45 protein-coding genes and 1 pseudogene (2 of these 46 running past the window's edge) are annotated in these 57,671 nt (G+C 64.1%); 13 read left to right on the plus strand and 33 right to left on the minus strand.

Annotated elements, in window-relative coordinates; translation table 11 throughout:
* The 4 genes in view from ACT89O_RS14405 to tolB are tightly spaced (at most 44 nt apart) and all read right to left on the minus strand, a layout consistent with a single transcriptional unit that may run on beyond the window.
* Positions 1–397, minus strand: the 5' end (the start) of a protein-coding gene (locus tag ACT89O_RS14405) for a tRNA threonylcarbamoyladenosine dehydratase (protein WP_487260408.1). The gene continues 425 nt to the left of window position 1, outside the view; 397 of the gene's 822 nt are visible here — the first part of the coding sequence; its start codon is at positions 395–397; the stop codon falls past the left edge of the window.
* A complete protein-coding gene (gene ybgF / locus ACT89O_RS14410) occupies positions 397–1,188 on the minus strand; it encodes a tol-pal system protein YbgF (protein ID WP_487260409.1) in 792 nt (263 codons plus the stop codon). The genes ACT89O_RS14405 and ybgF overlap by 1 nt, the downstream gene beginning before the upstream one ends.
* On the minus strand, positions 1,188–1,727 hold the full coding sequence (gene pal / locus ACT89O_RS14415; protein ID WP_055393955.1) for a peptidoglycan-associated lipoprotein Pal: 540 nt from the start codon (positions 1,725–1,727) through the stop codon (positions 1,188–1,190). Before pal ends, ybgF begins: the two co-directional genes overlap by 1 nt.
* Before the next feature lie 44 nt (positions 1,728–1,771).
* Positions 1,772–3,091, minus strand: coding sequence for a Tol-Pal system beta propeller repeat protein TolB (gene tolB / locus ACT89O_RS14420; RefSeq protein WP_121506180.1), 1,320 nt, complete (start codon positions 3,089–3,091; stop codon positions 1,772–1,774).
* A gap of 187 nt (positions 3,092–3,278) precedes the next feature.
* On the opposite strand from tolB, the gene msbA reads away from it, so the two are divergent.
* Positions 3,279–5,084, plus strand: a complete 1,806-nt coding sequence (gene msbA / locus ACT89O_RS14425; protein WP_218299859.1) for a lipid A export permease/ATP-binding protein MsbA — start codon at positions 3,279–3,281, stop codon at positions 5,082–5,084.
* A gap of 84 nt (positions 5,085–5,168) precedes the next feature.
* On the opposite strand, the gene ACT89O_RS14430 is transcribed toward msbA, so the two are convergent.
* The 6 genes from ACT89O_RS14430 to mltG form a co-directional block, all read right to left on the minus strand.
* Positions 5,169–5,843, minus strand: a complete 675-nt coding sequence (locus tag ACT89O_RS14430; protein WP_487260410.1) for an ankyrin repeat domain-containing protein — start codon at positions 5,841–5,843, stop codon at positions 5,169–5,171.
* On the minus strand, positions 5,840–6,646 hold the full coding sequence (locus ACT89O_RS14435) for a TatD family hydrolase (protein ID WP_487260411.1): 807 nt from the start codon (positions 6,644–6,646) through the stop codon (positions 5,840–5,842). Before ACT89O_RS14435 ends, ACT89O_RS14430 begins: the two co-directional genes overlap by 4 nt.
* 155 nt (positions 6,647–6,801) lie before the next feature.
* Positions 6,802–7,161 carry a PilZ domain-containing protein gene (locus ACT89O_RS14440; RefSeq protein WP_010465538.1) on the minus strand — a complete coding sequence of 120 codons (360 nt, stop codon included), beginning with the start codon at positions 7,159–7,161 and terminating at the stop codon, positions 6,802–6,804.
* Positions 7,162–7,178: 17 nt separating this feature from the next.
* Positions 7,179–8,189 (minus strand): DNA polymerase III subunit delta', encoded by a 1,011-nt coding sequence (locus tag ACT89O_RS14445; protein WP_487260412.1) that lies wholly within the window; start codon positions 8,187–8,189, stop codon positions 7,179–7,181.
* On the minus strand, positions 8,186–8,863 hold the full coding sequence (gene tmk, locus ACT89O_RS14450) for a dTMP kinase (RefSeq protein WP_288850506.1): 678 nt from the start codon (positions 8,861–8,863) through the stop codon (positions 8,186–8,188). The genes ACT89O_RS14445 and tmk overlap by 4 nt, the downstream gene beginning before the upstream one ends.
* A gap of 20 nt (positions 8,864–8,883) precedes the next feature.
* Positions 8,884–9,870 (minus strand): endolytic transglycosylase MltG, encoded by a 987-nt coding sequence (gene mltG / locus ACT89O_RS14455; RefSeq protein ID WP_370108275.1) that lies wholly within the window; start codon positions 9,868–9,870, stop codon positions 8,884–8,886.
* Positions 9,871–9,915: 45 nt separating this feature from the next.
* Between mltG and ygfZ the strand changes: the two genes are divergently transcribed.
* Entirely contained in the window at positions 9,916–10,824 is a 909-nt protein-coding gene (gene ygfZ / locus ACT89O_RS14460) for a CAF17-like 4Fe-4S cluster assembly/insertion protein YgfZ (protein ID WP_487260413.1), read from the plus strand.
* Between the two features lie 58 nt (positions 10,825–10,882).
* Here ygfZ and ACT89O_RS14465 read toward each other — a convergent pair.
* The 4 genes and pseudogenes from ACT89O_RS14465 to ACT89O_RS14480 form a co-directional block, all read right to left on the minus strand.
* Positions 10,883–12,130 (minus strand): annotated as a pseudogene (locus ACT89O_RS14465) (ISL3 family transposase).
* 140 nt (positions 12,131–12,270) lie between these two features.
* Positions 12,271–13,128 carry a YbgC/FadM family acyl-CoA thioesterase gene (locus ACT89O_RS14470; RefSeq protein WP_176886164.1) on the minus strand — a complete coding sequence of 286 codons (858 nt, stop codon included), beginning with the start codon at positions 13,126–13,128 and terminating at the stop codon, positions 12,271–12,273.
* A gap of 7 nt (positions 13,129–13,135) precedes the next feature.
* Positions 13,136–14,098, minus strand: coding sequence for an alpha/beta hydrolase (locus tag ACT89O_RS14475; protein WP_487260414.1), 963 nt, complete (start codon positions 14,096–14,098; stop codon positions 13,136–13,138).
* A gap of 62 nt (positions 14,099–14,160) precedes the next feature.
* Positions 14,161–15,030, minus strand: coding sequence for a 2-keto-4-pentenoate hydratase (locus ACT89O_RS14480; protein ID WP_436129125.1), 870 nt, complete (start codon positions 15,028–15,030; stop codon positions 14,161–14,163).
* A gap of 97 nt (positions 15,031–15,127) precedes the next feature.
* Between ACT89O_RS14480 and ACT89O_RS14485 the strand changes: the two genes are divergently transcribed.
* Positions 15,128–16,264, plus strand: coding sequence for an iron-containing alcohol dehydrogenase (locus ACT89O_RS14485; RefSeq protein ID WP_487260415.1), 1,137 nt, complete (start codon positions 15,128–15,130; stop codon positions 16,262–16,264).
* Between the two features lie 270 nt (positions 16,265–16,534).
* The gene (locus ACT89O_RS14490) at positions 16,535–19,369 is read left to right on the plus strand and encodes a bifunctional diguanylate cyclase/phosphodiesterase (RefSeq protein ID WP_487262862.1); all 2,835 of its coding nucleotides are present in this window, start codon (positions 16,535–16,537) and stop codon (positions 19,367–19,369) included.
* A gap of 3 nt (positions 19,370–19,372) precedes the next feature.
* On the opposite strand, the gene ACT89O_RS14495 is transcribed toward ACT89O_RS14490, so the two are convergent.
* From ACT89O_RS14495 to ACT89O_RS14505, 3 genes are all read right to left on the minus strand, one after another.
* Entirely contained in the window at positions 19,373–20,578 is a 1,206-nt protein-coding gene (locus tag ACT89O_RS14495) for a phospholipase (RefSeq protein ID WP_487260416.1), read from the minus strand.
* A 44-nt stretch (positions 20,579–20,622) separates the two neighbouring features.
* Complete coding sequence (locus ACT89O_RS14500) at positions 20,623–21,450, minus strand: HDOD domain-containing protein (RefSeq protein WP_055393979.1); 828 nt, start codon at positions 21,448–21,450, stop codon at positions 20,623–20,625.
* Positions 21,451–21,531: 81 nt separating this feature from the next.
* Positions 21,532–23,901, minus strand: coding sequence for a Tex family protein (locus tag ACT89O_RS14505; RefSeq protein WP_487260417.1), 2,370 nt, complete (start codon positions 23,899–23,901; stop codon positions 21,532–21,534).
* A 163-nt stretch (positions 23,902–24,064) separates the two neighbouring features.
* Between ACT89O_RS14505 and ACT89O_RS14510 the strand changes: the two genes are divergently transcribed.
* The 6 genes from ACT89O_RS14510 to ACT89O_RS14535 all read left to right on the plus strand — a co-directional run bounded on the left by ACT89O_RS14510 (position 24,065) and on the right by ACT89O_RS14535 (position 31,253).
* Positions 24,065–24,475, plus strand: a complete 411-nt coding sequence (locus ACT89O_RS14510) for a hypothetical protein (protein ID WP_121506167.1) — start codon at positions 24,065–24,067, stop codon at positions 24,473–24,475.
* Positions 24,476–24,517: 42 nt separating this feature from the next.
* Positions 24,518–25,624, plus strand: a complete 1,107-nt coding sequence (locus ACT89O_RS14515) for a DUF72 domain-containing protein (protein ID WP_487260418.1) — start codon at positions 24,518–24,520, stop codon at positions 25,622–25,624.
* Positions 25,625–26,165: 541 nt separating this feature from the next.
* Positions 26,166–29,624 carry a hypothetical protein gene (locus ACT89O_RS14520; protein ID WP_487260419.1) on the plus strand — a complete coding sequence of 1,153 codons (3,459 nt, stop codon included), beginning with the start codon at positions 26,166–26,168 and terminating at the stop codon, positions 29,622–29,624.
* Complete coding sequence (locus tag ACT89O_RS14525) at positions 29,621–30,553, plus strand: RHS repeat-associated core domain-containing protein (RefSeq protein WP_487260420.1); 933 nt, start codon at positions 29,621–29,623, stop codon at positions 30,551–30,553. Before ACT89O_RS14520 ends, ACT89O_RS14525 begins: the two co-directional genes overlap by 4 nt.
* Positions 30,546–30,944: a hypothetical protein gene (locus ACT89O_RS14530; protein WP_487260421.1), complete on the plus strand. Its 399-nt coding sequence runs from the start codon at positions 30,546–30,548 to the stop codon at positions 30,942–30,944. Before ACT89O_RS14525 ends, ACT89O_RS14530 begins: the two co-directional genes overlap by 8 nt.
* Before the next feature lie 126 nt (positions 30,945–31,070).
* Positions 31,071–31,253, plus strand: a complete 183-nt coding sequence (locus ACT89O_RS14535) for a hypothetical protein (protein ID WP_487260422.1) — start codon at positions 31,071–31,073, stop codon at positions 31,251–31,253.
* A gap of 261 nt (positions 31,254–31,514) precedes the next feature.
* On the opposite strand, the gene ACT89O_RS14540 is transcribed toward ACT89O_RS14535, so the two are convergent.
* The 5 genes from ACT89O_RS14540 to ACT89O_RS14560 form a co-directional block, all read right to left on the minus strand.
* Entirely contained in the window at positions 31,515–32,717 is a 1,203-nt protein-coding gene (locus ACT89O_RS14540) for a multidrug effflux MFS transporter (protein WP_228898373.1), read from the minus strand.
* 98 nt (positions 32,718–32,815) lie between these two features.
* Positions 32,816–33,838: a GGDEF domain-containing protein gene (locus ACT89O_RS14545; protein WP_218299878.1), complete on the minus strand. Its 1,023-nt coding sequence runs from the start codon at positions 33,836–33,838 to the stop codon at positions 32,816–32,818.
* 280 nt (positions 33,839–34,118) lie between these two features.
* The gene (locus ACT89O_RS14550; protein ID WP_487260423.1) at positions 34,119–34,478 is read right to left on the minus strand and encodes a cytochrome C; all 360 of its coding nucleotides are present in this window, start codon (positions 34,476–34,478) and stop codon (positions 34,119–34,121) included.
* 149 nt (positions 34,479–34,627) lie between these two features.
* Positions 34,628–34,876, minus strand: a complete 249-nt coding sequence (locus ACT89O_RS14555; RefSeq protein WP_487260424.1) for a hypothetical protein — start codon at positions 34,874–34,876, stop codon at positions 34,628–34,630.
* A 700-nt stretch (positions 34,877–35,576) separates the two neighbouring features.
* Complete coding sequence (locus ACT89O_RS14560) at positions 35,577–35,741, minus strand: hypothetical protein (protein WP_487260425.1); 165 nt, start codon at positions 35,739–35,741, stop codon at positions 35,577–35,579.
* A 101-nt stretch (positions 35,742–35,842) separates the two neighbouring features.
* Here ACT89O_RS14560 and ACT89O_RS14565 point away from each other — a divergent pair, with 101 nt between their 5' ends.
* Positions 35,843–36,622 carry a Crp/Fnr family transcriptional regulator gene (locus tag ACT89O_RS14565; protein WP_487260426.1) on the plus strand — a complete coding sequence of 260 codons (780 nt, stop codon included), beginning with the start codon at positions 35,843–35,845 and terminating at the stop codon, positions 36,620–36,622.
* Positions 36,623–36,806: 184 nt separating this feature from the next.
* Here the strand turns inward: ACT89O_RS14565 and ACT89O_RS14570 are convergent, their stop codons facing one another.
* Both ACT89O_RS14570 and ACT89O_RS14575 read right to left on the minus strand, forming a co-directional pair.
* Positions 36,807–37,406, minus strand: a complete 600-nt coding sequence (locus tag ACT89O_RS14570) for a PAS domain-containing protein (RefSeq protein WP_487260427.1) — start codon at positions 37,404–37,406, stop codon at positions 36,807–36,809.
* Positions 37,407–37,449: 43 nt separating this feature from the next.
* Positions 37,450–40,014 carry a chemotaxis protein CheB gene (locus ACT89O_RS14575; RefSeq protein WP_487260428.1) on the minus strand — a complete coding sequence of 855 codons (2,565 nt, stop codon included), beginning with the start codon at positions 40,012–40,014 and terminating at the stop codon, positions 37,450–37,452.
* Between the two features lie 229 nt (positions 40,015–40,243).
* Between ACT89O_RS14575 and ACT89O_RS14580 the strand changes: the two genes are divergently transcribed.
* Together ACT89O_RS14580 and ACT89O_RS14585 are read left to right on the plus strand one after the other, a co-directional pair.
* A complete protein-coding gene (locus ACT89O_RS14580; protein WP_487260429.1) occupies positions 40,244–41,104 on the plus strand; it encodes a diguanylate cyclase domain-containing protein in 861 nt (286 codons plus the stop codon).
* Positions 41,105–41,235: 131 nt separating this feature from the next.
* Entirely contained in the window at positions 41,236–41,853 is a 618-nt protein-coding gene (locus tag ACT89O_RS14585; protein ID WP_487260430.1) for a BON domain-containing protein, read from the plus strand.
* A 77-nt stretch (positions 41,854–41,930) separates the two neighbouring features.
* Here ACT89O_RS14585 and ACT89O_RS14590 read toward each other — a convergent pair whose 3' ends face one another.
* The 9 genes from ACT89O_RS14590 to ACT89O_RS14630 all read right to left on the minus strand — a co-directional run.
* Positions 41,931–42,632 carry a Crp/Fnr family transcriptional regulator gene (locus tag ACT89O_RS14590; protein ID WP_487260431.1) on the minus strand — a complete coding sequence of 234 codons (702 nt, stop codon included), beginning with the start codon at positions 42,630–42,632 and terminating at the stop codon, positions 41,931–41,933.
* A 285-nt stretch (positions 42,633–42,917) separates the two neighbouring features.
* Complete coding sequence (locus ACT89O_RS14595; RefSeq protein ID WP_176888973.1) at positions 42,918–43,592, minus strand: Crp/Fnr family transcriptional regulator; 675 nt, start codon at positions 43,590–43,592, stop codon at positions 42,918–42,920.
* 192 nt (positions 43,593–43,784) lie between these two features.
* Entirely contained in the window at positions 43,785–52,430 is an 8,646-nt protein-coding gene (locus tag ACT89O_RS14600) for a glycoside hydrolase family 94 protein (RefSeq protein WP_487262863.1), read from the minus strand.
* 59 nt (positions 52,431–52,489) lie between these two features.
* The gene (locus ACT89O_RS14605) at positions 52,490–52,732 is read right to left on the minus strand and encodes a hypothetical protein (protein ID WP_436129114.1); all 243 of its coding nucleotides are present in this window, start codon (positions 52,730–52,732) and stop codon (positions 52,490–52,492) included.
* A 162-nt stretch (positions 52,733–52,894) separates the two neighbouring features.
* Positions 52,895–53,455, minus strand: a complete 561-nt coding sequence (locus ACT89O_RS14610; protein WP_487260432.1) for a methylated-DNA--[protein]-cysteine S-methyltransferase — start codon at positions 53,453–53,455, stop codon at positions 52,895–52,897.
* Positions 53,456–53,579: 124 nt separating this feature from the next.
* The gene (locus tag ACT89O_RS14615) at positions 53,580–54,485 is read right to left on the minus strand and encodes an SDR family oxidoreductase (protein WP_431149488.1); all 906 of its coding nucleotides are present in this window, start codon (positions 54,483–54,485) and stop codon (positions 53,580–53,582) included.
* Positions 54,486–54,637: 152 nt separating this feature from the next.
* The gene (locus ACT89O_RS14620; RefSeq protein WP_487260433.1) at positions 54,638–55,570 is read right to left on the minus strand and encodes a glutathione S-transferase family protein; all 933 of its coding nucleotides are present in this window, start codon (positions 55,568–55,570) and stop codon (positions 54,638–54,640) included.
* A 30-nt stretch (positions 55,571–55,600) separates the two neighbouring features.
* A complete protein-coding gene (locus ACT89O_RS14625; RefSeq protein WP_487260434.1) occupies positions 55,601–57,271 on the minus strand; it encodes an isovaleryl-CoA dehydrogenase in 1,671 nt (556 codons plus the stop codon).
* A 9-nt stretch (positions 57,272–57,280) separates the two neighbouring features.
* Positions 57,281–57,671 carry the 3' portion of a GNAT family N-acetyltransferase gene (locus ACT89O_RS14630; protein WP_218299891.1) on the minus strand. It continues 68 nt past the right edge of the window, so only the last 391 of its 459 coding nucleotides appear in the window; its start codon lies off the right edge, out of view — the gene reads right to left on this strand; the stop codon is at positions 57,281–57,283.

Consider the following 57,671-nt stretch of genomic DNA (forward strand, 5'->3'; position numbering starts at 1 on the left):
CAACGGACTGAGGAAGCAAACCAGGCCAATTGTCTGCATCCACGAATTCCTCCACGCAGTGGACGCTGCATCGAGGGTGTATTTGCGCAATCCGATCACGCATTGCAAGAACCTTGGCCTGGCCGACGGTATCGGTAAGTGCATGGATTTGGCGATTGATGTTCGACTCGGACACGTGGTCGAGGTCGATCAACGTGATCTGGCCCACTCCACTGCGTGCCAAGGCTTCAGCAGCCCAAGAGCCCACCCCCCCGACACCAACCACCACCACATGCGCCCGGCGGATACGCCGAGCGCCTTGTACGCCGTACAGCCGTTCCAGTCCGCCAAAGCGACGCTCCAGCGCTGCATCTTCAACACTCCCTGCCGGGGCTTGCAAAGGCGCTTCGCCGACCATTACTTCAATCGGGAAAGGCGCTCTTTGGCCGCCACAGCCGCCTCGGACTGCGGGTAGGCGCGTACAAGGTCTTCCAATGTCTTGCGGGCAGTTCGTGTGTCTTTGAGTTCAATCTGGCAGTTGGCAATGGACAAAGCCGCCTCTGGTGCCCGCGCATGAGCCGGGGCATCAGACAGCATCAGCTTGAAATTACCAATGGCTTCCTTGTAGTCCCGGGTAGCGTATTGGGCATTCCCAAGCCAGAAACGCGCAGATGGGACAAAACCGCTGCGCGGATACTGCCGCACAAAGGCTGCAAATGCTGCCCCAGCTTCTGGAAACTTGCCTGAGCGAAACACGGCCAGTGCGGCTTCAAAGTCCTTTTTCTCAGCAGGATCTGCCTGGAACTCCTGGCCGTCCAAGGTCACCTTCACAGGTTCAAACTGACGCAGGCGCTCGTCTACCCCCTGGGCAATGTCTTTCTGGCGCCGCTGCAAATCGGCAGCATCACGCAACAACTGTTCGTTCTGGCCGCGAAGTGTGGACTGCTCCGCGCGCAGTGCGTCAATCTGACCTTGCAGATCCAGCAGACTGCGCCGCAGCTGGGCGTTCTCTTCACTGAGCCTGCGCACTTCCTCTGCGGACCGTTGCTGAGACAGCTGCATGCCATCCACGCGCTGCCGCATTTCGAGAATGGCGCGGCGGGCCTCGCCATCCTCAAAAATTGCGGCATGGCCCGTGGGCAGCAAGGCCGCGGACAGCATCACTGCCGCCAGCGCCTTGAGCGGGTAGGACAAAGAAATCGTGCGCATCAACGATAGGACAGTTCAGCCCGGCGATTTTGGGCGTGCGCGTCTTCAGAATTGCCTTGGGCTGCTGGTTTTTCCTTGCCAAAGCTCACAGCTTCCATCTGGCTGTCCTGCACGCCGAGCAGAGCCAGCGAACGGCGCACTGCCTCGGCGCGCTTCTGGCCGAGCGCCAGGTTGTACTCACGACCACCTCGGTCGTCCGTGTGGCCTTCAATCATCAGCTTGCGATTGGTGCCGGCCTTGATGAAGCGAGAGTGCGCCTCGATCAGCGACTGAAATTCGGGCTTGATCACGTAGCTGTCGTAATCAAAATAAACGATACGGCTCACGCCCACTGGGCCCGCAGCATCGCGGCCCGACTGGCCGAGGTCCACACCAGCAACACCGCTCTGCGCGGTATTGCCAGAGTTGGCGCCAGTATTACCACCCATCGTAGACGTGGCGTTCTTGTCTTCGACCGGCACATCGTCCAGCTTCACGCCAGAGCTGCATCCGGCAACGAGGGCGACAACGGTAAGGGCAAGGGTAAAACGTTTGATCATCCAAAATTCTCCTGGAAACTTGATACTTGAAAGTGCTGATAAGTTCATTGCTTTTGAAACGGGCCCCAATCGGGCTCACGGATATCGCCCGCCTGCCCCGCGAGCCGGGCCTTGATCTTGCCGTCCAGCGTGGTGGTCATGAGCGCTTCACGCCCTTGCTGCTGGGTGGCATAAACGATAAGGCGGCTATTGGGGGCAAAGCTGGGGTTCTCATCTGCCGTTGTGTCGGTGACCGCATTCACAGTGCCCGAGGACAGGTCCATCACGTGCAGTTTGAAAGCCCCACCGACACGGGAGATGTAGGCCAGCCAGCGGCCATCGGGGCTGACGCTGGGGGAGATGTTGTAGCTGCCGGTAAACGTCACACGTTCCGCGTTGCCGCCAGATGTGGAGACCTTGTAGATCTGCGGCGCACCACCACGGTCGCTGACAAAGTAGATGCTGCGGCCGTCACCGGAGAACATGGGCTCCGTGTCGATGCCAGCGCTTTGCATGAGGCGGCGCGGCTCGCCACCGTTGGCGTCGATGGTGTAGAGCTGAGATCCCCCGTCACGGCTGAGCGTCACGGCGAGGGATCGACCATCCGGAGCCCAGGCAGGGGCACTGTTGGACCCCCGGAAATTGGCAATCAGACGCCTGCGGCCGGAGGCCACATCATGCACATAGACCACCGGCTTGCGCGATTCAAACGACACATAGGCCAGTTGCCCCCCGTTGGGCGACCATGCAGGGGAAATGATGGGCTCCGGGCTCGACAGTGCCGATTGGGCATTCTCTCCGTCAGCGTCTGCCACCCACAGGCTGTACCGGGAGCCTGTCTTGGTGACATAGGCGATACGCGTCGAGAAAATGCCGCGCTCGCCCGTCAGCTTTTCATAGATGAAATCCGCAATGCGGTGCGACACCAGGCGCAGATCGCCTTGGGTGACCACAAAGCTTTGGCCACCAAGGTCCTGCCCCTTCACCACATCCCAAAGGCGAAAGCGCACATCGAAACGCCCATCTGCCAGGCGCGTCACACTGCCAGTAGCCAGGGAGTCCGCACTCTTCTGGCGCCACAGTGCGACATCCGGGCGCGCGGTTTCGTCCAGCACCGCGCCGGAGGCGTCTACCGCGCGGAACTGTCCGCTGCGCTCCAGGTCGGCCTGAACGATGGCCGATATTTTCTGGGGAGACTGCGCCTCGCCCCGGAACGGCGCAATTGCGATGGGCAACTGGGTCAAACCAACACCCGTGACCTCAACGCGAAATTGCGCGAGGGCGGGCAGTGCGGGGGTCGAGATCAGCGCAGCCAGCATGTGGCGGCGCAAGGGATGCGGCAAGGCCGCAGGGGATGGGTGTGTTGGGATTCGATCTGTGGTCATTGGCATCCAGCGGTGGCCGAACAAATGCCGAAAGGCAAACCCGAATGTTACACACAGCGGGGAAACCCCTGTGACAAAACGTGCGACCTCCAAACCTATTCGCATCGATTTCTTTCAGCTCACAACCTGCTGCGCAGAAATATCTCACCGGCACCTTGACCGCCCACAACCGTAGAATCCGGGCCACATGCAAGCCACAGATACGGGCGCCGCGCCTCCCAACACTCCCTCCCCGCCCGCTGCAAGCCTGGCCACACGCCTGCGCCGACTGTCTGTCTACTTTGGCAACCAGCGAATGGCCTGGAGCCTTGCCGTTGTTGCCACCCTCGTCGGCGCGATCACCGAGCCGCTGATTCCCGCATTGCTGCAGCCCCTGCTGGACCGGGGCTTCACGCAAGGCACCCTCCAACTGTGGATGGTGCCACTGGCCATCCTGGGCGTGTTTTTTGTCCGGGGCGTTGCCCAGTTCGTCGGCCAGTACGCACTGGCACGCATTGCCAACGAAGGCATGCTGACGCTGCGCCAGTCGCTGTTTGACAGGGTGCTGGCTGCCGAAATGGGCCTGTTCTCGCGCCAATCGGCCAGCACGCTGTCCAACACCGTGGTGTACGAGGTGCAAACCGGCGCAACCCTGCTCGTACAGGCACTGCTAGGGGTGTCGCGCGACGGATTCACACTGGTGGCGCTGCTGGTGTACCTGCTGTACCTCAACTGGCAGCTCACGCTGATCGTCGCCGTGGTCGTGCCGGGCGTGGCGTGGATCATGAAGACCTTGTCCCGGCGCCTTTACCACCTGACCAAAAGCAGCCAGCAAGCCACCGACGAACTCGCCTATGTGGTGGAAGAAAACGTGCTGGCCCACCGCATGGTCCGGCTGCATGGCGCGCAGCCTGGCCAGGCTGGGCGCTTCGCCGCCTTGAGCCAGAGCCTGCGACGCCTGGCGATCAAGTCCACCATCGCCTCCGCAGCCATGACGCCGCTGACGCAGCTACTCGCCGCTGCTGCGCTCTCCGTAGTGATCTGCATTGCCCTGTGGCAGAGCCGTGGCACCGTGGACGCCAAGGATGTCACCGTCGGCGGCTTCGTGTCATTCATCACGGCCATGCTGATGCTTATTGCGCCCATACGCCGCCTCGCCGATGTCGCCAGCCCGATCACGCGGGGTGTTGCCGCCCTGGAGCGGGGGCTGGCACTGCTGGGAGACACCGGAGCCGAAGCGGGCGGCCAGTTCCGCAAGGACCGCGCCCAGGGGGCGCTGGAACTCAAGCAGGTCACGGTGTCGTTTGGCCCTGACCACGCCCCTGCACTGGACCACATCAGCTTGCGTGTGGAGCCTGGCGAAATCGTCGCCCTGGTCGGCCCCTCCGGGGCAGGCAAGACCACGCTGGTCAACCTGTTGCCACGGTTTGTGACGCCCGCTTCGGGTGAAATCCTGGTCGACGGGAACCCGTTGCCAGAGTGGGACCTCGGATCGCTGCGCTCCCAATTCGCCATGGTGAGCCAGGACGTGGTGATGTTCAACGACACCATTGCGGCCAACGTGGCACTGGGACACGCGGTGGATGAAGCACGCGTGCAGGCGTGCCTGGCGGCCGCCAACCTAGCCGAACACGTGGCAGCGCTCCCCCAGGGCATGCACACGGTGGTGGGTCACAACGCCACGCAGTTGTCGGGGGGGCAGCGCCAGCGGCTGGCGATTGCGCGGGCGCTGTACAAGGACGCCCCCATCCTGATCCTGGACGAAGCCACCTCGGCGCTGGACACCGAATCCGAACGGCTGGTACAGGACGCCCTGCAGCGCCTGATGCAGGGACGTACCACCTTGGTCATTGCGCACCGCCTGTCCACCATCGAGCATGCCAACCGGGTCATCGTCATGGAGCGTGGGCGCATTGCCGAACAAGGCACACACGCTGAGCTGATGGCGATGGGCGGACTGTACGCACGCCTGCAGGCCCGGCCGGCCTCGGGCGAAACCGCCGCATTGCACTGAACACGCTATTGCGTGCTATTGCGTGCTATTGCGTGCTATTGCGCGCTAACCGGCGCGCGACAACGGCCGATCCCAGCGCTACGTCTACCACCGGCCCCGGTTGGGCTGGCGCTTGCGGATGGCTGCGGCGATTTTGTCGGCGGATTCGGTACGACTCACCCGCAAGGCAAAGTCGGCGGCCGTGAGCCCCAGCTGGTTCTTGAGCGTGGGGTCCGCGCCCTCATCCAGCAGCAGCTGAACGGCCTCGTTGGAACCGTATTGCGCCGCCATCATGAGGGGCGTGGTGCCGTTGGGTGATGTGGCATCGATGTAAGCGTGGTTTTCCAGCAGCAACGCGATGATGGCTACATGCTGGCGCGAACCCGCAGAGGCCGCATAGTGCAAGGGCGCCCAGCCTGTCTTGTTCACATCCGCATCGCGTGCCAGCAGCGCCTTGACGGCTTCCAGATTGCCCTTGAGGGCCGCCATCATCAAGGGACTTTCGTCCTGCGCATTGCGGGCTTCCACGTTCACCTGGCTGGATGCCAGCAACGCTGCAAACGCTTTGGACGACCCATTCTGTAAAGCGATGGTCAGGCCCACCTGCCCTTTCGGGTCGCGCGTATTGGGATCAAAACCCCTGCGCAACAGCGCGGCAATGGCAGCATCGTCATCACGCAGGATGGCGACAAAAAAATCCTCATAGGCTCCGGCCCAGATGCTGGGGGCGGCAAGCCCCAGCGCCAGGGTGGCCAGCGCATTGCGGCGATGGCAAATCATGCGGTCACTCCCTTGAACAGAAAGTCGAAGTTGCGGCTGGTGGCGTCGGCCACTTCCTCCAACGTCAGCCCCTTGGTCTCGGCCACCTGCCGGGCCACATAGGGCACATACGAGGGATTGTTGGTCTTGCCGCGATACGGCACGGGCGCCAGATAGGGGCAGTCGGTTTCGATCAGCGTGCGGTCCAGCGGCACAAAGGCCACCACGTCGCGCAGCTCCTGGGCGCTCTTGAAGGTCACGATGCCCGAGAAAGAAATGTAGTAGCCCAGATCCAGCGCCGCACGCGCCACCTGCATCGATTCGGTAAAGCAGTGGAAGACACCGCCGGCCCGGTTGCCGGGGCCATCCTCCCCTTCCTCGCGCAAGATGGCGAGGGTGTCGTCCGACGCGCTGCGCGTATGGATGACCAAGGGCTTTTCGCACACCCGGGCCGCGCGAATGTGGTTGCGAAAACGGTCGCGCTGCCACTCCAAATCAGCGATGCTGCGCCCGCCTTTGCGGTCTTCCATGCCGTAGTAGTCGAGCCCCGTTTCGCCAATGGCCACTACGCGCGGCAGGGCAGCACGGTCCAGCAGGTCCTGCACCGACGGCTCGGCAATGCCTTCGTTGTCGGGGTGCACCCCCACCGTGCTCCAGAAGTTGTCGTGGGCCATGGCCAGGGCATGTACCCCGTCGAATTCTTCCAGCGTGGTGCAGATGCAAAGAGCCCGGGTGACCTGTGCGTCGGCCATGGCCTGGCGGATGGCGGGCAGCTGGCTCACCAGTTCCGGAAAATTGAGATGGCAGTGCGAATCAGTGAACATGCGGTTTCAAATTAGTCGTTTCTGGGGCGCAACGCGGGCCGTCAAAGGCGGCGCAGCGCTCTGGAGCAAAGATACGCCATCCGCTCCCTCGTCGTGGGCGCCCATAAAAAAATGCCGACCAGCCTACGCAGGTCGGCACGGTGGCGGCGCCAGGCTCAGATGGTCTGGGTGGGCCGGTCGGACCCCAGGGATGTGCCCAGCAGCTCCTCAATCTTGGCCTTCAGCTGGCGCGACTTTTCGTCCTTGGGAAACTGGATGCCCACGCCCTGGGTGCGGTTGCCCGCAGCCCGTGCTGGCGTGACCCATGCCACGCGCCCCGCCACCGGATAGCGCTGCGTGTCGTCCGGCAGCGTGAGCAGCACATAGACATCATCGCCCAGCTTGTAGTCCCGCTGGGTGGGAACAAAAATGCCCCCTTCGGCAAAAAAGGGAATGTAGGCCGCGTACAGGGCCCCCTTTTCCTTGATGGCCAGCTGCATGACGCTGGGGCGGGGGGCGGTGGATGGACTGCTCATGGATGGATGGGTGCGGCTCAGTGCTTGGAGTGTAGGGTGTTTCGCGCCTGGGCGACAAGCGCCTCCAGCATGAGGCCAGCATTGAAAGGATGGTCCGCCGTGCGTGCAGCCTTGGCCAGTGCGCGCGACCAGCGGGTCAGAGCACCCAACGGCGGCACCGTCTTGGGCAGGTCTGCGGGGGCAAAGTAGCGCGGCGCGCCGCCTACGCTGGCCGCCAACAGGTCATGGCAGAGTTTTTGCAGTGCGTCGATCACCTGCGCGGGCGACCAGTCTCCCAAGGCAGTCACATCGCCCTTGGCCACCGCCTGCGGCAAGGCCGACCAGGCTTGTGGACTGCGGCCCGAGCGCGCCAGTGCCAACGCATCGTCGGGCCGCCCGCCTGCGGCCCGCAAAAACGACACAGCGGCATCCGCAGCGATGCCCTGCCCTTGCAGCCACTGCAGCATCTGGTCCTGTGCGGGCCAGACCATGGTGTGGCCCAGGCAGCGGCTGCGAATGGTGGGCAGCAATTGGTGCGCCGCCTCGCTAGCGAGTACAAAGCGCACGTCACCCGGCGGCTCCTCCAGGGTCTTGAGCAAGGCATTGGCCGTGATGTGGTTCATCTGCTCGGCCGGGTACACCAGCACCGCCTTGCCTTTGCCGCGCGCCGAGGTGCGCTGCGAGAACTCCACCGCATCGCGCATCGCTTCCACGCGGATCTCGCGACTGGGCTTGCGCTTCTTGTCGTCGATGTCCGCCTGGGCCTTTTCCGACAAGGGCCAGCCCAGCGCCATCATCTGCACCTCGGGCATCAGCACACACAGATCGGCGTGGGTGCGCACGTCGATGGCGTGGCAACTGCTGCATTGGCCGCACGCGCCCTGCTCTGTGGGCGCATCGCACAGCCAGGCCCGCACCAGCTCCAACCCCAAGGCGTACTGGCCCAGGCCCGATGGCCCCTGCAACAACCACGCGTGGCCGCGCTGGGCCAGCAGGCTGGTGCGCTGCGCGGCAATCCACGGCGCCAATGCCACTGTTGGCTCGCTCATTGCGCCCCCCCCTGGGACGCCACCATGATCGCCAGCCACCCCTTGCGCACAAACACGCTGGTGAGCTGCTGCCACACGCGGTGGCGGTCTTGGGCCGCGTCCAGGCGCGCAAAGCGCTGCGGCGCTGCAGCCGCGCGGTCGGCATAGCCCTGGGCAACGCGGCGGAAGAACTCCACAGGCTGGGCCTCGAAACGGTCGGGCACGCGCGCACCGGCCAGGCGTTCTGCAGCCACTTCCGGCGCCAGGTCAAACCACACCGTCAGATCGGGTTCACGCATCAAATCTGCCTCTGGCGCAAGTCCAGTCTGCGCAAGACGCTCCAATATTGATAGCACATCAAGATCAAAGCCGCGCCCCGCGCCCTGGTAGGCAAAGGTGGCATCGGTGAAGCGGTCGCACAGCACCACGTCGCCCCGCGCCAGGGCGGGCTCGATCACATTGCGCAGGTGATCCCGGCGGGCCGCAAAGATCAGTAGGGACTCGGTGAGCGCATCCATCGGGTCGTTGAGGACCATCTCACGCAGCTTCTCGGCCAGCGGCGTGCCGCCTGGCTCGCGGCTGACGGTGACAGCACGGCCCTGTGCCCGAAAGGCAGTGGCCAGCCCCTCGATGTGCGAGGACTTACCCGCACCGTCGATGCCTTCAAAGGTGATGAACAGACCGGGTCGTGACATGAAAACCTTGGTGGAAGAATCTACTGCTGGCCGCGTTGGTAGCGGTTGACGGCACGGTTGTGCTCCTCCAGCGACGTGCTGAAGTGGCTGGCGCCATCGCCCTTGGCCACAAAGTACAGGGCGCGCGTGGCATCCGGCTGCACGGCGGCCAACAGCGACGCCTTGCCGGGCATGGCAATCGGCGTGGGCGGCAGGCCTGCGCGGGTGTAGGTGTTCCAGGGCGTGTCCGTCTGCAGGTCGCGGCGGCGCAGGTTGCCATCAAACTTCTCGCCCAGGCCGTAGATCACCGTGGGGTCGGTCTGCAGCAGCATGCCCACGCGCAGCCGGTTGGCAAACACGCCCGCAATCTGGCCCCGGTCGCTGGCCCTGCCCGTTTCCTTCTCCACGATGCTGGCCAGAATCAGGGCCTCTTCGGCGGACTTGAGGGGTGTGTCCGCCGCGCGTTGCGCCCAGGCGGCTTCGAGGCGGCGGTCCATGGCATGCATCGCCCGGCGCAACACAGCGATGTCGCTGGAGCCTTTGGCGTAGGTGTAGGTGTCCGGAAAGAAGCGCCCCTCGGGTGGGACACCGGGGCGGCCCAGCTGTGCCATCAGCGCTTCGTCGGTCAGCGTGGCAACGTCGCGCTTGAGCTGATCTTCCTTGGCCAGCGCCTGGCGCACCTGGCGCCAGTTCCAGCCCTCGACCAGGGTGATGGCGCGCAGGCTCTCTTCGCCGCGCACCAGCTTTTGCAGCAGGCTGCGGGGCGTGGTGCCAGGGGGGATTTCATAGTTGCCGGCCTTGATGGCGCGGTCCTGGCCCGAGAAGCGGAACCAGGCGTAGAGCATGCGGGCATCCACGCGCGCGCCTGCAGCCACCACATCACGTGCGACGCCCCGGGGTGTGGTGCCGGGCTCGATGGCAAGCTCCAGAGGCTCGCTGCCGGTCACCAGCGGCTGGTGCAGCCACCAAAAAGCCGCACCACCGGATGCGATCAAAACCAACGCGATCAAAGCCAGTAAACGTCGCACAACCCTGCCGTCTGTGTGTATGAAACAGGGCATCATAATTCAGCGATGACTTACCCCCTGAACGGCATTGCCCCCCTGTCCCACCTGGGCGTGATTCGCGTGGAAGGCGAAGACGCCGCCAAGTTTCTGCACGGCCAGCTCACCCAGGATTTCGCCCTGCTCGGCATGGACCAGGCCCGCCTCGCAGCCTTTTTGTCGGCCAAGGGCCGCATGCAGGCCAGCTTCATCGGCTTCAAGCGCAGCGCTACCGAGGTGCTGCTGGTGTGCAGCCGCGACCTGCTGCCCCCCACGCTCAAGCGCCTGTCGATGTTTGTATTGCGCGCCAAGGCCAAGCTGACCGACGCCACGAGCGACTTTGCCCTGTACGGTCTGGCCGGAGACACCGTGCCCGACGTCAGCCAGCCCGCCTGGACCAAGGCCGATATCGGCACCGCGTCGGTGGTCCACCTGTACCCCGCCGATGGCCAGCCCCGGGCCCTGTGGGTGGCCCCGGCCGTTGACCCGGCCCCCGCAGGCCCCGCGCTGGACGCCGCGCTGTGGCTCTGGAGCGAGGTGAAGAGCGGCGTGGCAACCCTGACCACGCCCGTGGTCGAGGCCTTTGTGCCCCAGATGCTGAACTATGAATCCGTGGGTGGCGTGAACTTCAAGAAGGGCTGCTACCCCGGCCAGGAAGTGGTTGCGCGCAGCCAGTTCCGGGGCACGCTCAAGCGCCGGGCCTACATCGCCCATGCGGCGGCCGAAGTGGCAGTGGGAGCCGAAGTGTTCAACACGGCAGACCTGGAACAGCCCTGCGGCACCGTGGTGCAGGTGGCTTCTGCGCCGAGCGGCGGATTCGACACCATTGTGTCGCTGCAGATCAGCGCCGCGCAGGAAGGCAGCCTGCAGGTGGGTGCCACGGACGGCGTAGCGTTGGCCCTGCTGCCGCTGCCCTACGCGCTGCTCGAAGATATTTGAATAAAAATGGCTCTCTTCCGTTTCGGGTGGAACGCCACATTCCCCACCAGAGCCATGGTCAGGCCCTTGCTTTTCGCAAAGGACTGCCTGGCAGGTGAGTGAGCTTGCCAGCAATCAAGAACGCCATGGCGATGAAGTGATCGGTGGTGCCATAGCCACGCGCTTTGGCCTTGGCTGCTTGCAACAGTGAGTTCACCGCCTCCACATAGCCGGTGTGCAGGTGAGAGGCATCAAACGCTTTGAGTATTCCCGCCCAGTGCTGCTGGATGGTCTTGGCCAGATCAGTGAAGGGCCGCAAGCGGCTGCGCTGTGCCCATCGCAGCCACTTTTTGAGTGCCAGCTCGCTTTGTGCAGCCTGAGTCTGAGCGAGCGCACTGCGGTAGATGTCCCGCAGCCCCTCCTTCATCCGCTACGCCCTGGCGGTCTTCAATCGGGTGCGAGGCAGCCAATCCATCTTTGCCTGCTCTGTGTCCGTCCACCTGGCTTTGTCCTTGAGCCAGCACCAACGAGTCTTCTTGAGCCAGCGCTCGCCCCGGGCCTCTTCCCGCCGCACTGCCTCCACTGCCCGGTTGGCCATCTGCACCACATGGAATCCATCAAAGGCAATCGCCGCCTGGGGCAAGTGCTGGCCAGTTCCTGCGATGAAGGCCTTGGACATGTCCATGCACACCACCTGGATGGCTTCGGGCCTGCCTTGGTGACTCTTGAAGTCCTCGGTAAATCTCTGAACCGTGCTGGCATCCTTGCCGGGTGTGGCGTAGATCAGTCGCGCCCGCTCAAGATCGTGCACCAGGGTGATGTAGCTGTGGCCTTTTGCGCAGCTGGTCTCATCGATACCGATGACCGCCACACCCGCGTAACTCTCCTTGGCGCGCGCCAAGCCGACGTGGGCATCGATCTGGCGCCACAAGGCGTTGTCCGCGCAGCGCAGGATGCGCGCACATGCGGCCACCGGCATCTCACGGGCCAGTGTGAGGGCCAGAGCCTCGAACATGAGCGTGAAGCGGCTGCCCTCTCGCGCCCAGGGAACACTCAGCTGGGTCGTAGAGCTGCAGGCGCTGCATGACACGCGAGGCAGCGCGCAGTGCACGTAGGCTTCGAACTGAAAGAAATCCAGATGCCGCCAGCTGCGCTGGCGGTGGTCATGCAGTTTCTGGTCAGCTGCGGCGCAAACGGGGCAGGCGGCACTGCCCGATTGCCAGACCACGTACAGATCGATGCGGCTGCGCTCGACATCCAGTGCAACACGCTCCACAGCCCAGGGCGCGGCCAGCCCCAACGCTTGGCAGAACAACGCTTCTTGCATCGGGAGGGCTCCTGTTCAGGGGGTGTCAATGGATCTATTTGAACTGTAGTGTTCCACCCGAAACGGAAGAGAGCCATAAAAATGGGCTCCAGCGCCTATCCATCAAGCGCAAGCAGCTCATTTTTTAATAGCAAAATCAACTACAGCCGCTGCGCCATGGCAATGTGCGCAATGCCAGCCTCTTCGTAAGGCTCACCCACCACGGAGAAACCGGCGCGGCGGTAAAACCCCTCAGCGCTGCGCTGGGCGTGCAATTGCACCTCCGTGTCGCCCCGGGCGCGGGCGGCGGCGACCAGCGCATCCAGCAACTGCCGCCCCCACTGCGCACCACGCACTGAGCGGTCCACGGCCATGCGGCCGATGCGGCCCACACCCGGTGACTGCTGCAGCAAGCGGCCTGCAGCAATGGGCATTCCCAGCCGGTTGTAGAGCACGGCATGGCGGGCCGAGATGTCGTGCACATCGGCTTCGATTTCGGCGGGAATGCCCTGCTCGTGCACAAACACCTCCGTGCGCACACGGCCTGCATCGCGGCCCAGCGTGTTCCAGTCGCCCGTGCGCACCTCGGCCATGTCGGCACCGGCCTCAAAGCCCTCGAAGATGGCACGCAGCGCGGGTGGCACCGGGCGCGAGGTCTGCGTGGCCGGGTCGGCAAACACATAGACCAGCTCAGCCGAGATCAGCAACCGGTCGCCACAGAAAATGCCTGCCGTGAAAAGGCAGGATGAGTTGCCGATGCGTGTGCAGCGCAGGCCCACATCCAGCGTGTCATCGAGCCGCGCAGAGGCGTGGTATTCCACCGTGGCCTTCTTCACATACATCTCGCCGCCCAGCACATGCATGCTCGCCTCGTAGGGCAAACCCAGCGCGCGCCAGTAGTCGCTCATGGCCGTGTCGATGTACATGAGGTAGTGCGCGTTGAACACGATCTTTTGCATGTCCACCTCGGCCCAGCGCACGCGCAGGCGGTGGAAACAGCGGAATTCGTTGCGTTGCATGTTGTCTTCACTCCATTCCAAAGGCCAATCGCAGCGCACGGGCTGCGTCGGCATGGGCCTTGCGCGCCTCGGGGATGGCGCGGCCCATTTTGATGAATTCGTGGGTCACGCCGCGGTAGATGTCCAGGTCCACTTGCACGCCTGCCAGGCGCAGCTTGTCGGCGTAGGCTATGCCTTCGTCCACCAGCGGGTCACACTCTGCCAGACCGATCCAGGCGGGGGCCACACCATCGACATCCGGGGCATGCAGCGGGGCAAAGCGCCAGTCTTCGCGCTCGGCGCGGCTTTGCACGTAGTTGCCGAAGAACCAGCTGATGGCAGGCTCTTCCAGCACCAGGCCGCGCGCGAAGGTGGTGTGCGAAGGCGTGTCCTGGTGCGCTGCACAGCCGGGGTAGATCAGCAGTTGCAGCGCCAGCGGCAGGCCCGCATCCCGCGCCAGGATGGCGTTGACGGCGGCCAGCGTACCGCCTGCACTGTCGCCGCCCACGGCCAGCCGCTGGGGGTCGGCCCCCAGGCGCTCAGCGTTGGCAGCCAGCCACTGCAGCGCATCCCACGCATCGTTGCTGGCCGTGGGAAAGCGGTGCTCCGGCGCCAGCCGGTAGTCCAGCGACACGACCATGCAACCTGCAAGGCGTGCCAGTTCGCGGCACAGGATGTCGTGCGTGGCAACGCTGCCGATGGTGAAGCCGCCGCCATGCGTGTACAGCAGCATGGGCAGGCCCGCGTCGGTGCTGGGCGCATACAGCCGTGCGGGCAGCATGGCGCCGTCGCGGGTGGGGATCTGCAGGTCCTCCACCCGCGCCAGCGCGGCCTTAGGCACCTCCAGCACATCCGCGCCCGCCTGGTAAGCGATGCGTGCCTCCTGCGGCGTGCGCGTGTGCAGCGGTGGGTGCCCCGCGCGGGCCATGCGTTCGAGAACGCTGCGCATCTGGGGGGTGAGACGGGTGTGGTGGATGTGCAGGTCGGTCAACGGTTGGGGTCTCGGCAAAAAAAGAAAACGGTCCGCACGGCGGCGGGCCGCTCATCGGTGGCTTACTTGAAGGTCACGCGCACCGGTGCGGCGCCGGGCAGGCCATCGTAGGTGGCCGTCACCGACAAACCGGCCTTGGGTGGCAGCAGGGGCGAGAATGAGCCCAGGCTGATCAGATCGCCCGGCTGCATGGCCAGGCCTTCTTGCGCCAACGCGCCCGCCAGCCACACCACGGCATTGAGCGGATGCTCCAGGATGTCGCTGCCCTTGCCACCGCCCAGGCGCGCGCCCGCGCCATCGGTCAGCGACACGTTCATGTCGGCCAGCGCCTTCAGCATGGCAAAACGCTCGCCGCGATAGGCTGGCACAGCAATGGGCGTACCCGCCACGCCCAGGCGCGCGCCCACGTTGATGGCCGTCACGCCTGCGCCATTGAGCTTGGGCGGCGCCTGCACCATCAGGTCGGGCAATTCCATGAACGGGATGATCTGGTCCACGGCATCCAGCACGTCCATGGGGGTCTTGGCCTGGTTGATGGCGGCGCTTTTCACGCGCACCAGCATGTCGGCCTCGTACAGTGGGCGGGCACCGAAGGCCGCATCCACCGTGGCGCCACTGGGCAGCACCATGCCTTCGTAGAGCTTGCCCCACACGGGTTTGTCGGTGTTGAAGCGCTTTTGCACAGCGGGGTTGGTCAGGCCCGCCTTGTAGCCAATCACCTTGCCCATGCGCTGTGCCAGCAATGCGTTGACCTTGCCGCGTGTACAGGCGCCGTCGGCGTCAGTGAGGTTCTCGGGGTTGGCGGCGGGGGTTTTGGCGACATAGTTGGCCACCAGGTCGGCGGCCTGCGCATCGGTCAGGCACTGGGCCTGGGCGCTTGTCACAGATGCGACGGCTACCAGGGCCGCCATCAGGGTTTGCTTCGTTTTCACGCGTGTCTCCTCCTTATAAAGTGAGCTCAGAACTCGTTTCAAGGGCTGGCGAGCTATCGTAATCGCTGGCACTCCCATTCACACACCCTGTTGCACCATGGCTTTCATCTACTACGTCACCCAGATCCAGTTTGAATTCGGCGCCGTCAAGCTGCTGAAACAAGAGTGCGAGCGTGTGGGCATCACACGTCCGCTGATCGTGACAGACCCTGGCGTGAAGGCCGCAGGCGTGCTGCAAAAGGCGCTGGACGCACTGCCTGGCATGACCGTGGCGGTGTTTGACCAGACGCCGTCGAACCCCACCGAAGCCGCCGTGCGCGCCGCCGTTGCAATGTACAAGGCCCAGGGCTGCGATGGCCTGATCGCCGTGGGCGGTGGCTCGGCCATCGACTGCGCCAAGGGCATTGCGATTGCCGCCACGCACGAAGGTCCCCTCACCCACTACGCCACCATCGAAGGCGGCTCACCCCGCATCACCGAGCGCGCCGCACCGCTGATCGCCGTGCCCACCACCAGCGGCACGGGCAGCGAGGTGGCGCGAGGCGCCATCATCATCGTGGATGACCACCGCAAGCTGGGCTTTCACTCGTGGCACCTGGTGCCCAAGACGGCCATCTGCGACCCCGAACTCACGCTGGGCCTGCCCCCCATGCTCACTGCCGCTACGGGCATGGATGCGATTGCACACTGCATGGAAACCTTCATGTCCGCCGCGTTCAACCCGCCCGCTGACGGCATCGCGCTGGATGGCCTCACACGCGGCTGGGCGAACATCGAGCAGGCCACCAAAAACGGCAGCGACCGCGACGCGCGCCTGCACATGATGAGCGCCAGCATGCAGGGCGCCATGGCCTTCCAGAAGGGCCTGGGCGCGGTGCACTCGCTCAGCCACAGCCTGGGCGGCGTGAACCCGCGCCTGCACCACGGCACGCTCAATGCCATGTTCCTGCCCGCCGTGATCCGCTTTAACGCTACGGCCGAATCGGTGCAAAAGGAAAAGCGCCTGGAACGCATGGCACACGCCATGGGCCTGGCCAGCGCGGGCGACATCCCCGAGGCCATCCGCGACATGAACGCCCGCCTTGGCCTGCCCACGGGCTTGGCGGCCATGGGAGTGACCGAAGCCCTGTTCGACGACATCATCAAGGGCGCCATGGCCGACCACTGCCACAAGACCAACCCGCGCATTGCCACGCCCGAGGAATACCGCGACATGCTGGCGCAGTCGCTGTAAGGGCCTGCCCAAAGCGTATTGGTGATCTCCCTGCGGCGGCGCCACAGCACCTGGCGTGCCGCCGCCTCCAACGCACATAGAAGCCTTCCTGCCGTGGCCGCTCCTGCGGGATTGCGCTGTCCAAACCCATCTCACGCGATTCACTACGCGCTAGACTCCGACTCGTCAACAATTAATTAACAATTCATTACCCTGGTGGAGAGCCAGTTCAATGTCGTTCTGGCGCTGCCCGGAGACTTTGATCAGGCCCTGGGGGGAGGGCCACTGTCGATGCGCACCGGAAATCTCAGCACCTGGCTCCTGCGGGGCACCTATCCCCGGCTGTATGTGCCTATCGTGCTGATCATCGTGCTGGTCAGCACGGTGCGCTACCACTACCTGGTGGCCACAGAAACCGACGAGGTGCGCCGCCATGCCGCCACCGAACTGCGCCGTGCTGGCGATGCGCTGCTGCCGTCGCTGGCGGCCCTGCCCGCCTCGGACCGCCAGGCCCAGGCCACGCTGCTCAGCGAAGGGATTGCCAGCTTCGGGCCGGGCATCCATTCGCTGAAATGGCAGGTGGACAGCGAGCCCGCCACCGAAGCCCGGGCGCCCCGCCTGCCCGCCACCGCGCCAGACTGGTTTGCCCAATGGGTGAACATTGCACCGCCCTCGCAACAGTTCAGCCAGGCGTTGTCCAGCGGTGGGGCCTCCGGGCGCCTGACGGTGACGCTGCAGGCGGCCCCCCTCGTCGGCCAGGTCTGGAGCACGGTGGTGGTGCAGTTGCGCATCTCGGCCCTCAACATTTTCACCATCCTGCTGCTGCTCACCCTGCTGCTGCGGGCCAATGCCCGCATGCTGCGCCGCCTGGCAGAAGCCACCGATGCGTTCCGCCAGGGCCGCCTGGACACGCGCATGGAGGTGACGGGCACGCTCGAATCGCGCGCCATGGCGGCCACCTTCAATGACATGGCGGGCAAGGTCCAGTCGCTGGTGCTGTCGCTGCGCGAAACCCAGCAGCAGCAAAGCGAACAACTGCACTTCACACGCCAGCTGATCGACGCCCTGCCCCTGCCGGTGTTCGTGCGGGATGCGAAGGGTGTCACCCTCGAAGTCAACTGCGCCTGGCAGCGGCTTTTTCATGCCCCTGCCGGTGCTGGCAGCGCTCAGGCCTCGCCACCCGCGTATCCCCAGGAGCTGTCGCCCGAGCGCTCCACCCAGATCGCCCAGGCGCAGGACAACGAGATCCGCGTGCACCCCGCCAACCACCAGCCCCCAAGGGACATGGCCTACTACGAGGCCCCATTCACCACCACCCGGGGCACGCTGGCCGGCACCATTGGCACCCTGGTGGATGTGACCGAACGCAAACGCGCCCAGGAGGCCCTGCGCGCCGAGAAGGAACGCGCCGAGGTCACGCTTGCCTCCATCGGCGACGGGGTGATCACCACCGACCCCTCGGGCTGCATCGAAACCATCAACGAGGCCGCACAGCTCATGACCGGCTTCACCGCCGACCAGGCGCTGGGGCGGCAGCTGGACGACGTGTTTCGCCTGTATGAAGAGCTTGCCAGCCGCAACGCCAGTTCTGCGGCCGAGCGGGACACCGTGCCCGGCGCCCTGCAGCCGGTCACGCACGAGGTGCTGATCCACCGCTCGGGCGAACGCTACGCCATCGAGTACACCGCGTCAGCGATCCGCCAGGGCGATGGCACGGCCGCAGGCTGCGTGCTGGTGTTCCGCGACGTGACCGAAACCCGCAACCTGCGCCACCAGATTTCATGGCACGCACGGCACGATCCGCTCACCGGGTTGTACAACCGCGCCGCCCTGGCCGAGCGGCTGACCCATGCCATCTTCGTGGCACGGCAAAAAGGGCTGCTGCTGGCGGTGTGCATGCTCGACCTGGACCATTTCCAGACCGTGAACGACGCCCACGGCAACCGCGTGGGCGACCGTCTGCTCAAGGAAACCGCGCGGCGCCTGGGCGCCTTCATCACGCCGCAGGACGCCGTGGCGCGCATGGGGGGCGACGAGTTTGTGCTGCTGCTGGGCGAGCTGCCCGACGTACCCGCCATCGAGGCGCGTGTGGACGTGCTCATGCAGCAGCTGGCCGCCCCCTACGCCATCGACGACCGCGTGCTGCACACCACGGTGAGTGTGGGCGTGGCCGTGTTTCCGCAAGACGACGCCAACCCCGACACCCTGCTGCGCCACGCCGACCAGGCCATGTGCCAGGCCAAGGGCTTCGGCCGCAACCAGATGCATGTGTTCGACGTGCAGCTGGACCACGCCGTGCAGACCCAGCACACCCGCCAGACCCGCGTGGCCCAGGCGCTGCACGCGGGCGAGCTGGTGCTGCACTACCAGCCCAAGGTGAACCTGCGCACCGGCGAAATCCTGGGGCTGGAGGCCCTGCTGCGCTGGCAACACCCCGAGCAAGGCCTGCTGGGCCCGCAGCATGTGCTGCCCCTGATCGAGGATGCCGAGCTGGAGGTGGAAGTGGGCGAATGGGTGCTGCGCCAGGCCCTGGCACAGATGCGGCAGTGGACGGACGCCGGCATGCTGTGGGAGGTGAGCGTGAACATCTCCGCGCCCCACTTTCACCGGGCCAATTTTGTGGAGCGGCTCAAGGACATCCTGCACACCTGCCCCGAGGTGTCGCCCACCCGCCTGGAGCTGGAAATCCTCGAATCTGCGGCCCTGCAAGACATGCAGTACATGCGCCACATGATGCAAAGCTGCCAGGCTCTGGGCGTGCGTTTTGCGCTGGACGACTTCGGCACCGGCTTCTCCTCGCTGTCTTACCTGAAGCGCCTGCCCGCCGAAACCATCAAGATCGACCAGTCGTTCGTGCGCGGCATTCTGGAAGACGGCGACGACCTCACACTCGTGAGCGCCATCGTCGCGTTGGCCGCCGCCTTCCACCGGCATGTGGTGGCCGAGGGCGTAGAAACCGCCGAGCAATGCGCCAAGCTGCTGGAGCTGGGCTGCGAGCGCGCCCAGGGCTTTGGCATTGCACGGCCCATGCCTGCGCACGAGGTGCTGACCTGGGCCCGGGAGCACGCTGCTCGCCATGCGGCCCGGGCGGTGCAGGAGGCGGCGCGGCGGCCTGCCTCAACCTGAGTACTACAGCGGTTGCACTGCGTTCATGTCGGGCCGCGCCAGCCACGCCTGCCACTCGTCCACCAGCTGCTGGCTGGCCCGCGTAGCCGCAAGCCAGGCCTTGGCACGCGCGGCGCTGTCGGTGCCGTAGTGGGTGAAATCGTTGCGGTCGGGCAGCTTGGCGTTGGGCAAGGAGCGCACCCAGTCGGGGCTGGGCGACAGCACCACCATGTTGTCCAGCGCCGGGGTGGAACGGTGGCGCCACTTGAGTCCCTTGTCCAGCCAGCCGGGCACCACCTGGTGCTGGAAATGCGGGTACAGCACCAGGCCGGGCGAGGCAGTCGGGCCAGAATCTGAGGGTTTTTGGCCGCCAGCGCTTTTTGGATAAGCGCTGTCAGCTATTAATTCAATAGCATTCTGTGATTGTTGGTCGTAGGCCAGGTGCAGGTGGTAGTCGGTGATGCCCCCGTCCCAATACGCTCCACGGGGCGCACCCGGAATGTTGTGCACGGCCTGCAGCACAAACGGGATCGAGCAGCTGGCTTGCAGCGCTGGCATGAAGTTGCCGCCGTGCAGCAGTACCTGCCGCGTGCGGTAGTCCGAGGTGCCAAACGGCAATGCAGCGCACGCAGCACCAACGCTCACACCAACACCATCGGCCGTGGCTGCATCGGACGAGGAAAACACCACCCGCTCCAGCCACGCCCCCATCGCCTTGCGGTGCAGCGTGTTCGTCAGAAACGCGCCCAGATAGCCCAGCGGCGTGGCCACGCGGTGCTCGCGCCCCAGCAGGTGCCGCCCGCGCGAGGTGACGATGTGCAGGCGGTAGCGCGGGTGGTTCAGCACCTCGTCGATGCGCCCCCCATAGAACGCCTGCAGGTTCTGCCCAAACCGCTCGCTCACATGCGCGGCCGTGGGGCGCTTCTTGCCCGGCGGCAGGTCGTAGTGCTGGTGGATGTAGTCGTGCTCCAGCCGCTCGAAAGCCGCCACCGATTGCTGCAGGCAGGCCGTGGCCATGCGCCAGGCGCCGATCGAGGCGCCCACCAGGTGCACCGGCTGGCTGGACTGGGGCAGCCACTCCCCAAAGATAAAACGGTCCAGCGGACCCAGGATCAGGCCCTTGGGGCCCCCTGCCGCCGCAGGGATCACGCCCACATCGCCGGGCTGCAGCCCGTGGTTTTGAAGGTGTTGGCGGGCACGGGGGCCGGCATGGATGCGCAGGGCTTTCATGGGCGGCATTTTCGCAAAGCCGCAAGGCGGCTCAAAACCAGCTCTCACACCACGTAATCAGCAGCCTCAGGCTTCGCAGTCCAGTCAATAGGGTCTTGCTGCAGCACCATGTCGATGTCCAGCCCCAGGGCCAAGCCCACTTCGCCAGGGAACGACACGGCCAGTTCCTTTTCGCCCAGTTCTGCCTCGCGCGCTCGGGCGCGCCAGGACGCAAGGTGGATCACGCCCGCGAGGGGCTCGTAGGCATTGTTGTCAAACGGCGCGCTCTGGTGGTGCAGGGCATCCACCACCACCTCGGGCAAACGCCAGCGGCGCGCCAGCCCGGCCGTCACATGACCATAGCAGTAGCCAAAGATGCGCTGCTCGATCTTGCCGCGCCGCAGGTCAAACGGGGCCACCAGTGTGTTGACCGACTGGGCTTTGTCCGGGTCGGCCAGGTGAATCACCAGCTCGCCCAGCGCGTGCAACAGGCCGGTGGTGTACGCAGCGGTCTGGTTCTGGTGCACGATGCCCGCCAGCGACCGTGCCAGCTTGGCCGTGTTGAGGCTGTAGCGCCAGAACTGCTGCATGTGGACGCCGGGCACCGAGCGCGACGCGGTGCCCAGCGGTGCCGACGTGACCAGTGTGCGAACCTGGGCAATACCCAGCAGTGCCAGTGCTTCGGGGATGCCGGCAATCTGGCGCGGTACCTGGAAGGTGTGGGAATTGGCCAGCTCCAGCAGCCGCCCGGCCAGGGCCGGATCGGTGCCGAAAAGCTGGTTCAGACGCCGCAGGCTGGGCTCTTCATGCGCCAGCTCGCTCATCAGCAATGCCACCGTGCGCGGAAGGCTGGGCAGAGCTACGGGTTGGGCCAGCAGTGCGTTCAGCTCCATGGGGTCAGGCACCAGAGTTGGGGTTGCTGGCGATTATGGCCCCCAACCTGCCGCAAACCCAGGCCATCCCGCCGCAATCCGTCAACGGCCCTTGGCCTGTTGCAACTTGGCAAATGCCGACGCCATGGCCGACTGTTGCACGGGCTCGGGCGCACGGCGCTGGGGTTGTGCATAGCCCCGGCCAGCCCCCTCAAAGCGGTTGTCGCGGGGTGCACCCCGGTCGCCGCCCTGGCGCGGTGGCGCGTCGCCCAGCTTCATCGACAGGCCGATGCGCTTGCGCTCCACGTCCACCTCCATGACCTTGACCTTGACGATGTCGCCGGTCTTGACCACTTCGCGCGCATCGTTCACAAACTTGTGCGCGAGCTGGCTCACATGCACCAGGCCATCCTGGTGCACGCCCAGGTCGATGAAGGCGCCGAACTGGGCCACGTTGCTCACCGTGCCTTCCAGGATCATGCCTTCCTTCAGGTCCTTGATGTCTTCCACGCCATCGTTGAAGCGCGCCACCTTGAAGTCCGGACGCGGGTCGCGGCCGGGCTTTTCCAGCTCGGCCAGGATGTCCTTGACGGTGATCACACCGAATTTTTCGTTGGCAAACAGCTCGGGCTTCAAGGTCTTGAGCATGTCGGCACGGCCCATGATCTCGGCCACAGGCTTGCCCGTCTTCTCCATGATCTGCTCGACCACGGGGTAGGTCTCGGGGTGCACGCCCGTCATATCGAGGGGGTTGTCGCCCCCCCGGATGCGCAAGAAGCCCGCGCTCTGCTCAAACGTCTTGGCGCCCAGCCCCGCCACGTCCATGAGCTGCTTGCGGCTCTTGAACGCGCCATTGGCCTCACGCCAGCGCACCACCGCCTTCGCCACGCTGCCCGACAGGCCCGAGACACGGCTGAGCAATGGCACGCTGGCCGTGTTCAGGTCCACACCCACCGAGTTCACGCAGTCTTCCACCACCGTTCCCAGCGTGCGCGCCAGCTCGCTCTGGTTCACGTCGTGCTGGTACTGGCCCACGCCAATGCTCTTGGGGTCGATCTTGACCAGCTCGGCCAGCGGGTCTTGCAGGCGGCGGGCGATGGATGCCGCACCACGCAGGCTCACGTCCACATCGGGCATCTCTTGCGAGGCGTATTCGCTGGCGCTGTAGACCGAAGCACCGGCCTCGCTCACCACCACCTTTTCAATCACGCGGTCCACCTTGGCCGCCAGCTTGATCAGGTCGGCGGCCAGCTTGTCGGTCTCGCGGCTGGCCGTGCCGTTGCCAATCGCAATCAGGTTCACGCCGTGCTTCTCGGCCAGCTTGGCCAGGGTGTGCAGCGAGCCCTCCCAATCGCGGCGCGGCTCGTGCGGGTAGACAGTCGCGGTTTCCACCAGCTTGCCCGTGGCATCCACCACGGCCACCTTCACACCGGTGCGGATGCCCGGGTCCAGGCCCATCACCACACGCGGCCCCGCCGGCGCGGCCAGCAGCAGGTCGCGCAGGTTGTCGGCAAACACCTTGATCGCCACCTTTTCAGCGTCGTCGCGCAGGCGGGCGAACAGGTCGCGCTCGGTTGAAAGGCTGAGCTTCACGCGCCAGGTCCAGGCCACACACTTGCGGATCAGGTCATCGGCCTTGCGGCCCTGGTGGCTCCAGCCCAGGTGCAGGGCAATCTTGCCTTCGGCCATGCTGGGCTTGCCGGGTTCGGGCTCCACGGGCAGCACCAGCTTGGCCTCCAGAATCTCCAGGCCCCGGCCACGGAACACCGCCAGCGCACGGTGCGAAGGCACGCGGCCGATGGGTTCATCGTAGTCAAAGTAGTCGCGGAACTTGGAGACCTCGGGGTCGTTCTCGTTCTTGGACTCGACCTTCTTGCTGCGCAGCAGCCCCTCGGCCCACAGCCATTCGCGCAGGTTTTGCACCAGTGCCGGGTCTTCGGCCCAGCGTTCGGAAAGGATGTCGCGCACGCCGTCCAGCACAGCGGGCACGGTCGAAAAGTCCGCGCCGGTCTTACCATCGTCCAGCACCTCGGGCGGCTTGGTGAAGGCGGCAGCCTCCACGGCGGGGTCGAGGGTGGGGTCGGCAAAGAGCTTGTCAGCCAGCGGCTCTATGCCAAATTCGCGGGCCATCTGGCCCTTGGTGCGGCGCTTTTGCTTGAACGGCAGGTAGATGTCTTCCAGCTCTTGCTTGGTCGGCGCGGCGGCAATGGCAGCACGCAGCGCGTCGGTCAGCTTGCCCTGCTCGTCAATGCTCTTGAGCACCGCAGCGCGGCGGTCGTCCAGCTCGCGCAGGTAAGACAGGCGGGCTTCCAGCTCGCGCAGCTGGATATCGTCCAGCCCACCGGTGACTTCCTTGCGGTAGCGCGCGATAAAGGGCACCGTGGCGCCCCCGTCCAGCAGCTCCACCGCTGCGCGCACCTGTTGTTCACTAACCCTGATTTCTGCGGCCAACTGCCGGATGATCTGCTGCATGTGTGGGCAAACTCTCTGAGACTCGGTCAAACAAACGAACAAAAACGCGAAGCGCGGGAGTTTGCCACAGGCACTATTGGTAACAACCCGTGGGAACAACCGGCCTTGCCATGAGGGCGGGGTGGGCTGTCTAGAATGCTCCAGCCTTCAAGACCGCCCCTTCATGCAGCCCCTGCCCTTCCCCATCCGCACAGAATGCCCGCCCGGTGCCTGTGTCTGCGACCGGGACGCGCTGCTGCTATCCCCCGATGCCGTGCTGGAGGCACGCATCCTGCAGCTCACCCAGGCTGAAGAAAAGAAGTTGCTGCAGCGGCTGGAGAACATCACCAGCCTGAGCGACCTGCGGCGTTTGCAGGAGCGCATGGAGCAGCAGCTGGGCCTGCGGCTGACCATTGCCCCCAGCCCCAACGAAGTGCGCACCCTGCGCGGCATCACCATCCTGGTCCACGAGCAGCGCGGCCTGTGCCGCAAGACACGCCAAGCGATTCCGGCAGCCATCAAGAAGGGCATGGACCAGCGGCCGGAGATCACGTACGAGCTGCTGAACGAGGGCGGGTTGTTCTCGGGGTTGTGACCCCGCGCATCCGTCTCTTTGCCCACCCGCCCTGCCCGCCGCATGCAAGACGACCTGTTCGGCAGCCCCGAAGCCCCAACACCTCCTGTGCCTTCGCGGCATTCCACCCGGCCGACCAAAGCCGATGCGCCCGAAGCCGCAGAACACGCCGCGCCGCCTGCCCCGCGCAAGCGCTCCAGCCAGGTAACCGCCATGGCGCGCGACGATGCGCTAACCGCCCTGGCCGCCGCCTTGCCACGGCAGTTGCGCCTGGGCACCTCCAGCTGGACCTACCCCGGCTGGAAAGGCCTGGTGTGGGAGGGCGAACATTCCGACGCGCAGCTGTCCAAACAAGGCCTGGCGGTATATGCCCAGCACCCGCTGATGCGCACCGTGAGCATTGACCGCAGCTTTTACCGGCCGCTCACCGTGAGCCAGTACGAAAGCTATGCCTCGCAGGTGCCCGACGACTTCCGGTTTGTGGTGAAGGCACCAAGTGTGGTGACCGACGCCCTGGTGCGCAGCGAAGACGGCCGGGGCCGCCAGGCCAATCCAGCATTCTTGAGCCCCGAACTGGCCCGCAGCGAGTGTGTGGAACCTGCCCTGCAAGGCCTGGGGCACAAGCTGGGTGCGCTGGTGTTCCAGCTCAGCCCGCTCCCGCTGGCGCAGCTGGACCGCATGCCCCTCCTGCTGGAGCGCCTGCGCGCCATGCTGCTCGCGCAGCCCGCACTGGCGCCACTGGCATCCGATGGCGTCATCGCCGTGGAAGTGCGCGACCCCGAATGGCTGACCCCCGACTTTGCCGCCGTGCTGCGCGAAGCCGGTGCCACCTACTGCCTGGGCCTGCACGCCAAGATGCCGCCACTGCAGCAGCAGCTACCGATGCTGCGCGCGCTGTGGCCAGGCCCCCTGGTGTGCCGCTGGAACCTGAACCCGGTGCATGGCCCCTATGGCTATGAAGAGGCGGAGCGCCTGTACGCCCCCTACGACCGCCTGCACCACCCCGACCGGCCCACCCGCGCCGAGCTGGCCAGCGTGATTGCGGGCATCACGCGCCGGGGGCAGAACGCTTTTGTGACCATCAGCAACCATGCCGAGGGCTGCGCGCCGCTGACGGTGCGCGGTGTGGCCGACGAAGTGGCTGCGGTGCTGGCGGCAGCGCCACGCTAACTGCATACCGGCCGCAGAGGCGTCCAAGCCTTTTAGCATGGGCACAGGGGGCACGGTGGCAAGACCCATGCCGTATGCATCCTCGGAAAGCGGGAAGCTCACATATTCATAGCTGCTAGCGCTTATCTATGAAGCGCCAGGGCCGATTTTTGTCCATATTTTTAGAACAGTACGCATGGTATGTGTTCACCAGCGCGCGCCCAAAAAAGCCGAGCTGCACGGCGCAGGCGTCGGGCCGCAGGGGCTGACGTGAACAAACGACCAAATGGCCTTGAGCAGAGCCATCGCATCCCCTCAGGCCAACCACAGGGCCCTGCACCGTCACACGATTGCCCGGTGGCTTTTTGGGACGGGCTTGCCAAATTGCATCGAGACCTCAGGCATTCGCACCGATAGGTACCTAACCTGAATGTCGCCGAACAACACCTACCAGAGTTGGTAGTTACGAACTCTTGACAGGAATTTTCTAATTGGCACCCGCTTCAGCGCGTGCACCCCAGCACCGGGTATTTTGCAAATGATACTTACTGCGACCGATGAGATGATTTTCACCGCGGGTAATGCAATGGATATTCCCATTGATCAACAGCAGATTCCAAAAAATATCAATCACCGGGAGGAAATTTTGAAAAATAAATCAACGAAATGGCTGTCGGTCGTGTTATTTGCAGCAGCAAATATCGGACATGCACAAGAGGCGATTCCAGACTTTTACAAAGAACCGGGAATTCAGCCCAACAGAGCATTTGTCAATCAGAGCCAAAATGAAAATATTGACCCGTTTACTGGTGCACTCCAGCGGCACTATATCGACCTCAGAATTCCTGGCAACGGTGGAATGGATTTAACCATCGTCCGTTCTTACAACAGCAGCAGTGTAGATCCTGCCAACCCAACACAACCCCGAACGAGCATTGGCTTGGGGTGGACCCTGCATTTTGGTCGCATTCTGAAGTCTCGCAATTCATACCCTTGCCTGAATCAGAACCTTGAGTCCGTTTCAGACAACCCCATCCTGGAACTCCCGGATGGCAGTCGGCAGTTGCTTACCTTCACTGGCCAAAGCTCTCCATTGATGCTTACCACGCAACGATGGAAGGCCATGTGCAGCACCAGCGGGACAGGCTTGGTTATCACCTCCCCCGACGGGATGATTTACGACATGACCCAAGCATTGGGACCGGGATCGACCGCCAATCCAATGTATGAATGGCACACCAAAAAAATCACAGATCGCAATGGAAACTACATCACCATTAGCTATGCATCAGCTTCCAGTTCAGAAATTCGAAGTATTACCACTAGTGATGGAAGGTCCGCTTCTTTTACATACATTGACTCAGGAAAAACAACTGCTCGAATTAGCAGCATAACCAGCGCCGGCCAAACCTACGATTACTCGTACAAGCCCTCGGGCATCGCAGGCGTCTATCAACTAAGCACCGTCACCAGGCCTGATAACAACAGCTGGGAATATGATTATTCAGAAAACAATGGTGCTACTGCTGGCAGCTATCTCATGCGCTCGGCTACGACACCGCAAGGCGGGACGATCAGCTACACCTACGATTTTGTATTTTTTGACTCGCAGTCCAATCCAGCCAGCAAATCCAATGTCGTGAGCCGCAAGTCAATGAGTACAGGAGGAAGCTGGTCATTCGACTATTCCCCTGGAGGCAATAGCTCTCTGGATACGACTCGAGTCACCTCGCCAGAAGGAACGACAACATACAAGCATGTAGGCCCCAACTATGCTGGCGCTGGCAGCGTCTGGAAGGTTGGTTTGTTGATCCAAAAACGCATTGGCGACGAACAAACTGAACAATACACCTGGAGTGGCCAGAGAATTTCCACAGAAACCTATGTCCGCCCCGGTGCATTTGTGACCAGATTCGATTATCTTGAAACCAATGCACCGTTGCTCACACGCAAAACCATTACTCGCGACGGCGGTAGCTACGATACTGCCTATAGCAATTTCGATAGCTACGGAAACCCACGCACCATCACCGAATCAGGCACAAGGGGTGGCGACAGAACAACCACCGTCAGCTACTATACAAATACATCGAAGTGGATCATCAGGCAGCCACAAAACGAAACATCATCAGGCCATACCATTACGCGGGATTTCGATAGCAGCGGCAACATGACCAATGAAACAAAAAATGGTATATCGATCAACCGAACCTACGATAGCGCCGGCAATGTAAGCAGCGCCACCTTCCCAAGGTCGCTAACGCATAGTTATTCCAACTACAGCCGTGGTGTTGCACAAAACGAAAGCCAGCCTGAAGGAATTTCGATAACACGAGAAGTTAGCAGCGCTGGCAATGTCACCTCTGAAACCATTGGGGGTGAAACAACTCGCTATGGATATGACTCCATGAACAGAATCACATCCGTGGACTACCCAGAGGGCAATAACGTCAACATCAGCTACACAAGCCGAAGCCGCACGGCAACACGTGGGTCGCTGACAGAAACGATCAACTACAACTCCTTCGGAAGAGTATTTTCAGTCACCCGGGGGGGTATCAGCACCTCATACTCCACAGATGCACTGGGGCGCACTACATTCATATCCAACCCCGGCAGCAGCTCGGGCACATCGTATTCCTACGATATTTTGGATCGGGTGACTCAAATCCGGAACCCTGATGGAACATCGAAATTCATCAACTATGGATCTGCTTCCAAATCGGTGCGTGATGAAAATGGCAATACCACCATTCACTACTACCGCGCATATGGCGATCCTGACAAAAAATTCCTGATGGCCATCACTACGCCTGACTCCAGCGCGAGCATGGACTATGACCGCAACAGCAAAGACCTCATTACGTCTGCAAAGCAGGCTGGGATAACAAGGCGCTACTCTTATAACAGCAGTGGCTACATGATTTCCGCAACCCATCCAGAAACTGGCACAACAACCTACGGCCGGGATGCAGCGGGCAATATGACATCCAAAAATGTGGGATCTTCAGGCACCACCACGTACAGCTATGACAACCAGAATCGGCTTAGAACCGTCAATTACGCAGGCGCCACGCCTTCTATCACCCACACTTATGATGACAGGCACCGTTTACTGCGGACATTCTCGACAGACGCTACCCGCAGCTTTTCCTACGATGGGAACGGAAATCTTCAGTCTGAAACATTAAATGCCAACGGGATGACCTGGACGGCCAGGTATGGGTACAACGATAACGACCACCTGACTTCCATTACCTATCCCTTGTCCGGTGAAACTGTCCGCTACGGCGTAGATGCGCTCGGGCGCCCCACTTCCGTCTCCGGGTATATCACCAGTGTCAGCTATTGGCCATCAGGCCAGGTCAACAGGATTATGTATGCCAATGGCGTCTCCTCGGAATACAGCCAAAATTCTCGCCTGTGGCCCAGTTCATTTTCTACGGTCCGGTCATCCACCGCCTACAGCCGGTCTTCATTTTCGTACGATGGTGTTGGTAACTTGACCAAAATTTCGGACAGCATCGACGATACTTATGACCGCACCTTGGGATATGACAATCTTGATCGCCTGACCAGCCTGAGAACACCGCAAGGTTCTGGAAGTATTTCCTACGACGGCGCTGGAAATATCACGACGCAGACCATTCCAGGTTTGCGGCTTTCTTACCACTACGACAGCAGCAATCTGCTCAGTAGCGTGACGGCAACGCCAGGGGCAACCGCCAATTATTCATACGACGCCATGGGCAACATCATCGTGCGCGGCCCCCGGACATTTGAGTACGACAGCGTTCCCAATCTCAAGTGCATCAATTGCTCAACCGCCGCCACCCGGGTGCAATACGCTTACGACGGTGACCAGAAGCGCACCCAAGTCATTCAGGGAGGCATCACAACGCATGAGTTCCACGGCGCCCACGGCAACCTGCTGGCCGATTACTCCCCTGGCTCCCGCAGGCTGGTTCAGTACATCTATCTGAACGGCAAGCGCATCGCCCAGAAGGAGTCCGCACAATGATTTCTACGCTCCACTCCTTCTGGTTGCGTCTTCTTATGCGCCTGGCCCTTCTTCTGGCCTTCGGCGTCTTTGCGGCCAGCGCTGGCGCCCAGACCACCGTCACGTTCTTTCACAACGACATCCTGGGCAGCCCCACCATTGCCACCGATGCCGATGGCGCCGTGGTCTGGAAGGAAAACTATCTGCCCTACGGGCATCGCCTGCAAGCGCCCGCCGCCGGTGCCAACAACAAGCTGTGGTTCGCGGGCAAGCAGTTCGACCCCAATACCGGCTTGTCCTACATGGGTGCTCGCTATTACATCCCTTTGATGGGGCGTTTTACGGGGTTCGATCCCAAGGATTTTTCTCCAGAAAATCCGCACAGCTTCAATCGCTATGCATATGCCAACAACAATCCCTACAAGTATGTGGACCCGGACGGCAAAATCGCCGATACGGTTTGGGATGCCTTTAACCTAGCCATAGGTTTTCAGAGCCTTGTCAGCAACGTCCGTGCGGGCAACTGGAGCGGTGCAGCGGTTGATGGCGTGGGCATGACCCTGGATGGGGTGGCTGCTGCCATCCCTATTATGCCGGGCGGGGCTGCTGCAGGGATTGCGGCTTATCGGGCGGGGACTGTTGCGGCGAAAGAGGTAAAGACCCTATATCACTACACAGATGCAGCAGGCGCGAAAGGTATTGCCGAATCAGGGATAATCCGCCCTGATGCCAAAGGCAAGGTTTTCGTAACTGATCAGAAACTCACACCATCCGAGGTAAAGGACCGACTCTTTATCGGGCGCAGTGGTGAAAAAGGCTCCCACGTTATCGAAATTCAACCCGCCCAAGGGATGGTAGTACGGCCAGGAAAAAATGCGAACGAGCTCATCCATCAAGGGTCCATCCGAGATGGACGGCAGGGCACTCTTTCAGTGAAACCAAATGAATAATATTTTTATTGTTAGTGACTTTGTTGAATTAATCGCGCTCCAGCGTGTTTTTCGTGAAGCCAAGTTCTGCCACAAACCCGATGACATCGAAATCTCTGACAGCCCAGTTGTCGCCCAACTATTCGAGAGACTAATCACTACATTGATAGAGAACGATGTCGAGCGCAATGGAGAAGATGCGAGATTGCGATGGACCCAATGGCTGACCATCGACGAATCGCGGGACGAATGGGAATCTGCAATTCGACGCGCGCTAACTGACGACCGCTGGACAAAATTCTCGTCGAGTGAACGTATCGAATATATAAGAGTATTACTTAGTCCGTTTACTTTGACCCAGGAGATCATCGATATTTTCATATCAACTGTGAATCGGCAACTAAGTGAGTGATCGCAAGTCGATTTTTTGCGTTCCACACGTGAAGCTAGAAGACGACGACTTCTCAGCTGAAAGGACACCGACTCCTCGTCGGTCTATGTGTGGACGCCACGCACAATAAGTTGTGGAGCCCTTCTGGTGCCCTCGCTTGACGCGATCAAGTTCGACTTTGATTTCACCGTCAATAACGAGGGAATTCTTGCATTCACAACCAGCGATCTTGGCGATAGCTTGTTGCTCGACTTCTCAGTCATGCCTACGGGCGAACAGATCATGAAGGTTGAAACGCGAGGGGCGAATTGGGCGAAGGTCGCTTATTGAAGTTGACCGATACGCCTCAAGCGGAATTGTCGTTGAGTCCACGGTGCACACGGCAACCTGCTGGCCGACTACACCCCAGGCTCGCCATGCGGACTGGTTTAGTACATCTACCTGAACGGCAAGCGCATAGCTCAGAAGGAGTCCGCATAGTGGCCGTCTCATAGCAGCCAAGTACTCCTATATTCATAGCTTCCAGCGCTTATTCATCAAGCGCTAGAGGCACTTTTTATTCAAATTTTCCACAAGCGCTTGTGGCACGGGCTAGGCATGCACCATCGCCCCGCGCCTGCCGCCCAGCGTGATCCACGCCAGCGCCACGCCCACCAGCGCCCCGGTGGCCATGCCGACTACCATGGGCAAGGGCTTGCCGGTGGCAAACAGGCCGACCACGCCCATGGCCAAGGCGCCCGTCAGCATCTGCAGTGTGCCCAGCAGGGCAGATGCCGTGCCGGCGATGGCGCCGTGTTTCTCCAGCGCCAGCACCGAGGTGGTGGGGATGACCAGCCCCATGAGCGCGCTGGCTACAAAGTACAAACCGATCAGCACGGCCAGGTCATCGCCGCCCAGCAGGTAGTACAGCAGCAACGACGCCATGACCGCGCCCGAGGCCGTGGCCGCCGCCTTCACCACCCGCACCATGCCAAAGCGCTCACCCAGCGTGGCGGTGAACTGGGAGGCGCCGATGAACGCCGCCGCGTTAACCCCAAAGGCCAGGCTGTACTGCGTGGGCGTCAGCCCGTAGTGGTTGATGAGCACAAACGGCGAGCCCGCCAGGTACACAAAAAACCCGGCCATGGCACAGCCGCCAATGAACACCAGGCCCAGGTAGTGCCAGTCGCGCAGCAGCAGCGCGTAGGCGCGCAGGGCGCCGCCCAGGCTGCTTTCCACGCGGTCGGACGCGGGGCGCGTCTCCTGCAAGCTGCCGTACACCAGCGCCAGCCCCGCCACGGCGGCCACAGCCACCACCCAGAAGACGCCGCGCCAGCCCGTGAGCGCAATCACCCCGCTGCCCGCCAGCGGCGCCAGGATGGGCGACACGCTGAACACCAGGATCAGCAGCGACATCAGCCGCGCTGCATCGGTGCCCGTGTGCAGGTCGCGCACCACGGCACGCGGTATGGCCATGCCTGCCGCCGCGCCCAAACCCTGCAAAAAGCGCAGGGCCACCAGGGTTTCGATATCACTGGCCAGCGCACACCCCACGCTGGCCACCGTGAACAGGCCCAGGCCAAAGTACAGCGGCGGCTTGCGCCCCACCATGTCGGAGATAGGGCCGTAGAACAGCTGGCCAGCCCCCAGCGCCAGGAAAAACGCCGTCAGGCTCCACTGCACGGCACCCACCGACGCCCCCAGGCTGGCGCCAATATCGGGCAGCGCAGGCAGGTACATGTCGATGGCAAAGGGGCCGATGGCCGAGAGCAGGCCCAGGATGAGGGCCATTTTGAGGAAGCGGGAAAAATGCATAGCCGCCCATTGTCACCATTTCGGTGCATGAACTCGGGTAAACCCTGAATGAACGGCCAACAGCGCTACCCGGGCACGGCAGGTACTGCGCCCGCCCTTCAGTCCGGAGCCAGTTCGATGCGGTTGCGCCCGGCCTGCTTGGCGCGGTACATGGCGCGGTCGGCGCGGCGCACCAGTTCTTCGGGGGCCTGGTCACGCTGGGGCACAAGGCTGGCCACGCCAAAGCTGACGGTCACGATGCCAAAGGGTGCCCCCTCATGCGGCAAGGCCAGCGCCTGGATGGCCTGCTGGATCTGGCGGGCCACTTCCATGGCAGCCTGCGCATCCGACGCGGGGAGCAGCACCACAAATTCTTCGCCGCCAAAGCGCGCCGCCAGATCACCGTCGCGGCGCCCGCCGGTTTGCGCCAGGGTCAGGGCCAGCGCCTGCAGGCAGGCATCGCCCGCCAAGTGACCATAGTGGTCGTTGAAGTGCTTGAACACGTCCACGTCCAGCATGATCAGCGAGAGCGGCGTCTGCGCCCGCTGGGCGCGGGCCCATTCGTGCGCCAGGGTCTGGTCAAAATGGCGGCGGTTGGCAATGCCGGTGAGCCCATCGGTGTTGCTGATCAGTTGCAGCCGCTGGTTGGCCTGCGCCAGGGCCTGGGTGCGCTCTTCCACCAGCGCCTCCAGCTCCAGGTTGCGCTGCTGCAGGCGGCCTACCGGGTACACCTCGCCGTCACGCGCCAGGCCGTAGGGGATGGAAATGCTGCTGTGGGCAATCTTCCAGTCGCCCTCCTCATGGCGAAACACCAGCACCAGCCGCGCGGTCTCCCGGGCAAACAGTGCGTCAGGAATGGGCAGCCGGATGTGGAAAAACGCCGTGACGGCCACCACGTCATCGCTCAGCTCCTGGGGGAAGAGGTCCACCACGTCAATGCCGATGCGGCCGGGCACCTGGGTAAAGTCCTGCAAGGTGACGTCAACCCAATCGCTACGGCTCTTGACCAGCTGGTCGCTGCTGCCCGCAAAGCCGCTGAAGTTGTCGCTGAAACGGGTGACCAGCCTTGCGTCCCGTGCGGCATACATTTCGATGTATTCATCAAACAACAGGCGGATCAGTCGCTGGCGTTCCGGTGACATGGGCGGGTTCCTCTGGAGCAGCGTTGGGGTGGTGCGTGCGGCCTGCTGTGCAGGCGGGGCTGGGCGCTCTGATGAATGTAGCACTGCGTGCGCGTGCTGTACCCCCTGGACGGCCCGGAACACCCAACACTCTGATGACGCGGTTGCAAGCGTTGGGTACACGTGAAGGGCCCGTTGGAGTCGAAATCCTCGGCACTGCGCTCGCACTAGACGCTCAAGGCCCGAGAGGCGCCAGGCTCGGAATGCGGCCTCGGTTGCGCGATCAGGGATGCAGTTCGGTTCAGCGCGCCCACATAGGGCCCACGGTCGGCGATGTGGTCATCGCCGTCGCGCTGGGGAGGACAAAGTGATAAATGTTGTCGTTCAGATAACGCGCAACCTCAAGCACGTCGTCCTCGGCCCACGCCAGCTTGGCCTCGCCCTGCCACTTGCGCACCTCTGACCGCAGGCTCGTCCAGTCTGTGACGGCCTTGCTGGCGCGCCAATGCAGCTGCACGGTGTGACAGGCGCTGCAATGTGTCGCATAGAGCAATTCGCCGCGCCCCTGGGCCATGGCAGGGTTTGCAACCACTGCGATGCCGAACGCAGTGCCAACAACAACCCCACGCAAGACCAATAGCTTCGATAGGTACGCTGTCATTCATCTGCTTTCAAAGGGTGAATCCCGCAACACCCGCAATGCCGATGGGCTGGGCGCCGCAGCCTACCGACGCGGCCACCCAGAAGGTTGCAGTGTCCCCGAACGATCACACGACCTCGGAACCATGGCGAGCACACTGCGGGGCGGGTTCAAGCCGCCCACGCGAACGAAGCGAGTAACAGCAAAACCGCGATAGCAGCCATGGTCGTCCAAAACCGATTCGCGATGATTTCGTTCATGGCCTTGACCTCGCTTCGGAGTAAAAAGAACCGCCCGCGCGCGCGCCGACACTCCTTCACGTGCGTAGACAATTCGGCCAGTTCTGGGGGCGTCGGGCTGGGCATTTCACCGAATGCCGACGTGCTCCACTGAAGTGTTTGACGGTGAGAGGTTTCCATAAACTGCTCCAATCTTTGAGCGCAGGGCGTCCACACCCGTGGTCAATCAATATGCGGCAGACCTGGAAAGAACGCCCATGCCAGCGCCCTCGCGCTGCACCATCCACTCACATGGTTGCGCACTTGAGGCGAGGTGTACCGAGGGCGCATCAAGTCGCGCCAGAAGTTCCCGATGCGCCCCCCTTGGGCATCAGCGGATGCTGAACGAAGGGTGCGGACCGACGCAATTGCTCCAGTGCATCCAGGCACCCGTCAAGTACATCGCCAGGGGCCTGCAACTGAGAGACCGCACCATAGGGCGGTGCCCTCCCGCGTGCCGCCCGCGCCAAAGTTTCGAGCACAGCCCTGAACAACAGATCCCAGTCCTCGGTTTCAAGGCCTGGGGCTGCGGGATGAAGATCAGGCGTGTTGGGGGGAGGTCGCACCGGCAAGCTGGTCTCCGTCAGGCTGGGGAAGTCCTCCACAAGGGGCCACGGACTTGATAGCCCTCCCTGGGTTTCCTGTCTTTCGGTCAGAGACTTCGTTGAAAACAATGGAAAGGCTGATTGAAACCTGCTTCGCAAGGTCATCGCCTTCGACATGTCGGGTTCAGTCATTGTCATTGGATTGCTCCTATCAAAACTCTTCGCACTCACCATGCGTGCCCGTTGGGGGTGCACTTGCCACTTGCGCCAGATGGGGACACCCCCACAGCATGTTTTTAAAACGCTGCCGCCTTTTGCGTCTGTACGGTTGCGCACTCTGCCAAGCGCCGAAGATGCGCTGCCTGCGCGGGTGCAGGCAAAGTCGTCGATCCGTCGAAGGCGGGATCGATCAGAACCTGATAAAGATCAAACAAAAGCGGCTGTTCGTTGGCGGCGGACAACTCTTACCTCTCGGAACACGAGGTTTTCTTGCGGGGTGGGATTACCGTTCTCCCGGTCGGTTTTCGATCGTTGCCGCCAGGCATGACCCGAAAGGAAAATCGTGATCTTTGATGCCCACCCCGCAGAAAACCTCTTGGTGAGCGCGCTACCGGATTCAGACCAGCGCCGCTGGCACCATCTGCTCGAACCTGTGCATTTGCAACTGGGCCAGGTGCTCAGTGAGTCTGGGCAGACGCCCAGCCACGTCTACTTCCCGACCACCGCCATCGTGTCCATACTTCACGTCCTCCAGGATGGCTGCTCTACAGAAGTTGCGATGGTGGGCCGTGAAGGAGTCGTGGGCATTTCATCCTTCCTGGGGGGCGTAACCACTCCGAGCTGCAGCGTCGTTCGAAGTGCCGGTCAGGGTTTTCGGCTCGCGGCCCGCCTGATCCAAGAAGAGTTTGAGCAGCATGCAACCGTCAAGCAGCTGATGCTGAAGTACACGCAGGCGCTGATGTGCCAAATGCTCCAAAACGCAGTCTGCAACCGACATCACTCCGTTGAACAGCATATCTGCCGTTGCCTTTTGGAAAGCCTGGATAGGCTGGGAGGCAACGAGCTCGTGATGACACATGAGCTCATTGCACAAATGCTCGGCGTGCGGCGCAGCGGGGTCACCGAGACAGCGCTGAAGTTGCAAGCAGCGGGATTGATCCGTTACCACTCAGGCCACATCACGGTGCTTGACCGCCGTGGCCTGGAGCACCGCAGCTGCGAGTGCCTCGCCGTCGTGAAGCGCGAATACGCTCGGCTGTTGCCAGACTTGAGGGCGGCTTCAGACAGCTTCTCTCCAAGGGATAGCGCCCTGATCCCTGACCTCCGTCTTGTTCACTCTTGAGGTGTCCAGAATTCGTCACATCCCGCCCGCCGTTCACACCATTCACTGTGCATGCCCTTCGCCCTGAGGCTGTCGAGCGGCTTTCACGCACCGTGGGCGAGCCAAAAACCTGCGCGAACCAACAGGGCTGGTCGGTGGCACTGAACCTGAACGCCCCGCAGTGCGCTGCACTGAAGGTGCCGCCCTAACTAGACGCCGCAGGTGCCAGGAGCACCAGGATGAAACGACCCGAAGACTCTTCCTTGTCGGCGGTGCACAGAAGCGTCCGAGAGACGCCACCCTGTGGCAAAAAATGCAACTCGCACGTCTGAGGCGCGACACCTGCGCGCGCTTGTGCAAGCATGCTCTGCAACTGCGCGTTGCTGGCCGCAGTCAGGAAACTGGCCAAAGATTGGCCCAGCACAGCATGGCTGGCAGCACCCAGCAGCCGGACGCCAGCGCGGTTGATTTCGCACACCACAGTGGTCTCATCGATGACCAGGAACGCTGCGGGCGCACGCTCGACAAGGTTCGTTTGGCGCGCCAAGTGGTTCTCCAGGTCTGCCCGGGAATGCCGAAGTTCCTCGTGCTGCATATCGACCTCGACCTGGTGGACCTGAAGCTCGTGCAGCAGCGCCAGGGCGTCACCGGCAGTGGACGGCGATGACGCAAGCTTGTACAGAACCGCCATGGCCTCTGATGTGCTGGTGCGTGAAAGGTCGCTTCGGACGCCACCCGCTAGCTGCCCCGTCGCTCGCTCGCGCAAGCTCGACAGATAGGACGAAGATTCTGCGAGTTGTGACATGAATGCTCCTGAAAAGAGGGTGCTATCCGCAGCCGCTCTGACTCTACCCCTTGCGAAGGCGAGATTCGAGCTCTTTCGCCGCGGTGATGTCGATGAGGGTGATGACCACGCCCTGGATCACGTCGGCGAGCGTTCGGTAGGGCTTGATACGCACCAAAAACCAGAATCCATCGGTCGTCGTTATTTCTTTCTCCGTCAATGTCAGCGTCTTCAGGGTTTGCCTGGCGTCGTCATTGAGCGCAGGGTAGTTCAGCGTGCTGGCCAGATCGGTCAACGGTCGGCCGATGTCCCCTTCTCGCAGGTGGATGATGCGTGTGATCTGCTCGGTATAACGGCGCACGTTCAGGGCGCTGTCCAGAAACAGGGTGGCGATGTCCGTGCTGTTGAGCAGATTTTGCATGTCGCTCTGGGCCAGCGCCAGATCGTCCAGTTTGGTTTGCAGCTCCTGGTTCAGCGTCTGGAGCTCTTCGTTCATCGACTGCGACTCTTCTTTGGAAGTGGTCAGTTCTTCGTTGGCAGACTGCAGTTCTTCATTGGTGGACTGCAACTCTTCGTTGGCCGCCTGCAGTTCCTCTGCCGAAGCCCTCATCTCCTGTCGCAGGGCTTGGATTTCGTCTTTGCAGCGCTGCAGTTCCTCGACCATCTGCGGATCAGCGGCACCTGCAGAAGCCCGGCGCCTGCGCTTGGCCAGAACCGGTACAGTCACATCGCGAAAAACGATCATTGCCAAGCCAGCCAAGGAATGGGGTTCCTGCATCAGTTTGACGATCACATCCACAGAAGGCTGCGTGGGCTCTTCGCTCAGGCGCAGCCCGCGCACCTCCACGCGGCCTTTGTCCTGAACGGCTTGTCGCAGCGCCGCTGCAATTTGCGCCCTGATGGCGGGACGGGCCATCACATGGATATTCCAGTTGGCCTTGCCGGACGCTGGCTCCAGGTATTTGCCCACGCTGCCGTTGATATACACAACATCGCCTTGCTCGGTGACCAGCACGGCAGCGGGAGAAAACTCTTGCAGCAGCGCTTGCTCGGCGTGGGTCTGCAAGTTGGAGGGAAGCACAACAGCCGAAGGGGACACCTTGAACTCCTGGGGAAGCCGGGTCGTCGCCCGGCGAAGGCTGATCGGAAAGTACGCCGAGCCAGCGTTGATTGAATTTTCAGTGCGCCAATAGAGCCGGGATTTCTGGCTCATCGGCGTAAAAAGCGCTTGCCAGGTGCCAATGGTCTCCGAACCTCCGAGCAACAACGCGCCGCCAGGGCGCAAGCTGTAGCTAAGGAGTGGCATCAGCCGACTTTGCAGTGCGGCATTGAAATAGATCATCAAGTTGCGGCACGAGAGCAAGTCGAGCTTGGTGAAAGGTGGGTCGAGAATCACATCGTGCTGCGCAAACAGCACCATTTCCCGAATCTCCTTGCTGATCAGGAATCCGCCGTCCTGGCGTGTGAAGAATCTGGCCAACCTGGCCGGCTCCACGTCGTCCACGATCTTCAACGGGTAAAGCCCCTTGCGGGCCGCAGCGATAGCGTCCGCGCTCAGGTCGCTGGCGAAAATTTGCAGTGAACAGCGCTCAGCGCCGGGGTGCTCCTTCACCGCCTCCCTGAAGACCATAGCCAGGGAGTAAGCCTCTTCGCCCGTGGAACATCCCACCACCCAGGCCCGCAGACGGGCGCCCGCCGCGCAGCGCGCCAGCAGGGCTGGCATCACCACGTCCTTGAGCTCTCGCCAGACCGAGGGATCACGGAAGAAACTGGTCACGCCAATGAGCATTTCCTTGAAGAGCAGGTCCAGCTCCTGCGGGTTCTCCTGCACGAATTTTTCATACGCATCGGTCGTGGTCAGGCCATGTACGCCCAGGCGCCGCTGGATGCGTCGGCGCAACGTGCTGGGCTTGTAGTCGGAGAGATCGTGTTTGCAGCGATCTCTCAGCAGGCCCAGGATGGCGCCCAGCGCGTGCCCGCTGTGGTTGCCCGCGTCGTCTTCGGGCGGCGGGGCAGTGCCATGCTTTTCGTCGATGTAGCGCCCGATGCGATCGGGCAATTCAGCCGCAAGACCGATGATGTCGATGCACCCTGCCGCGATGGCACTTTGTGGCATGGAGTCGAACTGCGCGGACGCAGGCAACTGAGCAAGGGTCAGTCCGCCCTGCGACTTGATCGCCTGCAACCCCAAGGTGCCGTCGGACCCCATCCCCGAGAGAACCACGCCAATGGCCTGTTCACCCTGATCGCGCGCCAGCGACGCAAAAAGCAGATCAATGGGCAGTCTCATGCCGCGAGGCTGAGCAGGCTCTGCAAGGTGCAGCAACCCTCCCACGACTGTCAGCTCCTTGTTGGGGGGTATGACGTAGACCACGTCGGGTTCCATGCGCATCGTGTCAGTCGCTTCGAGCACCTCCATCGCCGTGCAGCGCTGCAGCAGCTCTGCAAGCATTGCCTTCTGCGTAGGATCCAGATGCTGGACAACCACGTAGGCAAGACCACTCGACGGTGGGACGTGCGCCAGGAACTGCTCCAACGCGATCAGCCCCCCGGCCGACGCTCCCAACCCCACGGCACGAACTGCGCTCGAAGTACGCGCCGCGATCCCGTGGCTTGAAGGTTGGTTCATGCCCGATTATCGGGGTACCCCTGTAGGGGGCACCTGCGGGGGCTCACGGAGCCATTCAGCGCGCATGCCGCCAAGGCGGCGTCCCATTTATGTACGTTGGCAGACAGAAACAATGCCCCTTCACCGGCCACACTGCGCTCCAAGCTCCTGTAGCAGTGCGCCAGTTCCCACGCCGCCGCTGCCCAGATATCCCCTCCGGCCAAGACAACGGCACAGAAAGGACCAGCGCATGGGCATCCCCGAACGACAATTCCTGTTCAGCAAGACACTCACCACCTCGTGGCCCAGTGCCGCGCAAATCCAGCACTGGACCCAGGTCTTGGGGACACTGCGGGCGCGGCTTCTCAAGCGGGAACTGCCGGGAGAGTCGCAGCTTCCCTTCCAGGCACCCGCCATAGTCCCCAAGCCGGGGCCGGATTTGAATTTGCTCAAATGTGTCGCCGCTCTGGAGGAAATGCACCAGGCGCTGCAGCGCGAGACCGCCCAGCGGCAGGAGTTGGAGCGCGCCTACCGCAGCACCCACAAGGCGCTCGCTCAGGCGGAGGCCGACCTCGCCTTCGTGCGCAGCGGCGAGTGCAAGGCACGCCACGAGGCGCTTCACGACGAGCTGACGGCCCTGCCCAACCGCCGTCACCTGCTGGAGCAACTGGGCCATGCCCTGGCCACGCGCCGCCCCGAACACGTGGGGCCCACGGTGATCTACATCGACCTCGACCACTTCAAGGCCGTGAACGACACCCATGGACACGGTGTGGGTGACGAGGTGCTGCGCATTACCGCCGCACGGCTGAGTGCAGCAGTGCGCCACGGCGACCTGGTGGTGCGCCTGGGAGGCGACGAGTTCGCCTGCCTGCTGCAAGGCGTGGCCGACGCTGCACCGCTGCGCCAGCTGTGCGCCAAGTTGCTGGACGCCGTGTCCCGCCCCATGAAAGTCGCCGACCTGCAACTGCTGGTGTACCCCAGCATTGGCGTAGCCATGTGCCCCCAGCATGGCACGACGGCCAAAGACCTGATGGCATGCGCCGATGCGGCGATGTATGCGGCCAAGCGCGACGGGCGTGGATTCGCGTTCTACGGAGAAGCCGCATGATCTCGAAAGCGCCTCCCTTACAAAGTAAAACATCCCCATGGGTACGGTTACGAACAGACCGCCACAGTGCACCATGGGACAGTGCAAACAACGGCCACCACCATGGTGACCGCCTTTCCAAAGGACTTTGCATGCGCCATCCCACACCTCGTCAGCTTTCCGGTGCCCTTATGGGGGCGCTGGCGGTGATGTCGCTGGCAGGCTGCAAGCGCATCGAGCTGGTCACCGACTGGACACTTGCCGCCCCCTCCCCCACCGCCTACCTCGAAGACAGCGTGCTGACGTCCCGCGTCCGCGCCGCACTCATCCTCTCGCCGGTGGTGAACAGCTTCAACATCGGCGTCGAATCGCACCAGGGGGTGGTGCTGCTCAGCGGCATGGCGGCAGACCCCACGCAGATCGATCTGGCCGTGTTTGTGGCGCAAACCGTGCCCGGTGTGAGTTCGGTGGACAGCTTCATGTTCTCTACAGGCGTGGCACCCAACCCGACACTTGGCAAGAGCTACGTTCCCGACCCAGACACGTTGCGCAACCAGCGCAGTTTGGGCAACTTCTCACACCCTGAATCCGCCGGGCAGGATGGGACGCCGCCAGCACCGTCCCCCGTTGGGATGGCATTGAGCCATCCCCTGGCTCTGGAAACCGGGCTGCCTGCATACACTGAACGCAAGCAGAGCGGCTGGGTCCACCTGGCCCACAGCGTGCTGGGCATTCGCAGCATTCAAGAAGAACTGTTGATCAAGCAGTAGGCGCGGCCCATTGCCCGGAACGGGGCACAGCCGTGCGGGCGCTGCGCTCTCAGAGCCTCCTGAGGTCTTCTGGATGGTCAGACTTTGGCCTTCATCAATCGCTGATAGATCTGCTTGTCTGCGGCGTAGCAGCTGCAGGCCTCGACCTCCAACGCCTTGCGGTCCAGCACCGTGAGTTCACCCCGGTGGTAGACGATCAACCCACTGTCCTGAAAATGGCTGGCCGCCTCGGTCACGCCCACGCGGCGCACGCCAAGCATCAGGGCCATGAATTCCTGGGTGACGTGAAAACAATCCGAGTGCGAGCGGTCCTGCATCATCAGCAGCCAGCGCGCCAGACGCGGCGCAATCTGGTGGTAGCGCTGGCATGCCGCCGCCAGCGTCTGCTGGTGCAGGCGCGCGAGCAGGCAGGCCTGGAGCAAGGCCTCCAATTCGGGAATTGCGTCGATCTGCTCCCGCAGCTGCGGGGTGCCGATGCGCCAGCTGGACCCGGCCCCCTGCACCAGCGCCCGCCAAGGTGTGGCCGCCAGCCCCAGAATCAGCTCCGACCCCAGCATCGCCTCTGCCCCCACCATGCCGACTTCGAGTGGCGGGTGGCTGTCCACATCGATCACCAAAGACAGGAAACCTTCGATGGGAAAGTGGGCATGCTGCAGCGGCTTGCCCCGTACGCTCAGCTCTGCGGAAAGCACCAGCTCGAACGGCTCGCAATGGTCTAGCAACCGCTGGCGCACTGCAGGGGGCAATTTGTGAAGAAGGGCGTTTTCGGGGTGGTGCATCGGGGTGTCTCACGGGTCGGCCAGCGCCACTCAAAGAAGCAACATCATGGCAACCGCGCTGGGCGTGCCCAGCGCAGATCTTTGCCCAGTGTGGGCGGCCCCATGTACCGTGACTGTCTGCCAGCGTACACAGCGCGCCTTGCCGGACTGCCCTTGCTTTTCGAACCGGCTTAGAGCTGCTCACAAAACTCAGCGCAGCGGCCCTGGCTAGGCGTTCCGTCGCAGGCAGTACCAGCGGTACGACAAGACGGAACAACAACACCAGGGGAGTTTTGTGAGCCGCTCTTATTTGGCAACGCCCTTGGGCAGCAAGCGGTCGTACTCTTTCTTGACAACCTCGTAGCACTCACAGGTGCGCCCTTCCAGCCCTGGGCGATCCAGCACATTGATGCGCCCCCGGGCATAACTGATGAGCCCCGCACGCTGCAGCTTGAGGGCCGCCTCCGTCACGCCTTCGCGCCGCACGCCCAGCATGTTGGCGATCAGCTCTTGCGTCATCACCAGCTGGTTGCATTGCAGGCGGTCCAGGCTCAGCAGCAGCCAGCGGCACAGCTGCTGGTCCAGCGAATGGTGGCGGTTGCACACGGCGGTCTGCGCCATCTGGGTAATGAGTGCCTGCGTGTAGCGCAGCAGCAGGTGCATGACCGGCCCGGAGCGGGCAAACTCCAGTTTCATGGCGTCGGCGCGCATGCGGTAACCCGAACCCGCGCTTTGCACCACAGCACGGCTCGGGGTAGAGCCGCCGCCCATGAAGATGGAGATGCCCACCAGGCCCTCAAAGCCCACCACTGCAATCTCTGCCGAAGCTCCGTCCTCCAGCACGTACAGCAGAGACACGATGGCGTCGGTGGGGAAATACACATACGGCATGGTTGCGCCGGATTCGTACAGCACCTGCCCCAACGCCAGTTCCACCGTCTCCAGCTGCGGCAGCCAGCGCTGCAACTCCACCTCCGGCAAAGCGGCCAGCAATTGATTCTGAAGGGGAGAGTCGGATCGTTTGATGGTGGCACCTTGTGGAACGCGGGGCGCACCACCATCGCGGTTGTGCCTGCCACGCTGGGCAAGTAACCAGTTTGTGGGGCCACGCCCTTCGGGTCTGTACGGTATCGCACATACACACATTTACCAAATGACTTCTGCCCATTCGCGCTACACGGCGCCCGCAACAGTGTCTGGCTGCCCCCGGACAGGGATCACACAGCAGAGGTCTGAAGGGAGATCGACCCAGCGCAGCCGCTCTCCCACCTGGAGCCAGCGTGCGCCAGATGGGGCACTGTCCGGCAACGCGGCAGGCTCCGCCTCTGGGGCCATCCGCACCAGGATGAACCGCAGCGTGCGCCCACCGCGCACCAGCGTCAACTCTGCGCCCGGCCAGTGCGATGGCAGGCAAGGGGTGAAGAACAGCTCCTGCGCGCCCATCTGCAACCCCACGATGGACTCCACCGCCGCCCGGTGCAGCCAGCCCGCCGCGCCGGTGTACCAGCTCCAGCCGCCGCGCCCCACATAGGGTGGCTGGCTGTAGATGTCAGCCGCCATCACATAGGGCTCCACGGCGTACACCGGCCCCCACACCGGGTGTTGGGCCCGGTGCGCCGGGCTCAGGTAGGTGAAGTAACGGTAAGGCACATCGAACGCACCGGGGTGCTCAGGCTCCTGCAGGGCCAGTTCTGCGGCGGCCATCAGGGCCCACACGCCGCCATGGGCATATTGCCCCCCGTTCTCGCGCACGCCGGGCGGGTAGGCCTGGATGTAGCCCGCGCTGGGCTCGGCATGGTGCAGCGGGGGCGCCAGCAGCTGGATCAAGCCTGCTGCGGGGTTGACCAGATGCGCCTCGACCGCATCCATGGCCTGGCGCTGCCGCGCTGGCATAGCAGCGCCAGAGAGTACCGCCCAGGCCTGGGCGATGAGGTCAATGCGGCCCTCGTCCCGCGTGTGGCTGCCCAGGGCCGTGCCATCGTCAAAAAAGGCGCGCTGGTACCAATCACCGTCCCACGCCTGGTTTTCCAATGCGGCGCGCCAGCCGGTCAGGGCAGCGTCCCAGCGCCGCACGCGATCCAGATCGCCCCGATCACGGGCGATCGGAATCCAGTCGGTAACGATGGCGCACAGGAACCACGCCAACCACACCGATTCGCCGCGCCCACCGTCGCCCACGCGGTTCATGCCGTCGTTCCAGTCGCCGCCGCCCATCAGCGGCAGGCCGTGTGCGCCGGTGCGCAGGCTGCGGTCGATGGTGCGGGCGGCATGCTCGTACACGCTGGCCGTGGTGGTGCTGGCGCTGGGCGATTCGTAGATGTCTTCCGCCCCTTCGGGGATCGCAGAACCTTCAAGGAACGCCACCTGCTCCTCCAGCAAGCTGTGGTCTGCAGTGCGTTCCAGGTAATGCGCGCAGGCAAAGGGCAGCCACAGCAGGTCGTCCGAGAAATGCGTGCGCACTCCGGCCCCACCCGGCGTGTGCCACCAGTGCTGCACATCGCCCGCTTCAAACTGGCGCGACGCGCACAGCACAATCTGGGCGCGCAAGGTGCCCGGCTGTGCCCAGGCAAGAGCCATGGCATCCTGCAGCTGGTCGCGGTAGCCGGTGGCACCGCCCGCCTGGTAAAAGCCCGCTTTGGCATACAGGCGTGAAGACACCGTCTGGTACAGCAGCCAGCGGTTGACCAGCACGTCGAACAGCGGGTCGGGCGTGGTCACCTGCGTTGCGCCCAGCAGCAGATTCCACTGGTCGACGGTCGCCTTCTCCCGCGTGCGGGCCGCGACGGCCATGGCCTCGGCGCCCAGCGTGCGTGCCTCAACCTCGGTGGGGGCGTAGCCCATCAGGTACACGCGCTCGAACACCGCCCCGGCCCGCAGGGTCACCAAACGCGACAGGGCTGCACAGGGGTCCAGCCCAAACCCGCTGCGCTGCCCCAGCTGCAGGGGCACCACCAGATTGCCCTGCGCATCGAAGAACTCGCGGCGGTCGCAAGTCCAGTCCAGGCTGTCGTTGGCACGGTCGTCCGTGCCCGGCCCAGCCGAGGCTTCGCAAAAAAAGGCCGTGCCCCCGCCCAAGCCTGCGGCCGCCTCGGTCTGCGTGCACAGCAGGCCCAGCAAGCGGCCATCGGGCAGTGGTGCAAAACACGGGGCGGTGGCCAGCGTGGCACGGTCGCAGCGCTTTTCGCCCATCATCCACTCCACCATGCCCACCAGGCGCAAGTGCTCGCGCCGGTTGCCCAGGTTTCGCACCTGCACAAACACCTGCTTGATGGCGGTGGCGGGGTCCACGCACCAGCGCACCTCCACCTCCAGCGCGCCTCTGCGGTGGCGGATGGTGGTAGTGCCCTGGGCGTGCTCCACGCGGTACGCCACCCCGGCCGCACCCCAGGCCGAGGGCGTCAGGCCCCACACCTCGCGCGTGCGGCGGTCCTGCAGCAGCAGCCATTCGGCGGGCGGGTCGGCCACCGGGTCGTTCGACCACGCGGTGAGCTGGTTCAGGCGGCTGTTGAGCGCCCAGGTGTTGCCCGCGCCAGTTTCCGACACCATGGCCCCCAGCTGGGCATTGGCCAGCACATTGACCCAGGGTTTGGCGGGCCGCAGCGCGGCCGACACATCAAACCCAAAGGTGCCGGTCACCGGTGCAAAACCGCCCACCGGCGCGGGCACCTGGGTGCTGCCCTGGTGCGTGGGCACCTCGTCCGTGGCGCCGCCGCGCCAGGGGCCGGCCATCGAGACGCCATGGGCTCCTACCCAAGCCTTCACCTGGTGCACGAGCGCATGGCCGTCGGCCTGCAGGGTGATGCGGGCCAGGCTCACCAAGGTGCCCAGCTGCGCAGCCGACAGCTCATCCAGCCGTAGCACCCGCAGGCTGGTCACCGCCGGGCCGGTGTGCGTGGCCAGGTCGGCATCGTGGTGCTCGCGCAGCAGCGTCAGCTCCCGCTGCAGGGGCATGTGGTACGAGTGCGATTCACTGCTGAGCACTACCAGGTCGCAGGCCACACCGCCATGCGCCCATTCGCGCAGCGCCTGGGCCAGCGTGCGCAGCAAGCCCATGCCCTGGGGCGATCCGGCCATCACCAGCACGATGGGCCGGTCGCCTGAGAGGCCCAGTTGCCACAACGTGCGCCGGTCACACACGGGGTGGGCGGCCTGGGCCTCGGTCAGCACGCCCACGTAGGGGGTGTGGACCTTGGGCAGCGTGAACACCAGCGCAGTAGTCAGTGCCTGCAGCGCGGGCAGGTAGTCGCGGTGCGGGCGGTGCGACGCCCACTGGATGCTGGCCAGCGTGGCCGACATGGCCGAAGCGCGCTCCAGATAGGTGGGCTGGCGGTACTTGTCGATGATGGCCAGCAGCGTGGCCGGGTCTTGCGATGCCGCCGTAGCAAAAGTGACGCAGGCCTGCGCACCGGGCGCAATGCGCAGCATCACGCCCAGGGCCGCCACAGGGTCCAGGCCTGTGTCGAGCGATGCAGGCACTTCAGGCACGCGGCTGAGCAAAGCCAACGGCTGGCCGGGCGTATGGTTGCGCCCCAGCCAGAGCTGCCGGTCTGTCTGGCAACGCAGGCCCAGCACGTGCCCTTGGGTATCTGCGACAAAGTGGGCGGCCTGTAGCGTGGTCTCGGTCTGTAGGCGGGGCGTTCGGATGAACCTCAGCGCCTGCTGTGCGGGCAGCCAGTCGGCCGCGATGAAGAGGTTGGAGAACGCGGGGTGCGCCTCGTCGGCCGCGTGGGTGGCCAGGGTGATGTCCAGGGCCGAAATCAGCTCCAGCTCGATCACCTCATCACCCAGGTTGCTCACCACCACCTTGCGCAGTTCAATGTCGTCTTCCGGGCTCACCCACACGGTGGTGTGCACGCGCAGCCCCGGCCACAGTGCGTCAAAACACACGCGGTCGGTGTGGAAGATGCTGCCATACACCGCACGCGCATCGGGCGCGGGGTGGCTGGTGACGGACGCGGGCACGCTGGAGCCCATCTGCCGCACATACAGAAAGCTGCCATGTGCATCCCGCAGCGCATCGTCGCGCCAGCGGGTGATGCCCGTCTGGTGCCAGCGGCTCCACCCCGCCCCGTTGGCACGCAGGGTAACGCTGTAGCGTCCGTTGCCCAGCAGGTGCGTGGGCTCCAGCGCCTGGGCGCCGGGGGTGACGGGGCGCACATGGTCGGGTGTTTTTTGTTGGCGTGCATGCAGCGGTAGGCGCGGCGGTGTGGCCTGCAAGGTGGGCAGCTCGCGCGGGGCGCGCTCCTGCAGCAGCGGCAGCACGGCTTCGATGCGGGCATGCGCCGTGCCCCAGCGCTGGGCCACACCCTGCAGCAACACGTTGGCCAACGCCACGATGGTCATGCCCTGGTGGTGGGCCATGTAGGTGCTGACCAGCGTGAGCCGCTCGCCATGGGTCTGGCGTTCGGGTGTGAAGTCCAGCGCCTCGTAAAAGCCGTAGCGCCCCCGCGCCGACAGTGTGGCCAGCGTGCGGAAGTTGGCGCAGGCTGCGCGGGCATCCACCTGGGTGGCCAGCGCCGTGGCATAGGGGGCAATCACCAGCTCGCCCACAGGTGTGCGGCGCAAGGCCAGGCGCGGCACGCCCTGCGGCGCGTACTGGTACGCCAGCGTGTGGTCGCGCCCGGCATAGGCACATTCGGAAATGCCCCAGGGCATGTCTTTGCCCAGGCCCTGTACCAGCGCCACATGCTCGCGCAGGGCTGACCGCCCGGCCTCGCCCAGGGCGCTGTCGTAAGGCTCGGCCATGACCAGCGTGGGCATGAGGTATTCAAACATCGAGCCCGACCACGAGCGCAGCACCGCATGGTGGCCGTTCGCAAAAAACGGCCGCCCCAGGGCCGCCCAGTGCTTGACGGGCAAGTCGCCCTTGGCCACGGCCAGCAGGCTGGTGGTGCGCGACTCGGACGCGAGCAAGTCGTAGAACGAGGTGTCCAGCTGCTGCTCGTCCACCCGGTAGCCAATGTGCAACAGGTGCCGACGGGGGTGGTACAGAAACCGGAAGTCGGCCTGCCAGGCCAGGCCATCCAGCGCCTCTGCCAGCGCCATGAGGCGCCGCGCGGCCTCGGGTGCGCCGCCGTTGTGCGCGGCCTGCTGGTCGCGGTCCACCGAGTGTAGTGTGGTCAGGTGGTCGGCCAGCAGCCACAGCAGTTCGTCCTGCGCCGTGGGCGGGCTGTGCACGATGGCCGGGTGGCGTGGCTGGGCCATGCCGCGCAGTTCGTCCTGCGCCTGCGCCAGCAGCGCGCGAAACGCAGTGGCCTCCGGCTGGTGCGCCGGGTCCGGCAGACGCATTCCCAGCAGACGGCTCAAGGCGGACGAGGGCAGCATCCCGCGCAAGCCCGGGTGGTGGACGCCCAGCCGGGGCTGCAGCCGCGCCAGCGAGGTGCGGATGGCCTGCGCACCCCCCAGCGGTGACAGTGGCTGCGCCGCCAGCGCGCTGCAGGCCTGCGCCACGGCCACCAGGTGCGCGCAGAGATTGCCGCTGTCCACCGTGGACACATAACGCGGGTGCAGGGGCTGCAGGGTTTCGGTGTCGTACCAGTTCAGGAAGTGGCCCCGGTGCCGCTCCATGGCCTGCAGGGTCACGAGGGTGGCTTCGAGCCGGTCGAGCAGCTCCAGCGTGCCGATCCAGCCGAACTGGCGCGCACAGCTGGCGCTCAGCAGGTACAGCCCGATGTTGGTGGGCGAGGTACGGTGCGCCACCATTTCATACGGGGCGGTCTGGAGGTTGTCGGGCGGCAGATGGTGGTTGGGGGCATCCACACAGCGCTCGAACAAACGCCAGGTGTCGCGCGCCACGCCGTGCAGCAGGTCCTGGTCTTGTGCCGACAGTGTTGGGTTGCCCAGGCCAGACGGAACGCGGTTGGCCAGCCACACCAGCAGCGGCGACAGCGCCCACAGCGCCAGCAGCGGCCCCACCAAGGCCCAGGGTGCCTGGGTTCCACCGGCCCACAGCGCCACGCCACAGCCCAGCGCCAGCAAGGGTGCAGCCTTGTGTCTGCGCAGCGTTGCCGCCAGGCCTGTGATCAAGGTGTTCTGCGCAGCCTCGGCCGTGGTCCACTCCAGCAGGTGCCAACGGCTCACGGCCTGCCGGTGCACGGTGCGCACCACGGCATCGCCCAACAGCAGCGCTTGCTGTGGCAGCAGGGCTAAGTGCCACACACCACTGGCCAGGGCCCTCAACAGGTCGCCCGATGCTTCGTGCACAAAACGCATGCCGACCAGCCCAAAACGGCTGGGCACCCAGCCCGCCAGTGCCCCCATCAAGGGCGCAGCCGCATAGGCCGCAACCACCAGCGCCAGCGTGCTGGCCAAGGGCAGGCCCAGGCCCGCCAGGGCCAGCACCACCAGCACCAGCGATGCGGGCGCGACGAGCGAGCGGCGCAGGTTGTCCAGCAGCTTCCAGCGGTTGATGGGCGAAAGGCCCCAGCGCTGGGCCTGGACCAGAAAGGGCCACAGCTGCCAGTCGCCCCGCGTCCAGCGGTGCAGGCGGGCGGCGGCGGTGTCACTGTGTTCGGGCTCCGCCTCCACCAGCGTCACATCGCTGACCACGGCGCAGCGTGCCAGCGCGCCTTCCAGCAGGTCGTGGCTCAGCACCTGGTCGGCCGGCAGGCGCCCGCCCAGCACGGCGTGCACGGTGGCCACATGCAGCAGGCCCTTGCCGGTGAAGCTGCCTTCGGCAAAAAAATCCTGGTAGACGTCGGACGTCATGGCGCTATACGGGTCCAGCCCCTGCTGGCCCGCAAACAGCCATTGCCACAACGAGGTGGTGGCAGCGGTGGGCAGTGGCGCCAGCACCCGAGGCTGCAGGATGCCGTAGCCCTGTACCACGCGCTGGCCTGTGGCATCCAGCCGGGGCTGGTTCTCGGGGTGCTCGGCCACCCCCACCAGGCTGCGCAGGCGGCCCGGGGGCAGCTGCGTATCGCTGTCCAGCGTGAGCACATAGCGGGTCTGGGGCGCCAAGTGCGAGAGTTCGCCCAGGTCCAGGAAGGCGCCTTGCCCGCCATTGGCGAGGGCCGCCACCAGCTGTTCGAGCTTGCCGCGCTTGCGCTCCCAGCCGATCCACTGCTGCTGCGTGGGGCTGTAGGTGCGGGTGCGGTGCAGCAGCAAAAACCGCGGGGCACCGCCCGTGATAGACGGGTGCTGGGCATTCAGGGCCAACATCAAGCCCTCGGCATGGGCCAGCAGCACGCCGTCATCGGGCAGGTCTTGCACATCGGCATCCACACCGTCGGTCAGCAGCGCAAATTGCGCAAAAGGCTCGGGGTTGGCCAGGTAATGCAGGTGCAGGCGGTGCACCAGCCGCTCGATGGTGCCGGTGCTGCTGAGCAGGGCCGGGATCGCCACCAGCACACGTGCCGATACCGGAATGCCCGCTGGCAGCAGGTAGCGGGGCATGTAGGTCGGCCGGACGGATTCGCCAATGAGCCGGTTGACCACGGCCACCACGATCTCGGACACGGGCAGCAGCAACAAGACGGCGACCAGCGCCAGGCCCGCAAGATGGGCTGCGCCGGTATCGGGCCCCGCCTGCACACCCCACAGGGGCGCCATCAGCCAGGCCAGCAGACCGAGCGAGCCCAGCAGCAATGCGCCCAGGTACAGCGGCACACGCGACAGGCCCACCGCAGACCGCCACAGGGCCACCGCGTCGGTGGCATGTCGGCGCACACCCAGGGCATGCTCTAGCTGGCCGCGCCCGGCGCCTTGCAGCCAATAGCCTGCCAAGGCCTGCGCAGCTCCCGGATGATCTGGAGGCTCGCCGTCGGCACCTGACATCAGCACCAGCAGCGCCTGCGCCACGGCGGCCTCGCCCTGCCCGCTGCGGGCCGACAGGTTTTCGATGCCGTGCAAGGTGGTGTTGCGGGTGGACTCGTCTTCGGCCGCGAACACGGGCGACTGCAGCATGGCGCGCAGCACCAGGCTGGTCTGGCTGATGATGTCGGACCAGTCGGCCGCACCCACCCGCCGCAGTGCCGTGACGGCATTGCCCATGCTCAGCTGGTCGGCGGCCTGGTTGATCTGCTGCTGGGCCTGCAACGCCACCAGGTCAGGCACAGCGGTCAGCAACCACTGCTGTACGGGCGTTGGCGTGCCTGCAGCGGCATGCCCGCCCACCACGCCGCGCCCCATCATCGACTGCGCCAGGTGGGCCAGGAACACCGGTGCCACGCCACGCTGCTCCATGGCTGCGCAGGCGGCATCCAGCGTCAACACGTTCAGGTCCTTGCTGCGGGCGGCGCACAGGCTGGCCAGCTCCTGCGCGGCCTTGTGGCTGGCCAGGCGCTCGGCCAAGCGGCGCAGGTTCTCCACCAGCACCACACGCAGCGTGGTGGGCAACGCCCACAGCTCCCCCTGGCTCAGCTCGCGGGTCTGCTGGTAGGCATTTAGGTAGTGCACCAGCAGCGATTCATCAAACGCGCTGTCGGTATGGGCCACAAACGACCACGCCACACCGTACACACGCGGCAGGCCCACCAGCGGGGCGTCTTTGAGCACCGGCAGCGAGCGGTAGTAACGCGGTGGCAGCCCGGCCCGGATCTCCTTGAGCTGGCTTTCGATCAGGTGGAAGTTGTCAAACAGCCATTCAGCGGCGGGGCTGATGGCATGCTCGTCATGCGGTGCATCGAACAGGTAGCGGTATGCGGCCCGCAGCGCGCGGATGTTGCTCTGCAGGCGTGGGTAAAAGGTGGTGCGGCCAAACGGTGCCTTGCCTGCGTCGTGGGATGCGCCCAGGTGCCGGCCATGCTCTTCGAAGCGGGCCACGCCAAACACTTCGGCCCGCAAGGGGTCCAGCACCAGGCCTGCCCGGGCATCGAGCATGCGGTCCAGCGCAGAAGGAACCCAGGGCCATGGTGTGCGTAAGCCCATGCGTGCGCCCCCTATCGCACCAGCGATACGACCCCCACCAGCAACGTGATCAAGAGTGCAACGGTCACCACATGTTCGGCCACCAGGGTCTGCAGCCATGCAGCACCAGCGAGCAACTGGTCCAGCGGCCCGCGCAAGGCGCCGCAGTGCGCCAAGTGCTCACCCAGGTGGGACAGCTCCAGCAGCGATACGTCTGCCGGCTGCCCGACGCAAGACGTGTCCCACGCAGAGGCAAGGGTGGATGGATGGGACATAGGCGGCTCCTGGTACACAAGTGAATGGCGCCACCGCGTTGCGGCAGCGCTCTGATCCTCTTGTACAAGGGGCTGAGGCCGCGAGTCTGTACGCTGTCGAACAGACCACCAGAGAGGTCTTTTTCAGCCCAAAGGCAACCCACCAAGAACTGAAACGATCAGTTACCAATCAAAGAGCGATGGTGTTCCACCCGGGCACGCGCCTTCAATCTGAAGCATGCGCAGCTTGGTCAGCGCGCCGCCTCCGGCCGAAAAGCCGCCCGGCCGGTCACCCGCAGCCAGCACCCGGTGGCACGGCACCACGGGCGCAAACGGGTTCAGGCCCAGCGCCTGCCCCACGGCGCGCGACAGGCCCTTGCTGCCGATCTGTTCGGCCACCTCGCCATAGGTGCGCGTGCGGCCCGGCGGTATGGCCCGGGCAATGGCATACACCTGCTGGTGAAACGGCGAAATGCCGGACATGTCGAGCGGCACCTCGCACAGGTCGCGGGGCTGCCCCGCCAGCAGCGCCTGGATGCCTTCGATGGCGCTGCGCACGGGGGCGGGGTGCTCCCCAGACTGCGCGCAGTGTGAATGGCTGCGCAGCAAACGCGCCCGGGTCGCCTCGGCATCCGCCTCGGGCAACTGCACGGCCACGATGCCGCCCGGGCCCCAGGCAATGCCGCAGGTGCCGATGGCGGTGTCGAACAGCGCATGGCCGTGGCCAGGGGCGGCATCAGGCACAGTGCGGGCCCCTCCTTGCAGGTTTGGTGCTCACTACTCTTTTTATAGCTACCAGCGCTTACTGGATAAGCGCTAGAGGCTAATTTTTCTCATATTTTCGGCACCAAAGCATGCGCGTGCGCCATCAATCGGCCCGCAGCGCCGCGCGCAGTTGCGCGCCCAGCTCGGGCTTGGCGGCAAACGGGTCGGTGGGGTTGCGGCCCATCATCACGTCTTCCATGCGCGTCTGCACCGAGGCCAGTGCCTTGGGGTGGCTGTAGATGTAGAACTGGCCCTGGGCGGCTGCGTCGAACACCTTCTGCGCCACCTCGGCCGCCGTCACCTTGCCGCTGCCCACGGCCTTGTCGCTCATGGCCTGGCCGATGAGCTGGCTCTTGGTGGGCTTTTCGGCAGGCAGGTCGCCGGGGCGGTTGCGGTGGCTTTGGTTGATGCCGGTGGGCACAAAGAAGGGGCACAGCACGCTGGCGCCGATCTGGTCAGTGACCAGCGACAAATCCTGGTACAGCGTTTCAGACAGGCTGACCACTGCGTGCTTGCTCACGTTATAGATGCCCATGTTGGGCGCCGCCAGCAGGCCCGCCATGCTGGCGGTGTTGATGATGTGGCCGCGCCAGGCCGGGTCGGCCTTGGCCGCTGCCAGCATCATGGGCGTGAACAGGCGCACACCGTGCACCACGCCCCACAGGTTCACGCCCAGCACCCATTCCCAGTCCTTGACGGAGTTCTCCCACACCAGCCCGCCCGCGCCCACACCCGCGTTGTTGAACACCAGGTGCGGCGCGCCAAAGCGCTGCTGCACATCGGCGGCCAGCTGCTCCATCTGCGCAGCGTTCGATACATCCACCTTGCGGGCCAGCACCTGGCTGCCTGCGGCCTGCATCTCGGCAGCGGCGGCGTCCAGCGCGTCCTGCTGCACATCCACCAGCACCAGGTTCATGCCGAGGCGGGCACCGATGCGCGCGCATTCCAGGCCAAAGCCCGAGCCTGCGCCGGTGAGGACGGCGGTTTTGCCGGAAAAGTTGTCGATCATGGTTTTTGTCTCCTTGAGTCCGTAACAATTTAGAGCGTTGGGTTGAAACTGGCGGGGCCCACGCCGGGGACGCCGAGCAAGAGCCGCCCCGCAGCGAGGGCGTCGTCCCCCTTCCCGGCGAAGCCGAGAGAAGGGGGAAGCGGCGCAGCCGCTCAGGGGGTTGCTCTTAAAACATACCCAATGCGCGGGAAGTGCACATGCACCGTACCCGCGCGCGGGTCGGTACGCCGCAGCGTGTAGCGGGTGCGGGTGGCAGCAATCAGCTCGCCCTCGGTGGGCTCCGTGCCAAAGCTCTCGGCGGAAATCGTGACCTGGCTGCCCAGCGGGATGCCGTGTTCGTCCTGGAACACGTCGTCCATCAGGGGCAAAGGGTCCATGCCCGCAGCCACCGTGATGGCGTCCTGAGCGCTGAACTTTTCCATACGACCATGGCCCAGCGCTGCGATGCGGTCCATCCACTCCAGCACGGCGGGGGTGGCGGCAAAGATGTCGGCCATCACCGGCACACACTGGCGCGTGAACCACAGCGGGTGGTAGGCGGCAAAGTCGGCCAGGCAGGGCTCGGCACCGAACAGGAAGTCGTGCTCCTCGGCCATGTGGGCGATGCGGCGCAGGTACGAGCGGTAGGCAGCCGTCGCGTCGGCCGGTCGCAGGCGCTGCATGCCCGCGCTCATCTCGCGGCGGTCTTCGCCAAACACTTGCGCGGCGGCAGGCGGCAAGTTGGCAAACAGCACCGCAGCGCCTCTGGGCTGCAGGTTGTAGGCCATGGCGGCCCAGAACAGCGTGCTATCCGCCCACTGTGCAAACACACGCGCCACGCCCTTGAGGTGCGGCGGGTACAGCACCGGCTCGGGCTGTTCATGCTCCAGCACATCGCAGATGAGGGCCGAATCGCAATAGATGTCGGCACCGATCTGCAAGAACGGCGTCTTGCGGTAACCCCCCGTCAGCGCCACCACATCGGGCTTGGGCATGACGCTGGGGATGATCACGGACTTCCAGGCCAGCTGCTTGAAGCCGAGCACCGCGCGGATCTTTTCGGAGAACGGCGACGAGGGGTAGTGGTGCAGGATGAGGTGGGACATGGGGTTCTCCGCAAAATTCTGTAGGGTGAATCAGGCCGGGAGCGCACGGGCCAGGATGGCGTCAAGGTTTACACCCGCGCCCAGCGTGCCAAAGCTGTAGCCCCAGTCGCCGGAGAGGCGCGAGTCGCAAAACGCGCGGAAAACGGCACCGGGCGCACTGCGCAGCAGCAGGGCCGCCTGCACGGCCAGCGCCACATCCTGCGCGAGGCGCCGGGCCTCGGCCTCGGTGGTCATGGCGTCCACGCGCAGGGGCAATGCGCCGGCCAGACGGTCCAGCGCCGGGTGGGCGCCGCGTGCGGGTGCCAGTTCGGCGTCCAGAGCGGCAGCGGTGTCGGCGCGGCGCACGGCGCGCATCAAATCCAGCGCCATGATGTTTCCCGCGCCTTCCCAGATGGAGTTAAGCGGCATCTCGCGGTAGATGCGGGCCATCACGCCTTCGCCGCCCTCTTCCACATAGCCGTTGCCGCCCAGGCATTCCATGGCCTCCTGCGCAAACACGCTGCCGCGCTTGCACACCCAGAACTTGGCCACGGGTGTGAGCAGGCGGGCCATGATGGCCTCGTGCTCGCTCTTGTCTTTGTGGTCAAAGGCGCTCGCAAGCCTTATGGAGAGAGCGGTAGCCGCTTCACTTTCCAGCGCCAGATCGGCGAGCACGTTGCGCATGAGTGGCTGGTCGATGAGCTTCTTGCCAAAGGCCGAGCGCTGGCGCGTGTGGTGCAGAGCGATGCTGAGCGCCTGGCGCATGAGGCCGCTGGTGCCTAAAGCGCAATCGAGCCGCGTCATGGTGCCCATCTCCAGGATCTGCGCCACGCCACGGCCTTCCTCGCCCACGCGCCAGGCCAAGGCGTTGATAAATTCGACCTCGGAGCTGGCGTTGGCGTGGTTGCCCAGCTTGTCTTTCAGGCGCTGAATGCGGATGGCGTTCACGGTGCCTTCGCCACCATCAGGCAACACACGCGGCAAGAAGAAGCAGGTGAGCCCGCCGGGTGCCTGCGCCAGGATCAGGAAGGCGTCGCACATGGGGGCCGAGAAGAACCATTTGTGGCCGGTGATGCGGTAGCGCGCGCCCCAGGCGTCTTCACCATCGTGCACAGCCTGTGTGGTGTTGGCGCGCACGTCCGATCCGCCCTGCTTCTCGGTCATGCCCATGCCCATGGTGAGCGCGGATTTTTGCGAGAACAGCGCGAGGCGCGGGTCGTACTGCGTGCTCGCCAAACCCTTGCTCCAACCCGCCCATACCGCTGAATTGCCTCGCAATGCCGGGGTCACGGCGTAGCTCATCGACACGGGGCACAGCACCGAGGGCTCGGCTTCGGTGAACAGCATGAAGCCTGCGGCCCGCTCGGTATGCGCGTGGCCCGTGTCCTGGCGCGACCACGGCGTGGCGTGCAGGCCGTGGCGCAGCGCAGTGCCGATGAGCGCGTGGTAGCTGGGGTGGAACTCCACCACATCGGTGCGATGGCCGAAGCGGTCGTGGGTGCGCAGTTGGGGTTTGTAGGTGTTGGCGAGCCGAGCATGGGTCTGCATTTCGGCCGATCCCATCTCCGCGCCCAGCGCCGCGAGGCCCGCCAGCGGCAGGCTGGGGGCATGCAGGCGCAGCGCGTCCTGCAAGGGCTGGTTGGCGGTGAAGAGGTTCACATCGGCCCAGGGCGTGCTCTGGTTGAACACCTCATGGGTGACGGCAGGGCTGGCAGCGGTCATGGCGGCTCCTCAGGCAGTGGGGCTGTCACCCCGTCTCAGCATTTCGATGTGGGGGATATCGTCTTCCAGGTACTCATCGGACACGGCCTCAAAACCCAGGCTGCCGTAGAAGCCCTGCAGATGGGCCTGCGCGCTGATGCGGATGCCCCGCCCCGGCCATGCCTGGCTGCAGCGAGCGATGCCCTCGGCCATCAGCGCCCTGCCCGTGCCGTTGCCCCGCGCTTCCTTGGCGGTGACCACGCGGCCGATGGAGGGCTCAGGGTAGTTCACGCCCGGGTCCACCACGCGCAGACAGGCTTGCGCCACCCCGGCCTCGTCGTATCCCAGCAGGTGGTAGGACTGCTTGTCCGCTCCGTCCGGGTCCTGGTAAGGGCCCTGCTCCAGGATGAACACCTTGCAG

It is taken from the genome of Acidovorax sp. NN32 (assembly GCF_057597245.1).

Coding starts and splice junctions, on each gene's coding strand:
- ybgF (WP_487260409.1), bottom strand. CDS start 1,188: ATGCGCACGATTTCTTTGTCCTACCCGCTCAAGGCGCTGGCGGCAGTG.
- pal (WP_055393955.1), bottom strand. CDS start 1,727: ATGATCAAACGTTTTACCCTTGCCCTTACCGTTGTCGCCCTCGTTGCC.
- tolB (WP_121506180.1), bottom strand. CDS start 3,091: ATGACCACAGATCGAATCCCAACACACCCATCCCCTGCGGCCTTGCCG.
- msbA (WP_218299859.1), top strand. CDS start 3,279: ATGCAAGCCACAGATACGGGCGCCGCGCCTCCCAACACTCCCTCCCCG.
- ACT89O_RS14430 (WP_487260410.1), bottom strand. CDS start 5,843: ATGATTTGCCATCGCCGCAATGCGCTGGCCACCCTGGCGCTGGGGCTT.
- ACT89O_RS14435 (WP_487260411.1), bottom strand. CDS start 6,646: ATGTTCACTGATTCGCACTGCCATCTCAATTTTCCGGAACTGGTGAGC.
- ACT89O_RS14440 (WP_010465538.1), bottom strand. CDS start 7,161: ATGAGCAGTCCATCCACCGCCCCCCGCCCCAGCGTCATGCAGCTGGCC.
- ACT89O_RS14445 (WP_487260412.1), bottom strand. CDS start 8,189: ATGAGCGAGCCAACAGTGGCATTGGCGCCGTGGATTGCCGCGCAGCGC.
- tmk (WP_288850506.1), bottom strand. CDS start 8,863: ATGTCACGACCCGGTCTGTTCATCACCTTTGAAGGCATCGACGGTGCG.
- ygfZ (WP_487260413.1), top strand. CDS start 9,916: ATGACTTACCCCCTGAACGGCATTGCCCCCCTGTCCCACCTGGGCGTG.
- ACT89O_RS14470 (WP_176886164.1), bottom strand. CDS start 13,128: ATGCAACGCAACGAATTCCGCTGTTTCCACCGCCTGCGCGTGCGCTGG.
- ACT89O_RS14485 (WP_487260415.1), top strand. CDS start 15,128: ATGGCTTTCATCTACTACGTCACCCAGATCCAGTTTGAATTCGGCGCC.
- ACT89O_RS14490 (WP_487262862.1), top strand. CDS start 16,535: ATGCGCACCGGAAATCTCAGCACCTGGCTCCTGCGGGGCACCTATCCC.
- ACT89O_RS14495 (WP_487260416.1), bottom strand. CDS start 20,578: ATGAAAGCCCTGCGCATCCATGCCGGCCCCCGTGCCCGCCAACACCTT.
- ACT89O_RS14500 (WP_055393979.1), bottom strand. CDS start 21,450: ATGGAGCTGAACGCACTGCTGGCCCAACCCGTAGCTCTGCCCAGCCTT.
- ACT89O_RS14505 (WP_487260417.1), bottom strand. CDS start 23,901: ATGCAGCAGATCATCCGGCAGTTGGCCGCAGAAATCAGGGTTAGTGAA.
- ACT89O_RS14510 (WP_121506167.1), top strand. CDS start 24,065: ATGCAGCCCCTGCCCTTCCCCATCCGCACAGAATGCCCGCCCGGTGCC.
- ACT89O_RS14515 (WP_487260418.1), top strand. CDS start 24,518: ATGCAAGACGACCTGTTCGGCAGCCCCGAAGCCCCAACACCTCCTGTG.
- ACT89O_RS14520 (WP_487260419.1), top strand. CDS start 26,166: ATGATTTTCACCGCGGGTAATGCAATGGATATTCCCATTGATCAACAG.
- ACT89O_RS14525 (WP_487260420.1), top strand. CDS start 29,621: ATGATTTCTACGCTCCACTCCTTCTGGTTGCGTCTTCTTATGCGCCTG.
- ACT89O_RS14530 (WP_487260421.1), top strand. CDS start 30,546: ATGAATAATATTTTTATTGTTAGTGACTTTGTTGAATTAATCGCGCTC.
- ACT89O_RS14540 (WP_228898373.1), bottom strand. CDS start 32,717: ATGCATTTTTCCCGCTTCCTCAAAATGGCCCTCATCCTGGGCCTGCTC.
- ACT89O_RS14545 (WP_218299878.1), bottom strand. CDS start 33,838: ATGTCACCGGAACGCCAGCGACTGATCCGCCTGTTGTTTGATGAATAC.
- ACT89O_RS14550 (WP_487260423.1), bottom strand. CDS start 34,478: ATGACAGCGTACCTATCGAAGCTATTGGTCTTGCGTGGGGTTGTTGTT.
- ACT89O_RS14555 (WP_487260424.1), bottom strand. CDS start 34,876: ATGGAAACCTCTCACCGTCAAACACTTCAGTGGAGCACGTCGGCATTC.
- ACT89O_RS14570 (WP_487260427.1), bottom strand. CDS start 37,406: ATGTCACAACTCGCAGAATCTTCGTCCTATCTGTCGAGCTTGCGCGAG.
- ACT89O_RS14575 (WP_487260428.1), bottom strand. CDS start 40,014: ATGAACCAACCTTCAAGCCACGGGATCGCGGCGCGTACTTCGAGCGCA.
- ACT89O_RS14580 (WP_487260429.1), top strand. CDS start 40,244: ATGGGCATCCCCGAACGACAATTCCTGTTCAGCAAGACACTCACCACC.
- ACT89O_RS14585 (WP_487260430.1), top strand. CDS start 41,236: ATGCGCCATCCCACACCTCGTCAGCTTTCCGGTGCCCTTATGGGGGCG.
- ACT89O_RS14590 (WP_487260431.1), bottom strand. CDS start 42,632: ATGCACCACCCCGAAAACGCCCTTCTTCACAAATTGCCCCCTGCAGTG.
- ACT89O_RS14600 (WP_487262863.1), bottom strand. CDS start 52,430: ATGCTCGATGCCCGGGCAGGCCTGGTGCTGGACCCCTTGCGGGCCGAA.
- ACT89O_RS14605 (WP_436129114.1), bottom strand. CDS start 52,732: ATGTCCCATCCATCCACCCTTGCCTCTGCGTGGGACACGTCTTGCGTC.
- ACT89O_RS14615 (WP_431149488.1), bottom strand. CDS start 54,485: ATGATCGACAACTTTTCCGGCAAAACCGCCGTCCTCACCGGCGCAGGC.
- ACT89O_RS14620 (WP_487260433.1), bottom strand. CDS start 55,570: ATGTCCCACCTCATCCTGCACCACTACCCCTCGTCGCCGTTCTCCGAA.
- ACT89O_RS14625 (WP_487260434.1), bottom strand. CDS start 57,271: ATGACCGCTGCCAGCCCTGCCGTCACCCATGAGGTGTTCAACCAGAGC.